Below are 55526 nucleotides of genomic sequence, written 5' to 3' on the forward strand. Positions count from 1 at the left end.
GCCCTTCTTTCCCAAGAGCCATGGCAAGCCGCGTGTCGATGATCGCCGCGTCTTGAGCGGCATAATCTTCATCAATCGCAATGGCTTGCGCTGGTGTGACGCGCCCCGGGAATACGGGCCACCAAAGACCCTCTACAACCGATGGAAGCGCTGGAGCCGGATGGGTGTGTTCACCCGCATCATGACCGGCCTGGCCGCCGAGGCGGCTGACGAGAAGACGATCATGATTGATGCAACCTATCTGAAAGCCCATCGCACGGCCTCCAGCCTGCGGGTGAAAAAAGGGGGCGTGGCAGGCTGATCGGTCGCACAAAGGGTGGGATGAACACGAAGCTTCACGCCGTTGCCGATGCCCAGGGCCGTCCGATCCGCATGTTTGTCACGGCAGGTCCTGTCAGCGATTACACCGGGGCTGCCGCCATGCTGAGTAGCCTGCCGCAGGCAGAATGGATGCTGGCCGACCGGGGCTATGATGCCGAATGGTTCAGAGATGCGTTGAAAGACAAGGGGATAAGGGCATGCATCCCCGGTCGGAAGGGCAGGAAGAAAGTCATCAGGCACGACAAACGCCGCTACAAGCGCCGCAACCGTATCGAGATCATGTTCGGCAGGCTCAAAGATTGGCGGCGGGTTGCGACCAGATACGACAGATGCCCCATCGTCTTCCTCTCGGCCATAGCACTCGCCGCAACAGTCCTCTTCTGGCTCTAAAGTTAATGAGTCTGGAGCCTAGCCGATCTGGTGCCACTGATCCCGACCGATGAACTATTGCTGTTCACGGGCAGGCTGGTGACGGGTGCGAGGAAGCGCCGCCGCCAGCCGCGCTATTGCGAGGTGAACGCCGCCCGGCTCAAGCTGGCCCGGCTTTGCATCGACCACGCGCTAGCCGAATGGTCTGCCATACAGGTGGCCGCAGATGCGTGAGGATGCGCTTCAAGTCGTGGCCCGACCGGATGGTAAGCATGAGGTGCAGACGGCGGGCGGTGATGTGCTGGCCGTTTGTGAGAACAACGCGCAAGCATGGCGCTGGATCGACCGGCATTCCGCAGGGGGCCAGAAGGACGAGGACAGGCATCTTCGCATCAGGCAGTCTGGGCCGTTCTCATGAAGCTGAAATCCGACACGGTGACGGATTTGCGCCTCGGGCTGGTCGCGGATCAGGCCGGGGCACCGGGGGGTGGTCCAGAACTTTGGCCCTTTGGCGGGGACCGGCGCGGGGAGGCGCGCGCAAGATATGACGGAATTGGAGATTTTCGGAAATGACCCGGCGAAGTCCGACGACATGCACCCTGATCCGGCAACTTCCAAATATTATTGGGGGAAAAGCTGGGGGAATGCCAAAGACGCCATCAACCCATGTGCCGGGAAATATTCATCTTTCCAGATTGCATTGGTGGAGCCAAGGGGAGTCGAACCCCTGACCTCTTGAATGCCATTCAAGCGCTCTACCAACTGAGCTATGGCCCCACCGGAGGTCTCGGGCGGCGTCTCCGTCGCCCGTGTGAGGGGTCGTATAGAAGGGCCGCCGAAGGGGTGCAAGCGGAAAAACACCCCGCGGCGGAAAAAATCCGAAAACCCTCGCTTCCAACTGAAAAGCAACGCTTTTTCAGGCGCCCCCACAGGCGCTGGAGGCGCGGCGGGCGCGCCTCCGCCGGGCGATCAGCCTAGGCCCAGCTTGCCGCGCAGCGTCGACAGGTCCTCGGCCAGCGTGTTCACCTTGGTCGAGAGCAGGTTGCGGTCGGCGTCGGTCAGCTCCTCGTAGGAGACATAGCCGCCGTCCTTCTGGTATTTCACCAGAACCTCGTCCACAGCCTTGAAATTGCCGTCGACCTTGGCGACGAAATCGGCCTCCTTCTCGGCGATCAGCGGGCGCAGCAGTTCGTAGATCTTTTGCGAGCCCTCGAAGTTCGCGTCGAAATCCCACAGGTCGGTGTGCGAATAGCGGTCTTCCTCGCCCGAGATCTTGGTCGCGGCGACTTCCTCCATCAGCACGGCCGCGCCGCCCACCACCACCTCGGGCGGGAAGGTCAGGCCGTTGATGCGGGCGTCGAGGTCGGTCACGTCGGCCAGCAGCTTGTCGGCATAGCCCTCCAGACCCTCGGTCGAGCCCTTTTCCCAGAGCCCGTGTTCGATGCGGTGGAAGCCGCTGAAGGCGTCGTCCGCCTCGGCCTTCTCGAAATCGTCGGCGCGGGCGTCGATCGACACGTCGAGGTCCGAGAACAGCTCGGCGATCGGCTCGATGCGCTCATAGCTCATGCGGGTGGGCGCGAACAGCGACTTGGCCTTCTCGACGTCGCCGGCCTTGACGGCCGCGGTGAAAGCCTTGGTGTCCTCGACCAGTTTCGCCGTGTTTTCCGCGACATAGATCTTGTAGTCGGCCAGCGGCGCGACCAGGTCCAGCGACGGGTCGGCGGCAAGGGCGACGCCGCCCCAGCCGGTCAGGGCCAGCGCCAGCGCCGTGCTCCTCAGATATCTTGCAAGCATGTTCAGATCTCCCGTTGATGCAAGGTGACGGCTGGGCGGATCAACTCCGCCTGGCTGCGGTGACAAGGGCCGAGCCGAGATAGTCCCCCGGCTGCACGCCGGGCAGGGCGAAGAAATAGCCGCCGCCGATCGGCTTGATGTATTCCTCCAGCGGCTCGCCGTTCAGCTTTTCCTGCACGGCGATGAAGCCGGCCTGCAGATCGGCCTGCCAGGCGATGAACAGCAGGCCCTGGTCCAGCTGGCCGTTCTTCAGCGCGCCGCGCGAATAGTTGAAGGGCCGGCGCAGCATCAGGTGCTTCTGGCTGTCGGGCGTGCGCGGATTGGCCAGCCGGATATGGGCGCTGTGCGGCGTGGCCGTGCCCTCGGGATCGGCGGCATAGTCGGGGGTATGGCGCTCGCCGGCCTCGGGCGCGTCCAGCGGCGCGCCATTGTCCTTCATGCGGCCGAAGATCCGCTCCTGTTCGCGTAGCGGGGTGCGGTCCCAGCGCTCGACCAGGTTGCGGATGATGCGCACCGCCTGGTAGCTGCCGCCATGCGCCCATTGCGGCTCGTCCTCGCCGCCGGTCCAGACGATGCGATCCATCGCCGCCGCGTCGGTGGCGTCGGGATTGGCCGAGCCGTCGCGGAAGCCCAGGAAATTGCGCGCGCTGGGGGTGGTGCCGTCCGGCCCCGGCAGTTCGGGCGGGACCGAGCCCTCGACCATCCAGCGCAGCACCACGAATTCCGACAGGTTCTTCAGGATGTCGCGCAGGGCGTAAAGGCAGGTGTCCTGCAGGTTGGCGCAGAACTGGATCGACATGTCACCGTGGCACAGCGCCGGGTCCAGCGCGTCGTTGCGGAACTGCACCATGCGTTGCAGCCGCGCCGGCTTCAGGCCCGCGAGCCAGGGCTGGTTCTGGAACAGGCTGTCGCCCAGCGCCACGGTGATGGTCAGGTTGTCGGGCGAGATCACCGGGCCCAGCAGGCCGGAATCGGCCGGCGGCAGCTTGGGGTCGCGCTGCGGCACGACACCGCCGGCGGTCAGGAATGCGGCACGCTCGGTCAGAAGCCGCAGCATGCGCTCGAAATCGTCGAGCGAGCCCAGCACCAGGTCGAAGGCCGCGACGATGCCGTTCGCCGGTCGCGGCGTGGTGATGCCGGCCTGGTGCGGGCCGTGGAAGGGCACGCTCTGCTTGGCCGATTCCGCATGGCCGTGCGGCGCAGCATCGACGTTGCGGGCCTGTTCGGGCTGCTGGGCGCGGGCGGGCAGGGCGGGCAGCGCGCCCGCCGCCGCGCCAAGGGCCAGCGCCTTCAGCAAGGCGCGGCGAGGCAGGGTGCGGTGGTCGTCCATGTCAGTTGATCCCGATGGCGGCTTGCAGCCGGCCCAGCGATTCCGAGAGCCGGGTCAGGTCGGTGGAAAGCGCCTCGCGCTCGGGCTTGGGCACGTCGCCGTAGCTGGCAAAGCCCTTGTCGCGCAGCGCGTCCAGCCGGGCGTCCAGCGCGTCCAGGTCCTGGCCGATGACCGTGTCCAGCGACGGATCGACGCCGGCCACGACCTGCCGCAGCAGGCCGGCCAGCTTGCCGATGCCCTCGACCCCGGCCGAGAAATCCTGCAGGTCGTTGCCGGCATAGAGGTTTTCGCCCTGAGGCACCTGGGCCTGGGCCATCTGCAAGGCGCTGGCGCCCGGCATCTCGATCAGCAGGCCCGGGTCCAGCGGCGCCTGTTTCAGCCGCTGCGCCAGTTCCTTCAGGTCGGCCAGCAGCGCGTCGGCGACGGGCAGCAGCCCCTCGGTGCTGTCTTGCGCGAAAAGCCCGTATTCCAGGCGGTGATAGCCGGTGAAACCCGGATCCTGCTCGCGCTTTTCCAGATAGGCGGCGCGCGGGTCGATACGGTCCTCGAGATCCGAGAAGCGATAGGCCAAGGGCTCGATGCGGCGATAGGGCAGGCGCGCCTCGCGCCAGGCGGCTTGCGCGGCCTTGACATCGCCCGCCGCGATGGCCTCGCGCAGGGTTTCGGCGGCCTTCACGGCGGCATTGCCCTGCATGACCAGGAACACCCGGTATTCCGACAGCGGCCCCAGGAACTTGCGCAGCGTCACCTCGGAGGCGGCGGCGCTGGCCTCGTCCGAGGCGGTGACGCTGAGCGTGCCGCGCGGGTTCGAGAGCAGCCCGCAGGTGATGGCATATTCGCCCGGTTGCAGCTGCACCTCCAGCGTGGCGCGGAAGCCCGGGGCGATGTTCTCGCGCTCGGCCACGACCATGACGCCGTCCAGGATCTCCCATTCGATGGGACGGTCCGAGGCGTTCACGATCTCGAAGCTGCGCCGGCCGCCGGCGACGGTGATGGCGTTCGGATCGCAGGTGGTGGTGCCGACGGTGACCAGCTGGTCGGCGGCGGTCTGGCTGCCGGCATTCTGCTGCGTCGCATACCAGAAGGCGGCGCCCCCGGCCACGGCCAGCACCGCCGCACCCAGGATGGCCAAGGCAAGGCCTTTCGACGGAGAACTCATTTACGTCCCGCAGTCTGCGGCCGGGCCGGCATGGCGCCGTTCATCGGCCTGAGGAAAAGATACAGCGTCACCGCCAGGAAGATCGCCCAGGCCAGCGCCTCGCCGACCGTGGGCGCCTCGCGATAGCCCAGAAGGCCCGACAGCACCGTGCCCAGCGGGCTGGTTTCGGGCAGCACGCGGCCCAGGTCATAGACCCGGTCCTGCAAGCCGTTCCACAGCCCCGCCTCGTGCAGCGCCTTGACCGAGCCGGACAGAAGCCCCGCCGCGACCAGCAGGATGAAGATGCCGGTCCAGCGGAAGAAGCGGCGCAGGTCCAGCCGCAAAGCGCCGGCGTAAAGCCCCCAGCCGGCGCCCACGGCGACCAGCACGCCAAGCGCCGCACCGATCGGCGCCGCGCCGTCCCGGCTTTGCTGGAAGATCGCCAGCAGGAAGAACACCGACTCCAGCCCCTCGCGCGCGACGGCCAGGAACACCATGCCGATCAGCGCCCAGGTGCCGGCGCTGCCCTGCTGCGCCAAGGCCTCGTCGATGCCGGCATGCAGCTCGGCCTTGATCGAGCGGGCGGCGCGGCGCATCCAGAACACCATGGCGACCAGCACGCAGACGGCGATCAGGCCGATCACCGCCTCGAACAGCTCCTGCATCTTTTGCGGAAAGCCGCTGGCCAGCAGCTGGATCGCGGCGCCGGCGAACAGCGACAGCGCCACCGCCAGGAACACGCCGACCCAGATCGCCGGCAGCCATTGCCGGCGGCCGGTCTGGCGCAGGTAGCTGGCGATGATGCCGACGATCAGCGCGGCCTCGAGTCCCTCGCGCAGCATGATGAGGAATGGTGCGAGCATCGGCCTTTTCCAGCTTTGTCACGCAGCGGGTCCGCTGGCAGGGCCAGTCGGGCGGGCTTGGCGGCAATGGACCGGACCGACATGGCCCGGTTTTCCCGAGTCATTAAGACGGAAATCGCCAAAGTCAATCCAGAGCGAAACGCTAGGAAAGTTCCGCGACGCCGTGCCTCAGCCCCGCCCGTGCGGCTGCTGCCAGTCGATCAGCGGGTTGATCGGGATGATGCGATGCGGGTTTATCGTGGCGTGGCTATAGTGATAGTGCCGCACGATATGGTCGAAATGCACCGTCTCGGCCACGCCGGGCCATTGATACAGCTCGCGCGTCCAGCCCCAGAGGTTGGGATATTCCCGCAACCATTTGCGATTGCACTTGAAATGCGTGTGATAGACCGGGTCGAACCGGACCATGGTGGTGAACAGCCGCCAATCCGCCTCGGTCAGCCGGTCGCCGCACAGATAGCGGCTTTCGGCCAGGTGGTTGTCCAGCCAGTCCAGCGTCTCGAACAGCGGGAACACCGCCTCGTCATAGGCGGCTTGCGAGGTGGCGAAGCCGGCCTTGTAGACGCCGTTGTTCACCCGGTCGTAGATGCGGGCATTGAGCGCGTCGATGCGGGGCAGCAGATCGGCCGGGCAATAGTCGTCGCGATTGCCGGTCAGGCCGTCGAAGGCGCCGTTCAGCATGCGGATGATCTCGGCGCTTTCGTTGCTGACGATGGTGCCCCGCGCCTTGTCCCACAGCACCGGCACCGTCACCCGGCCCGAGGCCTTGGGGTCGGCCCTCAGGTAGATGTCGCGCAGGAAGGGCAGGCCGAACAGCCGGTCCCCGGTCGCGCCGGCGAAATCCGTGCCGAAGGTCCAGCCCTCGGACAGCATGTCGGGATGCACGACCGAGACGTCGATATGCGGCGCGAGCCCCTTCAGCGCGCGAAAGATCAGCGCGCGATGCGCCCAGGGGCAGGCATAGGAGACATAGAGGTGATAGCGCCCGCTTTCGGCGGCAAAGCCGCCCTCGCCGGTCGGGCCGGGGCTGCCGTCCGGGGTGATCCAGTTGCGCCAGGCGGTCACGCTGCGCTGGAACCGCCCGCCGGTGCTTTCGGTGTCATACCATTCGTCGTGCCAGGTGCCGTCCACCAATTGTCCCATGCCGCCCCCCGCTTGCTGCCTGCCGCCCCAGCATAGCCCGCTGCGCCGCGTCGGCAACCGGGGCGTGGCTTGACGATATCTTCGAAATATTGTAGGTATGAAGCCATGACCACCCAGACCCTGCCCCCGACCCTGCCGCTGCCGGAAGGCATCGACCCCGAGGCCATGCGCCAGGCGGCGGCCGAGGCCGGCGAGTTCCTGAAGATGCTGGGCAATCCGCACCGGCTGATGATCCTCTGCGCGCTGGGCTCGGGCGAGAAATCGGTGGGCCAGCTTGCGGCCTTCCTGGGCATCCGCGATTCCACCGTCTCGCAGCACCTGGCGCTTCTGCGCCGCGACCGCATCATCGCCGGGCGGCGCGCCGGGCAGGTGATCTGGTATCGCATCGAAAGCGAGCCGGCGCGGCGGGTGATGGCCGTGCTTTATGAGAGCTTCTGCGCCTGAGCGCAGTCGCCGCGCAGGGCGCAGGTCGCCTCGTGCTGCGACAGGAACACTCGGCCCGAGAGGTGGCGCAGGAAATCGCTGCGGCCCAGCCGGTCCATGACCGGGCCCTTGACCTCGGACAGGTGGAACTTGACCCCGGCCTCGGCCAGCCGGCGGTTGATCTCCTGCAGGCTTTCCAGGGCGCTGGCGTCGATGTCGCTGACCGAGGGGCACATCAGCACGACATGGCGAATGCGCGGATCGCCCGCCACCAGCGCGGCGATGCGGTCCTCGAGAAAGCGCGAATTGGCGAAATACAGGCTTTCGTCCACGCGCAGCGACAGGATGCCGGGGCAGGTCTCGACCCGGTGGCGGTCGATGTTGCGGAAATGCTCGGTGCCCGGCACCTGGCCCACCACCGCCATATGCGGGCGCGCGCTGCGATAAAGCTGCATGACCAGCGACAGGATGACGCCGGCGCTGATGCCCTGCTCGACCCCCACCAGCAGCGTGACCAGGATGGTCGCGGCCATGGCGGCGAAATCGCGGCGGGAATAGGCATGGGTGCGGGCGATGGCGCGCAGATCGACCAGCGACAGCACCGCCAGGATGATGGTCGCGGCCAGCACCGCCTGCGGCAGGTCGGCCAGAAGCGGCGTCAGGAACAGCGCCGCGCCGGCGATGCCGATGGCGGTGAAGATCCCCGCCGCCGGGGTCCGCGCGCCGGCATCGTCGTTCACCACCGAGCGGGCAAAGCCCCCGGTCACCGGATAGCCGCCGCCGAGCCCGGCGGCGAGATTGGCCGCGCCGAGGCCGATCAGCTCCTGGTCCGGGGCGATGCGCTGGCGCCTGCGCGCCGCCAGCGTCTGCCCGACCGAGACCGACTCGACGAAGCCCACGACCGAGATCAGCGCCGCCGCCGGCGCCAGCGCGGCCAGCAGTTCCAGCGACAGGGCGGGCAGGGCGGGCGTCGGCAAGCCCTGCGGGATGGCGCCGACCAGCGCCACGCCGCGCGCGCCCAGGTCGAAAGCCCTGACCAGCAGGACCGCGCCCGCGATGGCCAGGATCGGCGCTGACCGTGCCAGCATGTCGGCCAGCCGCGCCGGCAGGCCAAGCGCGGCCAGGCCCGGCCGCCCCCAACGCCGCGCCGCGTAAAGGAAGGCCAGCGCGCCGAAGCCGATCGCCAGCGTCCAGCCGTTCGCCTGGTGGGCCCCGGCCAGCAACGCGGGCAGGATCTCGACCAGCGTGGTGCCGGCGGCCTGGATGCCCAGCAGATGCTTCACCTGCCCGGCGGCGATCAGGATGCCCGAGGCGGTGATGAAGCCGGAAATCACCGGATGGCTCAGGAAATTCGCCAGGAACCCCAGCCGGAACAGACCCGCTGCCAGCAGCATCGCGCCCGAGATCAGCGCCAGCGCCGCCGCCGCGACCAGCGGGCCGGCCAGCCCCTGCGCCACCACCGGCCCGATGGCCGAGGCGGTCATCAGCGACACCACCGCCACCGGCCCGACCGCCAGCACCCGCGAGGTGCCGAAGCCGGCATAGGCGACCAGCGGCAGGATCGAGGCGTAAAGCCCGACCTCGGGCGGCAGGTTCGCCAGCATGGCATAGGCCAGGCTCTGCGGGATCAGCATGATGGTCACGATCGCCGCCGCCAGCAGGTCCGAGGACAGCGTGGCCCCGTCATAGCCCCGCGCCCAGTCCAGCGCCGGCAGTCTCATCCGCGCAGGACCCGCGCCAGCGCGATGCCCGCCAGCATCGCCGCGACGAAGATCACCGCGTCGGGCTGACCCAGCCCCAGCGCGGGGATCGCGCCTCCGGGACAGAAGCCGGCGATGCCCCAGCCGATGCCGAACAGGATCGAGCCGCCGACCAGCCCGCGGTCGAGATCGCGCCGCGCCGGCAGCTGGAAGGCGGGCGCGAGAGCCGGGCGCGGGCGGCGCAGCGCCAGCCGGTAGCCGATGAACGTGACCAGCAGCGCGCCGGCCATGACAAAGGCCAGCGACGGATCCCAGGCCCCGGCGAGGTCGAAGAAATTCAGCACCTTGGCCGGGTTGATCATGCCGGCAATCGCGATGCCGGCGCCAAAGACCAGCCCGGACAGCAGGGCGGCGAGGATCGGCATCCTAGAACCCTCCGATCAGGTGGCGGATGACGAAGACGGTGGCGAAGGCCGCCGCCATGAAGCAGCCGGTGGCCACCAGCGACCGCGGCGACAGCCGGGCATTGCCGCAGACGCCATGCCCCGAGGTGCAGCCGCCGCCATAGCTGACGCCGATCCCGACCAGCAATCCGCCGACCACCAGCCAGGGCTGCGGCACCGGGCTGTCGAAGGCAATCTCGACGCCCGCCGCCCGCATCAGGGCCGGGGCCGCCACGGCGCCCAGCAGGAAGGCCAGCCGCCAGCCGCGCCCGCGCTCGAAGATGGCGCCGGACAGGATGCCGGTCATGCCGGCGACCCGCCCCAGCGCCGCCATCAGCAGGACGGCGGCCAGCCCGATCAGCGCGCCCCCCAGCGCCGAGTGCAGGGGCGTGAAATCCGTCACCGCCGCCCGCAGGTGCTGATGCCGAACAGCGCATAGGCCGGGCAGAGCCGCGCCAGCGCGGTCAGCACCAGCACGGCGCCGACGACCAGCGCCGCCCATTTCGCCAGCCCGGTCAGCCCCGCGAGCAGGCCCAGCAGGATCAGCGCGCCGCCAAGGGCGATGCGCAGGCTGCGGTCGATACCGCCGATATTCGTCTTCATCCTCGTCTCTCCTCAGTCCCAGGCCGCGTCGAGCAGGTCGAGCGGGATTTTCAGATAGCGCCGGCCATTCGATTCCGGCTCGGGCAGCCGGCCGGCATTGGTGTTCACCTGCAAGGCGTGCAGGATCAGCTTGGGCATCGGCAGGGTCTTGTCGCGCGCCTCGCGCGTGGCGACGAAGCCGGCCTCGTCCATGCCGGCGACATGCGGGTTCTGGCGCTTCTGCTCGGCCACGGTCGATTCCCAGCGCGGCGGCCGCCCGCCCGGACAATAGTCGTGGCCGGTGAAGATGCGGGTGTCGTCCGGCAGGGCCAGAATGGCCTGGATCGAGCGCCACAGCACCGCCGCATTGCCGCCGGGGAAATCGGCCCGCGCCGTGCCACTGTCGGGCATGAACAGCGTGTCATGCACGAAGGCCGCGTCGCCGATGACATAGGTGACCGAGGCGAGCGTATGGCCGGGCGAGAACATGACCCGGGCGGGGATGGTCCCGACGCTGAAGGTGTCGCCCTCGGCGAAAAGCCGGTCCCACTGGCTGCCGTCGGCGGGCATCTCGCGGTTGTAGAAGCCGTTCCACAGCTTCTGCACCTCGACCACCTTCTCGCCGATGGCGGCCGGCGCGCCGGTCTTGCGGCGCAGATAGTCGGCGGCCGAGAAATGGTCGGCATGGGGATGGGTGTCCAGGATCCACTGCACCCGATAGCCCTTGTCGGCGATGAAGTTCAGGATGCGGTCCGCCTCGATGGTGGCGGTGGCGCCGGATTTCTCGTCATAGTCCAGAACCGGGTCGATGATCGCGCAATCCCCGGTCGCGGGGTCGGCCACCACATATTGCACCGAGCCGGTCCGCGCCTCGTAGAACCCTGTCACTTCCGGATGCGCATTCATGGGAAAACCTCGTGCTTGGCGGGCGGGATGCGGAATTTCATCTGTGATATATTCGATTATGCGAATGTATGCAAGAGACCGCGACACCTGCGCGGCTTCGTCGCGCCGCCGGGGTTCGCGCGCATGAAAAAGGGCCGGATGCGCGCGGCATCCGGCCCGTTCTGCTGACGCCGGAACGGCGCCCTATTCGATTTCGACCAGGAGGTCCTTTGCGTCGACGGCCTGTCCTGGGGTGACGTGGAGGGCCTTGACCGTGCCGGCGCGGTCGGCGTGGAGGCCGGTTTCCATCTTCATCGCCTCGATGGTCAAGAGCATGTCGCCCAGGTTGATCTTCTGGCCGACCGCGACCGCGACCGAGGCGACGACGCCGGGCATCGGCGCGCCGACATGGCCCTCGTTCGCGGGGTCGGCCTTGGGACGGGCGGCGGTCTGCGCCTTGACCAGGCGGTTCGGCACCCGGATCACCCGGGGCTGGCCGTTGAGTTCAAAGAACACCTTGACCTCGCCGGTCTCGTCGGTCTCGCCGATGGCCTGCAGGCGGATCTCCAGCGTCTTGCCGGGGTCGATCTCGGCCGCGATCTCCTCGCCCGGCTCCATGCCGTAGAAGAAGGTCCGCGTCGGCAGCGTGCGCACCGGGCCATACATCCGGTGCCGGCCCATGTAGTCGAGGAAGACCTTGGGATACATCAGATAGCCGTTCAGATCCTCGTCATCGACGGTCTTGCCTTCCAGAAGCGCCTCGACCTCGGCCCGGGTCGCCTCCAGGTCCACCGGCGGCATCGAGGCGCCGGGGCGGGTGGTCAGCGGGGCCTCGCCCTTCAGCACCTTCTTCTGCAAGGCCGCCGGCCAGCCCCCGGGCGGCTGGCCCAGGTTGCCCTTCATCATGTCGACGACCGAGTCGGGGAAGGCGACCTCGACCGAGGGATCCTCGACCTGCTGGCGCGAAAGCCCCTGCGCCACCATCATCAGCGCCATGTCGCCCACCACCTTGGAACTGGGCGTGACCTTGACGATGTCGCCGAACGTCCGGTTCGCGTCGGCATAGGCCTGGGCGACCTCGTGCCAGCGTTCCTCCAGCCCCAGCGAGCGCGCCTGCGCCTTGAGGTTGGTGAACTGGCCCCCGGGCATCTCGTGCAGCCAGACCTCGGAGGCCGGGGCCTGCAAGCCGCTCTCGAAGGCGGCATATTGCTCGCGCACCGCCTCCCAGTAGTTCGAGATCTCGCGGATGGCGCGGATGTCGAGCCCGGTGTCGCGCTCGGTGTGGCGCAGCGCCTCGACCACCGAGCCCAGGCAGACCTGCGAGGTATTGCCCGACAGCGCGTCCATGGCGCAGTCGACCGCATCGACCCCCGCCGCCGCGGCGGCCAGGATCGTCGCCCCGGCGATGCCGCCGGTGTCATGGGTGTGGAAGTGGACCGGCAGGCCGATCTCGTCCTTCAGCGCCTTCACCAGGATGCTGGCCGAGGCCGGCTTCAACAGCCCCGCCATGTCCTTCAGCCCCAGCACATGCGCGCCGGCGTCGCTGAGTTCGCGCGCCATTTTCAGATAGTATTGCAGGTCGTATTTCGAGCGCGCCGGGTCCAGCAGGTCGCCGGTATAGCAGATCGTGCCCTCGCAGATCTTGCCGGCCTCGATCACCGCATCCATGGCGACGCGCATGTTCGGGGTCCAGTTCAGGCTGTCGAAGACCCGGAACACGTCCACCCCGGTCTTCGCCGCCTGGCGCACGAATTCCTGCACCACATTGTCGGGGTAATTGGTATAGCCGACGCCGTTCGAGGCCCGCAGCAGCATCTGCGTCATCAGGTTCGGCATGCGCGCGCGCAGGTCGCGCAGCCGCTGCCAGGGGCATTCCTGCAGGAAGCGATAGGCGACGTCGAAGGTCGCGCCGCCCCAGCATTCGACCGAGAACAGGCCGGCCAAGTTCGCGGCGTAAGAGGGCGCGACCCGGATCATGTCGATCGAGCGCATCCGCGTGGCGAGCAGGCTCTGGTGGCCGTCGCGCATCGAGGTGTCGGTGATCAGCAGCCGCTTCTGCGCCAGCATCCAGTCGGCGACGGCCTTCGGGCCCTGGCTCTCCAGCAATTGCCGCGTGCCCGGCGCCGGCTCGGCCTTGGCTGCGGGCGGCACCAGGGCGCGGGCCTCGGCCGGCGGCAGCGGCCGGCCGGCGGTCTCGGGATGGCCATTGACGGTGATGTCGGCGATATAGACCAGCAGTTTCGTCGCCCGGTCGCGGCGCTTGCGGAACGCGAACAGGTCCGGCGTGGTATCGATGAACTTGGTCGTATAGCTGTCGTCAAGGAAGGTCGGGTGTTTCAGCAGGTTGATGACGAATTCGATATTCGTCGCCACGCCGCGCACCCGGAACTCGCGCAGCGCCCGGTCCATGCGGGCGATGGCCTTTTCCGGGGTCTGGGCATGCGCGGTGACCTTGACCAGCAGCGAATCGTAGAAGCGGGTGATGACGCCGCCGGAATAGGCGGTGCCGCCATCGAGCCGGATGCCGTTGCCGGTGGCCGAGCGATAGGCGGTGATGCGGCCGTAGTCCGGGATGAAGTTGTTCAGCGGGTCCTCGGTCGTGACCCGGCATTGCAGGGCGTGGCCATTCAGGTGCACGTCCTGCTGGCTGGCGGCGCCGGTGGCCTGGGCCAGCGTCGCGCCTTCGGCGATCAGGATCTGGGACTGCACGATGTCGATGCCGGTGACCTCCTCGGTCACGGTATGCTCGACCTGGACGCGCGGGTTCACCTCGATGAAGTAGAACTGCTGGCTGTCCATATCCATCAGGAATTCGACGGTGCCGGCGTTCTGATAGCCGACGGCGCGGCCGATCTTCAGAGCCAGCGCGCAGACCTCGGCGCGCTGGTCCTCGGTCAGATAGGGCGCGGGCGCGCGTTCGACGACCTTCTGGTTGCGGCGCTGCACGGTGCAGTCGCGTTCATAAAGATGGTAAAGCCCGCCGTGGCTGTCGCCCAGGAGCTGCACCTCGACATGGCGGGCGCGCAGGATCATCTTTTCCAGGTAACCCTCGCCATTGCCGAAGGCGGCCTCGGCCTCGCGCCGTCCCTCGCGCACCTTCTCGGGCAGTTCCTCGGGGCCCATGATCGGCCGCATGCCGCGCCCGCCGCCGCCCCAGGAGGCTTTCAGCATCAGCGGATAGCCGATCTCGGCCGCCTCGGCCTTGATCGCCTCCATGTCCTCGCCCAAGACCTCGGTCGCCGGGATCACCGGCACGCCGGCCTGGATCGCGACGCGCCGGGCGCTGGCCTTGTCGCCGAGCGCGCGCATGGTGTCGGCGCTCGGCCCGATGAAGGCGATGCCGGCGGCCTGGCAGGCGTCGACGAAATCGGGGTTCTCGCTGAGCAGGCCATAGCCCGGATGGATGGCGTCGGCGCCGGATTCCTTGGCGACGCGGATGATCTCGGGGATCGAGAGATAGGCCGCGACCGGCCCCAGCCCCTCGCCGATCCGGTAGGCCTCGTCCGCCTTGAAGCGGTGCAGGCCCAGCTTGTCCTCCTCGGCATAGACCGCCACCGTCTTCTTCCCGAGCTCGTTCGCCGCCCGCATCACGCGGATCGCAATCTCGCCACGGTTCGCAACCAAGATCTTGCGGAACATATCGCCCCCCTGTGTTCGCCCGAGCGGGCACATTAGAGATGCTGCGCTGCAGCGCAAGCAGTCTGTTTCGGCAGTGTCATGCGCCGGTCATGTCGTCAGATCGCCGCGCGATAAAGAAGTTTCTCAGCAGAATGCGCGATTCTCCTGCCGAAATGCCGTCAATGATCTCTGGCCGGTGGTGGCATTGCGGATGGTCGAAGACCCGGGCGCCATGGCGCACCCCGCCCATGCGCGGGTCCTCGGCGCCGTAGTAGAGCACCGCGATGCGGGCGGCGGAAATCGCCGCGGCGCACATCGGGCAGGGCTCCAGCGTCACCCACAGCCGCGCGCCGGGCAGGCGTTGCGACCCCAGCGCGGCGCAGGCCGCGCGGATGGCCAGGATCTCGGCATGGGCGGTCGGGTCGCAAAGCTCGCGCGTGCGGTTGCCGGCCCGCGCCAGCACGCGGCCATCGGCGCCGACCAGCACCGCGCCGACCGGCACCTCGTCGCGGCGGGCGGCGGCGCGCGCCTCTTCCAGCGCATCGGGCATATGCGAGGCGAAATCCATGGCGGTGCTTTTCGCGCGCGTGCGGCGCCCGTGCAAGAACTGCTTTCCATCCTCATGCGTTCGGCCTAGATTGCCCGCTTTGCCACCGCAGCGATGCGCAGGAGATCGCCATGACCGAAGACACCCCCGAGACCGCCCAAGATCCGTCCGCCAATCCGCAATCCGACCGCATCGCCAAGGTGATGGCCCGCGCCGGCGTCGCCAGCCGCCGCGAGGCCGAGCGCATGATCGTCGAGGGCCGCGTGACCGTGAACGGGCAAAAGATCGACAGCCCGGCGCTGGACGTGACGCCCCAGGACAAGATCCGCGTCGACGGCAAGCCGCTGGAAGCGCCGCAGGAGACGCGGCTGTGGATGTATTACAAGCCCCTGGGCCTGGTCACGACCGAAAGCGACGAGAAGGGCCGCCAGACCGTGTTCGACGCCCTGCCGCGCGACCTGCCGCGGGTGATGACCGTCGGCCGGCTGGACCTGAACTCCGAGGGGCTGCTGCTGCTGACCAACGACGGCGAGCTGAAGCGGCGGCTGGAACTGCCGACCACCGGCTGGCTGCGGCGCTATCGCGTGCGGGTGAACGGCACGCCGAACGACCTGACCTTCGCGCCTTTGCGCCGGGGCGTGACCATCGAGGGCGAGGAATTCGCGCCGATGGAGATCAGCCTGGACAGCCAGCAGGGCGCCAATGCCTGGCTGACCGTCGGCATCCGCGAGGGCAGGAACCGCGAGATCCGCCGCGCCATGTCCCATGTCGGGCTGATCGTGAACCGGCTGATCCGCATCGGCTATGGGCCGTTCAAGCTGACCGGGCTCGAGGAGAACGAGGTCCGCGAGGTCAAGCGCAAGGTGCTGCGCGACCAATTGGGCGGGCTGCTGACCGGCGAGACCGAGGAAAAGCCCCGCAGCTTCCGCGAACGCGGCGCCGCGCGCGGCGAGGCCGACGAGCGGCCGCGCAAGCCTTTCGCGCGGCGGGATGACGGGGACCGGAAGCCCTTTGCCCGGCGCGAGGATGGCGAGCGCAAGCCTTTTGCCCGCCGCGAGGAGGGTGACCGCAAGCCGTTTGTGCGGCGCGAGGACGGCGATCGGAAACCCTATGCCAAGCGCGAGGATGGTGACCGCAAACCCTATGCGCGCCGCGAGGACGGCGAGCGCAAGCCTTTTGCCCGCCGCGAGGAGGGTGATCGGAAACCGTTCGCGCGGCGCGAGGACGGTGATCGCAAGCCATATGCCAAACGCGAGGAAGGCGACCGCAAACCCTTTGCCAAGCGGGGCGACGGCGACCGCAAGCCCCTCGCCCGCCGCGACGATTCGGATCGTCCCGAGCGCCCGGGCAAGCCCGGTTTCAAATCCGGCCCGCGCCCGGCCGAGGGTGGCCGGGGCTTCAAGCCGCGCGCCGACAAGGCCGAGGGCGGCTTCAAGCCGCGGGGCGAGGGCAAGCCGATGCGCGGCCCCAAGCCCGGCGGCAAACCCGGCCCCAAAACCGGCCAACGTCCGGGCGGCCCGGCAAAAAGCGGCCGCGCCCCCGGCAAGGGAGCGCGGCCTGAGGGAAAGGGGCCGAAACGCGGCTGACCGCATCGGCATGGCGGGTGGCGTCGGGAAACCGCGCCGCCCGGAATTTCACGGCCCTGCGCAGGCGCCGGCCGCGCGGCCCAAGGCGCATGATGGCTGCGGTGCTGGCGCGGCGTGGACGCTTACTTGGTGAGGATCAGCTTGCCGGCCCGGGTGATGCGCAGGTTATAGACCTGGTCGCCCAGGACGATCAGCGCCTGGTTGCCGCCCGCGGTCAGGGCTTCGGCATCATGTTCGGGCAGGCGCTGCAGGGCGATGACGCCGGGACGCGTGAATTCGGCGGGGCGGGTCGCGGTCATGTCCATGTCCTCGTGTTGGTTTCTGTCGCGGTAAGCGTAACCTGACAAATTCGCTCAGAGATGTCAAAGGGAAATAGTCGGGAATTTTCGGATTCCGTAACCGACTGTTTTCGGCAAATAAAAACGGGCGCCGATGCGGCGCCCGTTCGGTTTGGACTGGAGATAATGACTCAGTCCTGTCCCAGGCAGTCCGCCAGCGCCCCGGCCATGCCGCGCAGCAGCGTGGCATAAAGCGCGGCGCCGGGCTCGGCCGTGCTGCCCTCGGGGTCCAGCGCGGCGCCGGCCCGGGTGGCGCTGCCCTCGGTCACGGCGGCGATCAGGCGGGGGTCGTGATTCGCCTCGGGAAAGGCGCAGGCGGCGCCCTCGGCGGCGATCTGGTTGCGAATCGTCTTCAGCCGCGCCGCCGACGGCGTCGAGGCATCGCCCAGGCTGACCGCGATGGCCGGCTGCAGCCCGTAATGATCGGTGAAATAGCCATAGGCATCGTGGAAGACCACGAATCGCTTGCCCTGCACCGGCGCCAGCTGCGCCTTCAGCGCGCCGTCCAGCGCGGCGATCTCGGCCGCCGCCTTGCTGGCATTGGCGGCATAGGTCTCGGCATGGTCGGGGTCGCGCTGCGACAGGGCGGCGGCGATGCCCTGCACCCAGGTCGCGGCATTGTCGGGGTCAAGCCAGGCATGCGGGTCGAGCCCGCTGTGATCATGGCCGTCGTCGCCGTGATTATGGCCGTGATCCCCGGCATGGTCCTCATGCTCATGCTCATGTTCATGCTCATGCTCATGCTCGTCCCCGCCGGCGAAATCCCGCAGCTGCGTGCCCGGTTGCTCCAGCAGCGCCAGCGCGGCGCCCTTTGCGGCCAGGCCGGCGGCCGGCCGCTCCAGCCAGGGCGTCAGCGCCGGGCCGACCCAGACCAGCAGGTCGGCGTCCTGAAGGCTGCGTGCCTGGCTCGGGCGCAGCTGATAGTGATGCGGATCGCTGCCCGCCGCCAGCAGCGCCTCGGGCTGGCCCAGCTCGCCCATGACCTGCTGGACGAGCGCGGCGGTGACCGGCGTATCCGCCAGCACGCGCGGCACCTCGGCCAGGGCGGGCAGGGCCGGGGCGGCCAGGGCAACGGAAAGAAGAAGGGCGTGTCGGGTCATGTCTGGGCTCTCTTGCGGAAACGCCAGAGTTATTTATGTTATATCGTAACTCGTCAAGTGAAATTGTAATAGTATCACATCATGCATGATGACCCCGCCGACCCGTTCCACGACCACGACCACGCGCATTGCGCCGCCGCCGTCCTGGCCCGCGCCGAAAGCCAGACCAAGGCCGAGGGCGTGCGCCTGACCCCGGTGCGCCGCCGTGCGTTGGAAATCCTGCTGGAATCGCACCGCGCCATGGGCGCCTATGAGGTGCTGGAGCGCCTCTCGGCCGAGGGTTTCGGCAAGCAGCCGCCCGTAGCCTATCGCGCGCTGGATTTCCTGGTCGAGCAAGGACTTGCCCATCGCGTGCAGCGGCTGAACGCCTATGCCGCCTGCCTCTCGGCCGAACGCGACCATTCGCCCGCCTTCCTGATCTGCCGCGGTTGCGAGCAGGTGGCCGAGGCCGATTCGGCCCAGCTTCGCGCCGCGCTCACCGGCCTCGCCGCCAGCGCCGGCTTCGGGATCGAGCGCAGCACGGTCGAACTCTTGGGCCTCTGCGCCCGCTGCCGCGAGGCCGGGCTGTGACGGCGCTGATCCGCGCCGCCGACCTGTCGGTCAGCCATGCCGGCGCCGACCTGCCGGTGCTGAGCCATGTCGATTTCCGCATCGCCCCGGCCGAGATCGTCACCGTGGTGGGCCCGAACGGCTCGGGCAAATCGACGCTGATCCGGGCGCTGCTGGGCCATCTGGCGCTGGATTCGGGGCGCGTCGAGCGCGCGCCGGGCCTGCGCATCGGCTACGTGCCGCAGCGCGTGAACATCGAGCGCGCCATGCCGATGACCGTGCGCCGCTTCCTGTCGCTGCCGCGCCGCGTCGGTGATGCCGAGGCGGCGGCGGTGCTGGACCGCACCGGCGTGCCGGGCCTGCAATCGCGCCAGATCACCGCGCTTTCGGGCGGGCAGTTCCAGCGCGTGCTGCTGGCCCGCGCGCTGCTCAACGATCCGCAGCTGCTGGTGCTGGACGAGCCGACGCAGGGGCTGGACCAGCCCGGCATCGTCGCCTTCTACAAGCTGATCGAAGAGGTCCGCGCCCGGACCGGCGCCGCCGTGCTGATGGTCAGCCACGACCTGCTGGTGGTGATGCGGGCCTCGGACCGGGTGGTCTGCCTGAACGGCCATGTCTGCTGCGAGGGCACGCCGCAGGCGGTCAGCGCCGCGCCCGCCTATCGCGCCCTTTTCGGCGCCGAGGCGCAGGGCACGCTGGCGCTCTACCAGCATCACCACGATCACGATCACGACCACGTCGCAGAGGGCCATCATCACGGCCCGGCCTGCGCCCATGAGCACTGAGGCCCCATGCTTGACGATTTCCTGACCCGTGCCGTGCTGGCCGGGCTTGGCCTTGTGCTGGCGACCGGCGCGCTGGGCTCCTTCGTGGTCTGGCGGCGCATGGCCTATTTCGGCGATTCGACCGCGCATGCGGCGATCTTGGGCGTGGCGCTGAGCTTTGCCTTTTCGCTGCCGGTCTATCTCGGCACGCTGGGCGTGGCGCTGGCCATGGCGCTGGCGGTGGCGCATCTGACAGGGCGCGGCCAGTCCATGGACACGGTGCTGGGGGTGCTGGCGCATAGCGCGCTGGCGCTGGGGCTGGTCGCGGTCAGCTTCGTGCCCGCGCTGCGCACTGGGCTCGACGCCTTCCTGTTCGGCGACATCCTGGCGGTGGGCAAGGCGGACCTGGCCTGGATCTGGGGCGGGGCGGCGGCGGTGATTGCGCTGCTGGCCTGGCGCTGGCAGCGGCTGGTGACGGCCTCGGTGAACGAGGAACTGGCCATGGCCGCCGGCATCGACCCGGCGCGCGAGCGGCTGATCCTGTCGCTCGCGCTGGCGCTGGTGGTGGCGATCGCGATTCGGATCGTGGGGGCGCTGCTGGTCTCGGCCATGCTGATCGTGCCGGCCGCGGCGGCACGGGGATTCTCTGCAACGCCCGAACAGATGGCCGGTTCCGCCACCGCCATCGGTGCCGTCGCGGTGCTGGGCGGGCTTTGGGCCAGCCTGTGGCTCGATACGCCGGCCGGCCCGTCCATCGTGGCGATTTCCGCGCTGATTTATGCTTTTACTCTGGTGCTTTGCCGGAAATGACCCCATGCTGACCCGTCTCGGCGGCCGGCAGGTTTCGGCCGGCGGGCCGGCGGCATCTCGCCTAGAGCGCGAGGTGTTGGCTATTATGCAACAGTTGCCTGTGGCGCGCAGAAGCTTCCCATCAAGACCGCTTTCCAAGTCCTTGGGTTTATGCGACTGTCCCAATGATGTTGCCGGAAACGGCAGCCTTCAAAGTACTGAACGGAGCATGATCATGACCAAATTCGCTACCTTCGCCCTGGCCCTCGGCCTGACGGCTTCGTCGGCTCTGGCCGGCGGTTACGTTGCCCCCGTCGTGGAAGTTGAGCCGGTCGTCGTCGACGAGAAGCCCGCTTCGTCGAACGCTGGCCTCGTCGTCCCGGCCCTGCTGCTGCTGGGCGTCATCGCCGCCGTCGCTTCGGACGACGACGACAGCTAATCGCTCAACGGGACTTCGGTTCCGTAAGCGTACAGGGGCTGGCCTCGTGCCAGCCCCTTTGCTTTTTTGCGCGGGCCCGCCATCGCAAGGCCCAGCCTCGTGCCTTCTTTGTTTTCCAAATACCCCAGCGGCCGTGCTGCCGTCGCAACGACGCGCCCATGAAAAAACCGGCCCCAAGAGGCCGGTTTTGCGCTGCCGCCCGGCCCTTGTCAGGGCCGCAGGGTCTGGATGGTGACATAGCCCAGCTGCGGGCCCAGCCATTGCCGCGACACCGGCAAATGCCCGCCCTGAGGCGCGTAATTGTTCTGGAACCGCGCGCCATGGCCCTCGCAGCTTTCCACCACCACGCCCGGTTTGGGGCCGGGAGCCACCGAGCAGTCGAAGTTCAGCGGCCGCTCCAGCCCGTCGCCGCTGAAATAGCGCATGACCCGCGGCGCGCTGCCGGCCCGGCCGGCGCGGATCAGCGGCTCGGTCTGCGGCTCGGCGACCGACAGGTCGTGGCCGAAGCCGCGCGTGCCGACCACCATGCCGTCGCGGATGATCAGCGCCTCTTTCGAGGGCGCCATATAGGTGCGCAAACCGCCGTTCTGCCCGGTCATCGCCATGACCTGGGTGCGGCCCAGCGATTCGAAGCCGACCATGACCAGTGGCGCGGGGTTGACCCGCAGCGCCTCGGCGGCCATCTGCTCGGGCGTGCGCGGGGCCTCGGCCGGCGCCTCGGCCTTGCCGCCGCGGATCCGGGTCGCGGTGCTGCCGGCCGCCTTGGCGGCGATCAGCACCGGGTTGGTCTGGTTGCCGCTGTCGTCGTTGCCGCAGGCGGCAAGGCCGGCGATCAGAGTAGCGGACAGCGCCGCCTTGGTCATGCGGGCCGAAATCATCGCCAGAACCTCCCCCAGCCTTGATAGAGTTTGACCGATTGCGCGTCCCGGACCTTGTCGTAGAGCCGGCCGTCGACGTTCAGCCGCGCGCCGCCGTCACGCGACAGCGAACGCAGCGTGCTGCCGGCGCGGTCGCGGGTCGGCGTGCCGATGGCCCAGGCCACCGGGATCGAGATCGTCAGCCCCTTGTCAAAGGAGCCTTCGCCGAATTCCTTGTCGCTGAGGTCGGTCTTGGTGGCAAAGGCGCCGATGCGCCAGCCATTGGCGAATTCGCGCGTCAGGGTGAAGGTCGCGCCCTTGTCGCCGGCCAGGTATTTGCCGACGTCCAGCTGCGCGGTGAAGCCATTGGCGAATTCGTAATAGGCCGAGACATGGCCGGTCGTGACCTCATAGTCGCGGAAGCCGAAGACATCCTCGAAGTCGCGCTTCTTGACCCGGTTCACCTCGGCGCCGAAGGCCAGCGGCGAATTCGCCGGCTTCCACAGCACCTCGGTCGAGACGCCGCCATAGGCGCGCTCCAGCAGGCCGACGGTGACGCGGGAATAGATCGCCTCGGTCGGCTGGGCATACCAGGCCAGCGTCAGCTCGGGGATCGTCGGGCTGTCGTTGCCGGTATACATGCGGGTGTCCGAGCGGACCCGCGGCACGCCACGGAAATACTCGTTCGCCGGGTCCGAGACATATTCCTCGGGCGTGTAATGGTCCCCGCGCACGCCACCGTTCAGCTCGGGCGGAATGCCGGGGCCGCGCTGCTCCATGCTGCCGAAGGCGCGCTGGCGGATGGTGCCCGAGACGATCAGCCCCGGCATGAACTCGTAGCTCGCCTTCAACTGCGCGCCGGTCTCATAGCGCAGCGGGTCCTGCGGGTCGAACAGCCCGATGTCCAGATAGGGCGCCAGGTTCCAGCGGAAGCGCGGGAACAGGCCCGGCGTCGTGACCAGGTCGCCCGGCCGCGGATCGGCATCGACCAGCTGCGAGGCATCGGCGATGCGGCCGGCCTCGGTATTCTCCAGCCGCTCGACGTCCGAACGCTTCAGCACCACGGACGAGGTCGCCATGCCGTCGGTGTTCGAGGTGATGACCAGCGTTTCGACCGAGGGCGGCAGCGCGCGGGTCATCAGCCGGGCGGTGCGGCCCACGGCCTCGGACTGCTGGATATAGCGGGTGTTGCGGATGCGGACCTCGGCCCGGTTCCCGGACAGGGACATGGATTCGAGGATCTGGCCCTCGTCCTTCAGCGCCCCGGCCAGGGCGGTCTGGATCGCCGGCTGCGCGGTCGGATCGGCCGACCAGGCGCCCGACCAGCCCTCGGGATCGGCCGAGGGCGCGGGGCGCGGCTTGACCGGCGCCGGCGCCTTTTCCAGGCCCGAGGGGAAGGGCGCGTTGCGCGGGTTCAGCGCAAAGCTGAACTGGGCGCCGAACATGTCGCCGCCGATGGTATAGAGCCCGACCTGATAGCTGGGGCTGAAGGTGTAATAGGCGCCCAGGTTCAGCTTGCTGCCCGGCTCGCCGTCGCCCTGCGGGATCTCCTCGACATGGCCGTTGGGGAACAGGTTGCGGACCAGATACTTGTCGTTGGAATATTCCGCCACCAGCCGCAGCTTGTCGGTGGCCTGCCAGGTGATCGAGCCGAAGGGCCGGGCCTTGCCGCGGAACCATTCGTCGACCTGCGGCTTGCCGCCGGTGTCGCCGATCTCGATCAGGCGCGGATTGCCCCCCAGCGTGCCCCAGCCGATGCCGACGCTGGCGCGCAGCCGGGGCGTGATGGTCTTGGTGGCGACGATGTATTCGCCGGAATAGATGCCGGTGCCCAGGAAGTCCTGCAGGCCGATGGCCACGGCGGGGCGCCAACCGGCCTCATCCACCACGGCAAAGCGGATGTCGAACGAGCGGTCCCAGATATGGCCCAGCTCGTTGTGGTCGTTGATGCCCTCGACCCGGGAATAGCGCAGCGCGGTGGTGATGCGCGGATGCAGCTGGAAGATCACGTTATGGCGCCGCGCCGCCTTGTTGTAGGACACGGTTCCGCCCAGCGTGGCGTCGGGCAGCATCTCGGCGGTCGGCGTCTCGACGCCGCCGGCCAGGCCGTAGCTGTTCATCACGTCGCCGATCATCGGATCGGTCCGGGCCGGACCGGCGGCCAGGCCCAGAAGTAGCAGGGCCGGCACGGTCGTCGCCATCAGGCGGCGGGTAAGAAGCGAATGGGCGCGCATCGGCGGATCCTTTCAGGTCATGGCGCGCAGCCTGGTGCTGGCGGAGGGGCCGGCGCCGCGCGGGATCTGTCCGCGCGGCGCCGGGATCGTCGGGCTTACTCAGTGGTCGTGGTCGAATCCGTCGCCTCGGGCACCGGCAGGATCGGCGCCGGCGTGGTGGCGCTGCCGGTCGTGCCGCTAGGCGCCGCCGGCGTCTCGGTGGTGGCGGGCGCGGTCTCGGCCGGAGCCGGGGTCTCGGTCGTGGTTGCGGCCGGAGCCTCGGTCGTGGCCGGGAGCGTCGAGGCCGCCGGCGCCTCGGTCGCCGGGGCCGGCGTCGCGGGCGTCGTCGTGGCCGGTGTCGTCGTCGGCGTGGTTTCCGGCGTGGTCGTGGCCGGAGTCGTGGCCGCCGGGGTTTCCGGCGCCGCGGGCTCGGTGGTCGGCGCGGGCTTCGGCTCGGCCGGCTTCGCGGCCGGGGCGGCGGGCTTCGGCGTCGACTTCGGCTTCGGCGCGGCGGACGAGGCCTTGACCTGCGCCTTGGGCAGGCTGTCGGTCGGCATGGCGCAGCCGGTCAGGCGCTGGCTGCCGACGCGCAGGTTGGCGGTGAACGGGGTCTTCTGCCCGCCGACCTCGCAGCCTTCGGCGCGGATGTTCAGCGCAAAGACCTGGCCGTTCATGTTGCCGATGAACTCGACGCCCTTGGCATAGGTCATGCGGCGCACGGTCACGCCCACCGACTTGGCGCCCGGGCGTTCATAGACGGCGGTCTTGTCGCCGGCGGTGGCGGTCCAGCCGGCGCCCGCGGCGCGGAAGATCGCGGTGCCCATGGTGCTGGCCTCGGCCGTGGCGACCGGCTTCTGCTCGGCCCCGGTTTCGATCGGCTGCTCCAGCGGCGACACGCCGGGCGGGCCGGAATGGGCGGGGGTGTCGGCGGCGCGGTCTTCCTGCTGCCAAGGCAGGTTTCCGCAAGCGGCCAAGGCAACAGTCATCGAGAGAACGGCGAAAGCCGAACGGAATTTCATCTGCTCTGTCCCGGTTCCATGGGTTTTCCTTATGCCTTATTGGCTACAGGAAGGCCCGGGATTGGGCAAGCGCCGACAGGGCTTGCGGCCAGCCGGCGCAGGGATTTCAGCAAAGATCCGCGCCCCTCAGCAGTTCGGCACGTTGACCGCCAGCCCGCCCAGCGAGGTTTCCTTGTACTTGTCCATCATGTCGCGGCCGGTCTGGCGCATGGTCTCGATGGCGGCGTCCAGCGGCACGAAATGCTTGCCGTCGCCGCGCAGCGCCAGGCTGGCGGCGCTGACGGCCTTGATCGCGCCCAGGCCGTTCCTTTCGATGCAGGGCACCTGCACCAGGCCGGCGACCGGGTCGCAGGTCATGCCCAGGTGATGCTCCAGCGCGATCTCGGCGGCGTTTTCCACCTGCTCGACGCTGCCGCCCAGCACGGCGCACAGCCCCGCCGCCGCCATGGCGGAGGCGCTGCCCACCTCGGCCTGGCAGCCGCATTCCGCGCCCGAGATCGAGGCATTGTGCTTGATCAGCCCGCCCACCGCCGAGGCGGTCAGCAGGAATTCGTCGATCTGGCGTTCCGAGGCGCCAGGCACATGGTCCAGCCAATAGCGGATCACCGCCGGCACCACGCCCGCCGCGCCATTGGTCGGCGCGGTGACGACCTGGCCGCCGGCGGCATTCTCCTCGTTCACCGCCATGGCATACATCGACATCCAGTCGTTGATGACATGCGGCGCGGTCAGGTTCATGCCGGCCTCGGCCTTCAGGGCCTCGTGGATGCCGGCGGCGCGGCGGCGGATCGACAGCCCGCCGGGCAGGATGCCGCGCGCCTCCAGGCCCCGGTCGATGCAGTCGCGCATCACCTGCCAGATCCGGTGGATGCCGGCCGAGATCTCGGCGTCGTTGCGGAACACGCGCTCGTTGTCGCGCTTCATCTGGGCGATGGACTTGCCCGATTTCGCGGCCATCTCCAGCATCTCGGCAGCCTGGGCGAAGGGATAGGGTACCTTGGGCGAGGCGTCGGTGCGGGTGTCGTCGCCGCGCGCGGCCAGTTCCGCCTCGGTCAGCACGAAGCCGCCGCCGATGGAATAATAGGTCTCGCTGAAGATCACGTCGCCCTGGGCGTCGGTCGCCATCAGGATCATGCCGTTGGCGTGGCCGGCCAGCGCCCGGTCGAAGTCGAAGACCAGGTCGCGGCCTGGGTCGAAATGCAGCTCGCCCAGGTCGCGCGGCGTCAGCACGCGGCTCTGGCGGTTCGCCTCCAGCACGGCCTCGGCGGCCTCGGCATCCATGGTCTCGGGCAGGAATCCGGCCAGGCCCAGGATGGTGGCGCGGTCGGTGGCATGGCCCTTGCCGGTAAAGGCCAGGCTGCCGTGCAGGCTGGCGCGCAGGCCATGCGCCTTGAACGGCTGCGCCCGCAGCGCGTCGAGGAAGCGCCCGCCGGCGACCATCGGCCCCATGGTATGCGAGGACGAGGGGCCGACCCCGATCTTGAAGATGTCGAAGACCGAAAGAAACATGCGCCGGCTCCCGTTGTCAGTAGCGCCCCAGTCTAGCCGGACCGCGCCCCTGCGGCCAGCGCGGCTGCGACGGCACTTAGGAACCGTCGCGACATTTGACGAGTCGCCGCCTGCACGTTATTTCGGCATCAAGCACAAAATCACGGCAAATCCTCCCGGCATGCGACCGCCCACGGATCGGGCAGCAGCCGTTTTCTTTCGCATTCCCACGGCCCGGCCTACGAGTTCTTTCATGACGCGACCCGAACCGATCCTTCTTGGCGATATCGCCCTTGGCGCCCCGGTCTTCCTGGCGCCGATGGCGGGCATCACCGACCTGGCCTTTCGCCGCGCCGTCCAGCGCCACGGCGGGGCCGGGCTGATGGTCAGCGAGATGGTCGCCTCGACCGAGATGGTGACGCCGCGGCCCTCGACCCGCGCCGCCGTCCGCGCCAAGGCGCTGACCGAGGGCGCGGCGCCGGTCAGCGTCCAGATCGCCGGGCGCGAGGCCGGGGCCATGGCCGAGACCGCCCGCATCGTCGCCGGCATGGGCGCGCGCATCGTCGATATCAACATGGGCTGCCCGGCCAAGAAGGTCACGGGCGGGCTGTCGGGGGCGGCCTTGATGCGCGATCTCGACCACGCGCTGGGCCTGATCGACGCGGTGGTCGCCGCCGTGCCCGACCTGCCGGTGACGCTGAAGATGCGGCTGGGCTGGGACGGCGATTGCCTGAACGCGCCGGAACTCGCGGCCCGCGCCGCCGGGGCGGGGGTGCGCATGCTGACCGTGCACGGCCGGACCCGGGCGCAATTCTATACCGGCAGCGCCGATTGGGCGGCGATCCGGGCGGTGGCGAACCTGCCGGGCCGGCCGCCGCTGGTCGCCAACGGCGACGTGGTCGATGCGGCCTCGGCGCGGCTGGCGCTGGCGCGATCGGGCGCCGATGCGGTCATGGTCGGCCGCGGCGCCCAGGGCGCGCCCTGGCGGCTGGCGCAGATCGCGCATGAATTGTGGAACACGCCCGCGCCGCGGGTGCCGCAGGGCGCCGCGTTGGCCGAGGCCGTGGCCGAGCATTACGACGACATCCTGTCGCTTTACGGCCGCGAGCTGGGCCTGCGCGTCGCGCGCAAGCACCTGGGCTGGTATGCCGAGGCGAACGGCGCCCCGAACCGCGCCGAGCTTCTGCGCGCGCCGACCCCCGAGGCGGCGCTGGCCGCGATCCGCGCCGGCTTCGGCGATGCGGCGCCGGTGTTTTCCCCCGCGACCGAGGTGCCCTCGTGACAGCCCGGCCCAGGTCCGACATGGCCCGCGACCCCGAGGTCGAGACCGGCGCCGGCTTCACCCCGGCCGAGGTCGGCCCCAACTGGGCGGCACTGCCTCTGCCCGCGATCATCCTGGACGCCCAGGGCCGCATCGCGGCGATGAACGACCTGGCCGAGGCCTTCCTGAACCTGTCCTGCCGCTCGTCGCTGGGCCTGGCACTGGAGGGGCCCGAGATCCTGAAGCGGCTGCGCATCGTGCCGACACTGGGCTCGATCCTGGACCGCGTGCGCGAAGGCCATGACGCGCTGAACCGCGCTGGCGTGCGCTTCGAGATCGGCGACCGCTCGGGCGGGCATACCGACCGCTTCGGCACCATCCACGCCGGCGCCGCGCCCAGCCCCGCGGGCGGCATCGCCGTGCTGATCGCGCCGCAGGACGGCGGCGGCCGGCTGGGCAACGGCCAGGCCGCGCGCTCGGCCGCGCGCTCGGCCATCGGCATGGCCGAGATGCTGGCGCATGAGATCAAGAACCCGCTGGCCGGCATCCGGGGCGCCGCGCAGCTGATCGGCATGAACCTCGCGGCCGAGGACCGCGACCTGGCCGACCTGATCGTGGCGGAATCGCGCCGCATCGTCGAATTGCTGGACCAGGTCGAACGCTTCGGCGACACCTCGGCGCCGCGGCTTTCGGCGGTGAACGTGCATGACGTGCTGGAACGGGTGCGCCGCTCGGCCTCGGTCGGCTTTGGCCGCGGGCTGCGCATCGTGCCGGAATACGACCCCTCGCTGCCGCCGGCGCTGATCGACGCCGACCAGCTGGTGCAGGTCTGCCTGAACCTGGTCAAGAACGCCGCCGAGGCGATCCAGCGCGCCGGCCAGGGCGGCACCATCCGCATCCGCAGCTTCTATGACGGCACGCTGCGCCTGGCGCCGACCGAGGCCGAGCCGCAGGGCCGCAGCCTGCCGCTGCAGATCGAGATCGAGGATGACGGCCCCGGCATCCCCGAAACCATCGTCGCCGAGGTCTTCGAGCCCTTCGTCTCGGGGCGCGAGAACGGCACCGGCCTGGGGTTGGCGCTGGTGTCCAAGATCATCACCGACCACGGCGCCTGGATCGCGCTGGATACCCGCCCCGGTCGCACCGTCTTTCGCCTTTCCCTGCCCAAAGCCTGAGGTTTCCCCATGGACGGCACCGTTCTGATCGCCGACGACGACCGCACCATCCGCACGGTGCTGACCCAGGCCCTGACCCGCGCCGGCTGCCGGGTCCATGCCACCGGCTCGCTGGCGCAGTTGCAGCGTTGGGTCGAGGAGGGCCGGGGCGACCTGGTCATCACCGATGTGATGATGCCCGACGGCAACGGCATCGACATGATCCCGGCCATCCGCAAGGCGCGGCCCGACCTGCCGGTGATCGTGATCTCGGCCCAGAACACCATCGTGACCGCGATCCGCGCCACCGAGGCCGCGGCCTTCGACTATCTGCCGAAGCCCTTCGACCTGCCCGACCTGATGACGCGGGCCGGGCAGGCGCTGGCGCGGCGGGTGCGCAAGTCGGACCCGGCGCCGGCCGCGCCCGCGCTGGAAAGCGCGGCCGACCCGACCCTGCCGCTGATCGGCCATGCGCCGGCGATGCAGAACCTGTTTCGCATGGTGGCGCGGGTGCTGAACGCCGACCTGCCGGTGATGATCGCGGGCGAGGCCGGGGTGGGCAAGACCGTGGTCGCGCGCTCGTTCCATGACCTGTCGGACCGGCGCGAGTCGGGCTTCGTCGTGCTGACCTCGGCCGACCTGTCCGAGGAGGCGATCCACCGCGCCGGCGACCGCGCCCAGGGCGGCACGCTGCTGATCGAGGACCCGGCCGGCTTCGACAGCGCCGCGCAGGCCCGGCTGATCGGCATGATCGAGGCCTGGGAGGTCGGCCCCGGCCGCAACCAGATGCCGCGCCTGGTCTCGACCACTGGGCCCGACCCGCAGGCCGATGTCGCGGCCGGCCGGCTGCGCGCCGACCTGTATTACCGGCTGGCGGGGGTGACGATCACCGTGCCGCCGCTGCGGGCGCGGGTGGACGACATCCCGCCGCTGGCGCGGCACCTGCTGGCCCGCGCCGCCGCGCAGGGCCTGCCCGCGCGCAGCCTGTCCGAAGGCGCGACCGCGCTGATCCGCGCCTATGCCTTCCCGGGCAATGTGCGCGAGCTGGAAAACATGATGCGCCGCATGGCGCTGACCGCCGCCGGGGCCGAGATCACCGAGGCCGAGGCCCGCGCCGCGCTGAGCGAATCGGCGCCGCTGGCGCAGGCCGCGCCCATCCTGCCGCCGCCGCCGAGCCAGCCCGGCCACGGCCCCGCCGCGCCCGGCACGCCCGCGGCGCTGGCCGAGCCGGCGACCATGCGGCTGGCGCAATCGGTCGAGATGCATCTGCAACGCTATTTCGACCTGCATGGCGACGACTTGCCGCCGCCCGGGCTTTACGACCGCATCCTGCGCGAGATCGAGAAGCCGCTGCTGGAGATCGCGCTGGATGCGACCGGCGGCAATCAGCTGAGATGCGCCGATCTTCTGGGGATAAATCGCAATACGTTGCGCAAGAAGCTCACCGACCTGAATATCGAAGTGACAAGGCGCCGCAAGCTGATGTAAAACGGCCACAGATGGCCGCACGCTAGTCGCTGAACGGCCACAGCAAGGCCGCGACACAGCGGCGAAGGCGAAGGCGGGCACAGTGGCAGGCACATTGTCCAAAGGCACATGGGAACGCGTCGCGCGTCTGCGGCGTCTGCGGCTTTACCGCAACGCCGCGACGCTGGGGCTGGCGCTGCTGGGCCCGGTGCTGGCGGCGCTGACCTTCGCGGTCATGGGCCCGTTCTCGACCGCCGAGCCGGGCGGCTCGGCGCTGCGGCTGGTGCTGTTGGCGGACCTGCTCTACCTGATCGTGCTGACCGGGCTGGTGGTGGCGCGCATGGCGCGCATCTTTGCCGCGCGGCGCAAATCCGCCGCCGGCTCGCGGCTGCACACCAGGCTGGTCGGCGTCTTTGCCACCATCGCGCTGGTGCCCACGGTGCTGGTGGCGCTGTTTGCCGGGCTGACGCTGAACATCGGGCTCGAAGGCTGGTTCTCGGGGCAGGTGCAGTCGGTGGTGGCCAGTTCGCTTTCCGCCGCCGAGGCCTATCAGGAAGAGCATCGCCGCGACCTGACCAATGACGCCAAGCTGCTGGCCGGCGCGCTGATGCAGGAGGTGCGGCGCAAGCCGCTGCTGGACGACGGCGACCTGCGGCTGCTGTTGACGGATTATCAAAGCAAGATCCAGCGCGGGCTGCGCGAGGCCTATGTCATCGACGGCAGCGGCACCATCCGCGCCCGCGGCGAGCGCAGCTATCAGTTCTGGTACGAACAGCCCACGCCCGCCGAGTTCGACGAGGCGGCGGCCAAGGGCATGGTGCTGATCGAGGACTGGCAGAACAACGAATTCCGCGCCCTGGTGCCGCTGACGCCGCTGGCCGACCGCTATCTCTATGTCACCCGCGACGTGGACGGCAAGCTGCTGGGCCTTCTGGACGACACCCGCCAGACCGTCGGCGACTATCAGCGGCTGGAAAAGGAACGCGGCCGCATCCTGCTGGAGTTCTCGCTGGTCTATCTGGGCTTCGCGCTTTTGCTGGTGGCGGCGGCGATGTGGCTGGGGCTGTGGTTCGCCGACCGGCTGTCGCGCCCGATCGGCCGGCTGGCCGAAGCATCCGAGCAGGTGGGCGAGGGCAACCTGGACCTGCAGATCCCCGAGCCCGACACCGGCGACGAGATCCAGACCCTGGGCCAGGCCTTCAACCGCATGACCCGGCAGCTGAAGCAGCAGCGGCTGGAGCTGGTCGAAAGCTATCGCACCGCCGACGACCAGCGCCGGCTGTTCGATTCGGTGCTGTCCTCGGTCACCGCCGGGGTGATCGGCCTGGACGCGGCGGGCGAGATCGACTTCCTGAACCGCTCGGCCACGCGGCTGCTGGGCCTGGACCCGGCGGCGGCGCACGACCGGCTGCTGTCCGATGCGGTGCCGGAATTCGCCCCGCTGTTTCAGCGGCTGGAGCATTCCGTCGCCGAATCGGTGCAGGACGAGATCCGCCTGACCCGCGAGGGCCGCGTCGAAAGCCTGCTGGTGCGCATGGCGATCCGGCGCGGCGCCGCCGGCGGCCTGGAAGGCTATGTCGTGGCGCTGGACGACGTGACCGACCTTGTCTCGGCGCAGCGCATGGCGGCCTGGGGCGACGTGGCGCGGCGGGTGGCGCATGAGATCAAGAACCCGCTGACCCCGATCCAGCTTTCGGCCGAGCGGCTGAAGCGCAAGTTCGCCCCCGTCGCCGGCGACGATGCCGAGGCGCTGGAGCAGCTGACCGGCGTCATCATCCGCCAGACGGGCGACCTGCGCCGCATCGTCGACGAATTCAGCCGCTTCGCCCGCATGCCCGAGCCGGACCGCAGGGAAACCGATCTGGCGAAGCTGCTGCGCGACAGCGCGCTGATGCAGCGCGACGCGCTGCAAGGCGCGCTGGTCGCCGAGATCCCCGAGCAGCCGGTGATCGTCGATGCCGATGCGGGGATGATGGGGCAGGTCTTCACCAACCTGCTGAAGAACGCCGGCGAGGCGCTGGACGAGCTGCGCCCGGCCCCACCCGCGGGCTGGCAGCCCAGAGTCGCGGTCCAGATGCTGGCCGCGCCCGATGCGGTCACCATCCGCATCACCGACAACGGCCCGGGCCTGCCCGAGGACCGCACCCGGCTCTTCGAGCCCTATGTGACGATGAAGCCCGGCGGCACCGGCCTCGGCCTGCCCATCGTCAAGAAGATCGTCGAGGAACATGGCGGCAGCCTGTCCCTGACCGACGCCCCCGACGGACAGGGCGCCATGGCCGAAATCCGCCTGCCGCGCGAGCGCCAGCCGGTGCGCCTGTCCACACGACGCCAGAAACACGAGCAGGAAACAACAAAATGAGCGATATTCTGATTGTCGATGACGAGCGGGACATCCGCGAACTGATTTCCGACATCCTGCGCGACGAGGGCTATGCGACCCGCCTCGCCGCCAATTCCGACCAGGCGGTGGCCGAGCTGAACCTCTCGGAGCCGGCGCTGATGATCCTCGACATCTGGCTGAAGGACAGCAAGATGGACGGGATCGACATCCTCAAGCAGGTCAAGCGCAACAACCCGGACGTGCCGGTGGTCATCATCTCGGGCCACGGCAATATCGAGATCGCGGTCGCGGCGATCAAGCAGGGCGCCTATGACTTCATCGAGAAGCCCTTCAACATCGACCAGCTACTGGTGGTGATCCGCCGCGCGATGGAAGCCTCGCGCCTGCGGCACGAGAATGCGACGCTGAAGCGGGTCGAGGCGCGGGCGGCCGAGATGCTGGGCAATTCCGCACCGTTCCGGCGGCTGCGCGAACAGCTGGACAAGGTGTCGAAGTCGAACGGCCGCATCATGCTGACCGGCGAGCCGGGGGCGGGCAAGGAAAGCGCCGCGCGCTACATCCACGCCCACAGCCCGCGCGCCCGCGAACCCTTCGTCACCGTGCCCTGCGCCACCATCGAGCCCGACCACATGGAAGAGGTGCTCTTCGGCCGCGAAACCTCCGAACGCGGCATCGAGCCGGGGCTGCTGGAGCAGGCGCATGGCGGGGTGATCTATTTCGACGAGGTCGCCGACATGCCGCTGGGCACCCAGCCCAAGATCCTGCGCGTGCTGACCGAACAGCAGTTCACGCGCGCCGGCGGCACCGACAAGGTGCGGGTCGACCTGCGGGTGATCTCCTCGACCAACCGCGACCTGGCGGTGGAAATCGCCGCCGGCCGCTTCCGCCAGGAACTCTACGACCGGCTGAACGTGGTGCCGGTGGCGGTGCCCTCGCTGGCCGAACGCCGCGACGACATCCCGACGCTGGCCGGGCATTTCATCGAGGTCTTTCACGCCACCCAGGGCCTGCCGCAGCGCGCCCTGCCCGAGGAAACCTGCGCCGCGCTGCAGGCGATGAACTGGCCGGGCAATATCCGCCAGCTGCGCAACGTGATCGAGCGGGTGCTGATCCTGGGCGACGGCCCGGGGCCGATCCTGCCCTCGGAACTGGAAACCCAGAACGGCGGCGCCAGCACCGGCGAGGCCCTGGCGCTGGGCCCGCAGATCACCAGCCTGGCGCTGCGCGAGGCGCGCGAGCTTTTCGAGCGGGAATACCTGCTGGCGCAGATCAACCGCTTCGGCGGCAATATCAGCCGCACGGCGCAATTCGTCGGCATGGAACGCTCGGCGCTGCATCGCAAGCTGAAGTCGCTCGGCGTCGTCGGCGGCGTGCGCGTCGAGGAGGAGATGATGGGGAAGTGACCCCGGACCTGCGCCGGTTGCCCGGTCGCATGGGTATTTGTGGAGCAAAGAAGCCGGAAGGTTGCGCCCCGGCCACCCCCGCGGATCAGGCGGGACAGGTTTTGGCCAAATGACCGGGGCGGCTTCTTCGCTCGCGGTCATCGGCTCCCCAGCCTGTACCGCTCGTGGAATATGGCTGAAAAACATGAAGGAGCGGTTAACGGCTTCTTTGCTCCACAAATACCCATGCGACATCTCTATCATCGCCAGGCTTGCCCACCTAGTCCCGGCGCTTTCCCAGTATCCGTCGCGTCCCGGGCGCGCTAGGATCGCGCTTCACGAAGGGCATGAACCGGGGCCGGAATGAAGATCATCATCTGCGGAGCGGGGCAGGTCGGCTGGCACATCGCCCGCCATCTTGCCGGCGAGCGCAACGATGTCACCATCATCGACACCAATGCCGAGCTGATCCGGCGCGCCACCGATGCGCTGGACGTCCAGGGCGTGACCGGCTTCGCCAGCCATCCCGACGTGCTGGACCGCGCCGGCGCCCGCGACGCCGACCTGATCATCGCCGCCACGCATTCGGACGAGGTGAACATGGTCACCTGCCAGGTGGCGCATTCCGTCTTCCAGGTGCCGCGAAAGATCGCGCGGCTGCGCAGCCCGGCCTATCTCGATGCGATCTGGTCGGACCTCTACCGCACCGACCACCTGTCCATCGACGTGGTCATCAGCCCCGAGCGCGAGGTGGCGCGGGCGGCGATCCAGCGGCTGTCGGCGCCCTCGACCTTCGATGCCGAGACCTTTCTCGACGGCCGGCTGGACCTGCTGGGCATCGTGCTCGACCCCGACAGCCCGGTGCTGAACACGCCGCTGCGGCAGCTGAACGAGATGTTCACCAGCCTCAGCGCCATCGTCAGCGGCGTCCGGCGCGGCGGGCGGCTGTTCGCGCCCGAGCCGGGCGACCAGCTGTTCGACGGCGACCAGGTCTATGTCTTCACCCGCACCGAGGACGTGCCGCGCACGCTGGAAATCTTCGGCAAGCCCGCCGCGCGGCAGGAAAGCGTCGTCATCATCGGCGCCGGCAATGTCGGCCTTGCCGTGGCCCAGGCGCTGGAGGCCCGGCCCGAGCGGGTGCGCGTCAAGCTGATCGAGCGTTCGCGCGGCCGGGCCGAGGATGCCGCCGACGCGCTGAACCGCACCATCGTGCTGAACGGCGACGGGCTTTCGGCCGAACTGCTGGAGGAGGCGGCCGTGCCGCGCGCCGATGCGGTGCTGGCGATCACCGATGACGACAAGACCAATATCCTGGCCGCCGTGCGTGCCAAGCAGGCCGGCGCCAAACTTGCGATCTCGCTGGTCAATGACCCGACCTTGATGTCGCTGATGGAGCCCCTGGACATCGACGCCTTCATCAACCCGCGCGCCAGCACGGTCTCGACCATCCTGCGCCATATCCGGCACGGCCGGGTGCGCGACATCTATTCCATCGGCGATGCCGAGGCCGAGGTGATCGAGGCGCAGGTGCTGTCCACCTCGCCCATCGCCGGGCGCGCCTTGCGCGACATCGAATTCCCCGAGGGCGCGCTGATGGGCGCCGTCCAGAAGGGCGAGCGCGTGGTCAAGCCCACCGGCGACCTGCGCATCGAGGAGGGCGACATCGTGGTTATCTTTGCCCTGGCATCCGACGTCCCCGAGGTCGAGCGCCTGCTTCAGGTCTCGATCGATTTCTTCTGAGGCCGGGGCATGGGGTGGCTGGCGCGCCTGCCGTTGATGGTGGTCCTGACCGGGATCGGCGGGGCGGCGATGGTGCTGCCCGGGCTTTACGCCCATGCCACCGACCAGCACAAGATCGGCTCGATCTTCCTGGGCTGCGCCGGGCTGGTCGTGCTCTTGTCGGCGATCCTGGGGCTGGCCACCGCCGAAAGGCCGGCCGGGCCGCAGGCGCGCAGCGTGCTTCTGGCCATGCTCGGCACCATGGCGGTGCTGCCGGCGGCGCTGGCGGTGCCCTTTGCGCTGGCGCTGCCCGACACCGGCTTCTTCAACGCCTGGTGGGAGATGATCTCCTGCCTGACCACCACCGGCGCCTCGCTTTACGCCGCCGACCTGCTGGCGCCGCCGCTCCACCTGTGGCGGGCGCTGGTCGGCTGGATGGGCGGGCTGTTCATGCTGATCGCCGCCGTGGCCCTGCTGGCGCCCTTGCGCGTCGGCGGGTTCGAGATCCTGTCCTCGCCCTATGGCCGCAGCGAGCGGTTCGAGCGGCTGCCGCGCTCGGCCGAGGCGGCTGCGGTGGTGACGCATCTCTCGGCGCCGGCCTTCCAGACCGAGCTGGTCGACCCGGTGCATCGGGTGATCCGCGCCGCCCGGGCGGTGTTTCCGCTTTACGCCGGGCTGACGCTGCTGATGTGGACGGTGCTGCTGATGCTGGGCGAGACCGGGCTCATCGCGCTGACCCGGGCGCTGGGCACGCTCTCGACCAGCGGCATCAGCCCGGTCAATGGCCCGGCGGGGCAGGGCAGCGGCATCGCCGGCGAGATGGTGATCTTCCTGTTCCTGATCCCGGCGCTGTCGCGCCGCTTCTGGCCCGGCGGCGGCGAGCTGATCGTCAGCGACAGCTGGCGCGGCGACCCCGAATTGCAGATGGCGGCGGGGGTGGTGCTGATGGTCTCGGCCATGCTGTTCCTGCGCCATTTCGCCGGCGCCATCGGCGTCTCGCCCCAAGGCGCCAAGGGCGTGCTCGAGACGCTGGACAGCGCGCTTTCCGCCGCTTGGGGCGGCATCTTCAACGGGCTCAGCTACTTGACCACGACCGGCTGGAACTCGGTCGAATGGCAGGGCGCGCGCAACTGGTCGGGGCTCAGCTCGCCCGGGCTGATGCTGGCGGGGCTGGCGATGATGGGCGGCGGCGTTGCCACCACGGCCGGCGGGGTGAAGCTCTTGCGCGTCTATGCCCTGGCCCGGCATTCCGAGCGTGAGCTGGAAAAGATCGTCCACCCCAGCTCCATCGGCGGCGGCGGGCTGATGGCGCGGCGGCTGCGGCGCGAGGGGGCCTATCTCGCCTTCATCTTCTTCATGCTCTTTGCCAGCTCCATCGCGGTGACGGTCATGCTGATCTCGCTGCAGCAGATCGAATTCGACACGGCGACGATCCTGTCCATCGCGGCGCTGACGAATACCGGCCCGCTCGCCGGCGCGATCCCGCTGACGCCGACCTTCCAGGGTTCGGCCGGCATGGCGGGCGCACCCTGGGAGGGATGGGCCGGCCTGCCCGGCCTGACCAAGGCGGTGCTGGCGGCGGCGATGATCGTCGGGCGGCTCGAGACGCTGGCGATTCTGGCGCTGTTCTCGCCCGAATACTGGCGCCGTTAGCGCCGATCACCGGCTTGCAAGCGCCCCGCGCCTCGCCTAAGTCTTGAAAACCAGCGATAAGAACAAGGTGCATCGAATGGCCGGCGACAAACAGAACCTCCAGGACGCTTTTCTGAATCATGTCCGCAAGGGCAAGGTTCCGGTGACGATTTTTCTTATCAATGGTGTGAAACTGCAGGGCGTCATCACCTGGTTCGACAATTTCTGCGTGCTGCTGCGCCGGGACGGCCAGTCGCAGCTTGTCTACAAGCATGCGATCTCGACCATCATGCCCGGCCAGCCGATCAGCCTTTACGACGGCGAGGACTGATTGGCCGAGCTGTCGGAAACGCAAGAGCGGCCGACCCGCGCCTATGTGATCCATCCGGACCTGGGCAATGCGCGCACCCGCCGCTCGCCCGAGCTGGCGCTGGAAGAGGCCGTGGCCCTGGCCCATGCCCTGCCCGCCATCGAGGTGACGGGCGCCGAGGTGGCGCGGCTGCGCAACCCCGATGCCGGCATGCTGTTTTCCAAGGGCAAGCGCGAGGAGATCGGCGAGCACCTGAAGGCCGTCGCCGAGGGCGAGGGCGCCGAGCTGGTGCTGATCGACGGGCCGGTGACGCCGGTCCAGCAGCGCAACCTGGAAAAGGCATGGGGCGTCAAGATCCTGGATCGCACCGGGCTGATCCTGGAGATCTTCGCCGACCGCGCCCAGACCCGCGAGGGCGTGTTGCAGGTGGAACTGGCGGCGCTGGCCTATCAGCGCACCCGGCTGGTCCGGGCCTGGACGCACCTGGAACGCCAGCGCGGCGGATTGGGCTTCGTCGGCGGCCCCGGCGAGACCCAGATCGAGGCCGACCGCCGCGCCATCGACGAGCAGATGGTGCGGCTGCGCCGGCAGCTGGAGCGCGTGGTCAAGACCCGCGAGCTGCACCGCAAGGCCCGCGCCAAGGTGCCCTATCCCATCGTGGCACTGGTGGGTTACACCAACGCCGGCAAGTCCACGCTGTTCAACACGCTGACCGGGGCCGAGGTGCTGGCGCAGGACCAGCTTTTCGCCACGCTGGACCCGACCATGCGGCAGATGGTGCTGCCGGGCGGGCGCCGGGTGATCCTGTCCGACACCGTGGGTTTCATCAGCGACCTGCCGCATGAGCTGGTCGCCGCCTTCCGCGCCACGCTGGAAGAAGTGCTGGCCGCCGACCTGATCCTGCATGTCCGCGACATCTCGCATCCCGAGACCGAGGAACAGGCGGGCGACGTGGGCGAGATCCTCGAATCGCTGGGCGTCGAGGAGGATGTGCCGCTGATCGAGGTCTGGAACAAGATCGACGCGCTTTCACCCGAGACCCGCGCCGCGCTGCGCCGGACGGATGCCCGCACCGAGGGCGTGCAGGCGATTTCGGCGCTGTCGGGCGAGGGTATCGCCGACCTGCTGGCCGCCGTCGATGCGCGCCTGGCCGAGGCGCTGGACGAACCGGCCGAGGAGGCCGAACTGCGCCTGCCGGCCGAGGACGGCCGCCGCCGCGCCTGGCTGCATCGCCAGGGCATCGTCGTCTCCGAGGAAATGACCGAGACCGGCGTGCACCTGCTGGTGCGCTGGACCGCCCGGCAGAAGGCGGAATACGCGGCGCTGTGATCCGCGGGATCGGTGCCCGTCATGCGTAACGCAGGTATCTTCTTTGTTGCTTAAATACCCATGCGGCGGCTCCAGCGGCGCTGTCCCATGGGTATTTGAACAACGAAAAAAAGCCACACGGCCGCTTTCCGGGGGCGGCCGTTCCGGCATCAGGCGGGCAGGGCGTCCAACTCGTGCTGCCAAGGCGGGTTGGCGCCGGGGCGCGAGACGGTGATCGCCGCCGCGCGGGTGCCGAGGGTCAGCGCCCGCAGCAGGGTTTCCGGGGTCAGGGCGGCGATGCCCGCGCGGCTGAGCGCGCCTGACTGGTGCAGCGCCGCCAGCACTCCGGCGTTGAAGGTGTCGCCGGCGCCGATGGTGTCGGCGACCTCGACCCGCGTGGCCGGGGCGTCGAGCGGCGCGCCCTGCCAATGCGCCCGGGCTCCGGCCGAGCCGCCGGTCTGCAGCACCACCTTCGCCCCCTTGGCGAGGATGGCGGCGGCGGCTTCCTCGAAGCGCGCCCCTGGCATCAGCCATTCCAGATCGTCGCCCGAGAGCTTGACCAGGTCGGCCCGGGCCAGCAGCCGCTCCAGCCGGGCGCGATAGGTGGCCTCGTCGCTGATGAAGAAGGGGCGGATGTTCGGGTCCAGCATGACCGGGACGCGGGGGTGCAGCCGTTCGACCAGCGCCTCGATCGCCGCGCCGCAGGGGTCGGGCACCAGGCTGATGCCGCCCACGAACAGGGCCGAGACCGATTCGGGGATCTCGGGCAGGTCTTCGGGCGCCAGCATCCGGCCGGCCGAGCCTTCGTCGTAGAAGGCATAGCGCGCCTCGCCCCCGGTCAGGGTGACGAAGGCCAGGGTGGTCAGCCGGTCGCTGCGCGGGCAGAGGCCGGTGTCGACATTCGCCTCGGCCAGCGGGCGCAGCAGCATCTCGCCGAAGCCGTCGCGCGAGATCGGCCACAGATAGCCGGTCGGCGCGCCTATGCGGCCCAGGGCGATGGCAGTGTTGTAGACCGCGCCGCCGGGCAGCGGCCGGTAATGGGCGCCCTCGGGCACCATGTCGATCAGCGATTCGCCGGCGCACAGGATCATGACGCCCCCTCCCTCAAGGTCCGTTGTCCGACTGATAGCGGTAACTGCCGCTGATGGAAATATCCGGCGTGAGCGGGCCGGTCCCGATCCGCACATAGCCGCCGCGTTCGTTCAGCCACAGCAGGGCGGCGACGACCGCCAGGGCCAGCAGCACGGCCAGCGTGATTTTCCACACCGACCAGGGCCGTTCGCCCTGCACCCGGCCGGATTGGCCGTTGACCACGAAGCGATAGCTCTGGCCGTTGTAGCGATAGGCGGCGGTCCAGACCGGCAGCAGGATATGCTTGAAGCACTCATCCGCATAGCGGGTCTGGATGCCGGTGATCTGCTGTTCGTTGCCGCCGATGGCGCGGCGCACGTCCATGGCGATCACGCCGGCCATTTCCTGGCGCGCGATGTCATGGCCGGCGGCCAGCGGGATGGTATAGCCCTCGGCCAGGAAGCCCGCGAGATATTCCGGGCTGTAGGGCACCAGATGCGACAGATCCCAGGGCGCCAAGGCATCGGTGATGCGGCGCGGCAGGGCGCTGGCGGCCAGCACCAGCACGTCGTCGAAATTCCGCGCCACCTGGCCCGAGACCGGCGTCCAGCGCGTGCGGCGCACCTGCTGCGCCACGCGCTGCTGGCGGCCGTTGACCGTCTGCGTGACATAGACGGTTTCGTAATACCAGTCGCCGCGCGCCCCGCTGTAGCGCGAGCGCGTGTCGGCGTCGAAGGTCCAGAACGGCGAATAGACCCCGTTCATTCGCTTGCCGCGCCTGGCATAGGCGGTAAGGCCCGAGGGCGCGAACCACAACCCCTTCATCCAGTCGTCGAGCGCGGATTTCGCCTGCGCCTCGGTGATGACGAAGGGCAGCACGCCCTGCGGCTTCAGCTGCCTTGTGGCGCCGGTATCGGTGACGACCGGCGTGGCGCAGAACGGGCAGGTCGAGGCGTGCTGGTCGGAGGTGATCTCGACCTTGGCGCCGCAATTCGGGCAGGAGAGGGTGCGGACGGTCTCGGCCAGGTCCGATCCGGCATCGAGGCGCAGCCCCTGGTCCAGCGGGATCTCGCGCAGGTCGGACTTGTGGCCGCTGTCCCATTGCAGCGCGCGGCCGGTCGAGGGGTCGTTCAGGATGACCCGGTCGCCCCAGGGTCCCTGCGCCGCCTGCCGGGCGGGCGCGCGGGCGGGGCCGGGGCCGATATGCTGCTCGTGCCCGCAATAGGGGCAGACCAGGCTTTGCTGACCGGGCGAGAATTCCAGGCTCGCGCCGCAATTCTCGCACGGGTAGCGGTATTCCGAAGGCGGTGTCGGCATGCGTCAGCCCTTGGGCACCGGGGGCGGCGGCGGGGGCGGGGCGATGGTGAAGAGCTGGGCCAGTTCGGCCACGTCCTCGGCCGGTTTCCAGCCGTCCTGGCCAGGGGTCCAGACCAGGGTTTCGCGGGTGAAGCCGCCCTGCTGGGCCAGCCGGCCCAGATGGGCGCGGCCATAGGGGCCTTGCGCGGCGCCGTCGACGGCGATGTGCCAGACGGTTTCGGGATGCAGCGGCGGCGGGCTCTGCGGGGCCTGCTGGCCAGGGATCGCGCCCCAGGGCCCGCGCCCGGCCATCGCCGCGCCGAGGCCAGCGCCGAGGCCCGCCCCGATGCCGGCGCCCATGCCGCCGGCTTGTTGCGAGGCGTTCAGCATCGCCTCGGAGGCGGCATATTGGCCGAAGCGGTTCAGGTCGCCGACGATGCCCATCGAGGTGCGCTTGTCGAGCATCTTTTCCACCGCGTCGGGCAGGCTGATGTTCTCGACATAGAATTCCGGGATGGTCAGGCCGTATTCGGCGACCGTGGGGCTGATCGCCCTGGCGACCATCTGGCCGAATTGCGCCGTGTTCGCCGCCATGTCCAGCACCGGGATGCCCGAGCCCGCGATCATGCGCGAGAATTCCTGCACGATGATGTTGCGCAGCTGGAAGGTGATCTCGTCCTTGGTGAATTCGCCGTCGGTGCCGACGATCTCGGTCATGAAGCGGCCGGGGTCGGTCACGCGCATGGAATAGGTGCCGAAGGCGCGGATGCGCACCGGGCCGAATTCCGGGTCCCGCGCGATGACCGGATTTTTTGTCCCCCATTTCAGATCGTTGAAGCGGGTGGTGTTGACGAAATAGATCTCGGACTTGAAGGGGCTGCGGAAGCCGTGGTCCCAGTGCTGCAGCCGGGTCAGGATCGGCAGGTTGTTGGTTTCCAGCATGTAGAGGCCGGGCTGGAACACGTCGGCAAGCTGGCCTTCGTGGATGAAGACGGCGGCCTGGCCCTCGCGCACGGTCAGCTTGGCGCCGTATTTGATGGCGCGGCCGACGGTCGGGAAGCGATAGACCATGGTGTCGCGGCTGTCGTCGGTCCATTCGATGATCTCGATGAACTCGCCGCCGAGGATGTTGAAAAGCGACATGGGGCGTTCCTTCTGCGGCTTCGATCTGCGTGAGGATAGGCCCCAGAGCATGGGTTTCGTCAAGCTGGCACAGCGGGGCCGGGTTGCCTGGCGGGTCGGCGTTTACCTTTTCTTGAGGGGTTGGTGGTAGGGCTTTGGCAAGCTGACCCCAATGCCGAGCCCGCTGGATGCTGTCTCCGTCCGAGTCCTGTCATGATGCCCTGGTCCCCGCGTGACGGCGCGCGGGCCGCGCGTCTGGCACGGTCGGCAGGGGTATTTGGAAAACGGAAAAAATCGCGGGCCTTGGGGTTTTGCGACGCGCCCTGCTCGGGGTGGGCGCGTGATCCGGCGTGCATGGGCCGTGAGGACGGCTCGGCGGGGCGTTGCCCTAGACCTCCGTGCCCAGCAGTTCGCGGGCGATCTGCAAGACGATGGGGCGGGCCTCGGCCTCGGTCATGCCGGGGCGCAGGCGCGGGTCGTAGAGGATCTTCAGCAACAGCTCGTCGTGCCGGGTCAGATAGGCGAATTCCTCGTCGTCGTTGAAGATCGAGGGCCGGGCGCGCGGGCTGTCGTTGGCAAGGCCCATGCCCTGGGCCAGTTCCTCGTGCAGGCAGGAGCGGCGCAGGCGCGGCGGCAGCTCGGCCCGGACCAGCGCCACGGCCTGCGAATAGACCGGCGAGTTGCCGCTGGAATAGGCGAAGACCGTGCAATAATTCTGCGGCACCAGGTCGCGCAGCGCGGCGATGTCGCCCTCGGGGATGCCGGGGACCAGGCTGGCCAGCCGGGGGCCGATGGCGCGGCGCTCGTCCTCGCTGAGGATCAGCACCTGGAAATTGCCGGCGGCGCCGGTCAGCCCGACCGGATGGCCGCTGACCCGTTGCAGCCGGGCGGCGACATCGGCGATCTCGGCGCGGTCGCGGTTGCGCTGGACCGGCGCGACCGAATCGCCGAACTCCAGCCGGATCGCCACCGGCTGCTGCCAGCGGCGCAAGGGCGCGGGCGTCGGGCGCGAGATCAGCTTGCCGCCCTGGCGCAGGTATTCGTCATGCAGGGCGACCTCGACGAAATCCTCGGCCAGCTTCTCGGGCGTCAGCGCGATGTCGCTGCCGTCATCGGTGCGCAGCCGGCCGCGCGCGATCAGCGCCTGCTCGATCCCCGTCAGATAGTCGCGCATGTTGCGGCTGGCGGGGGTATTGGCGGCGACATCGGCGCGGGCGGCGGCGGCGCGGGCGGTCTCGGCACGCTCGCGGCGCAGGGCGGCCTGGTCGGCGCGGGGTTGTTCGGGGCGCTGCGGCGGCGGCGCCTCGGCCGCGGGCGGCGGCGTCTCGGGCTCGGGCGGCCGGTCCGAGCAGGCGGCCAGCGCCAGCAGCAGCGCGAGCGCCAGGCAGGGGCGGGCCGGCCGGGTCACGACGGCTGCGTCGCGCTGGGGTTGCGGGGGCTGGCCGAGGCGAGGGTCTGGCGCAATTCGCTCTCCATCGTGCGCAGATCCTCCTCGGCGGCGGCGCGGCGGGCGCGGCCCTCGTCGGCGATGCGCAGGCTGTCCTCGATGGTCGAGATCAGCTCGGCATTGGCGGTGCGCACCGCCTCGATGTCGAAGACGCCGCGCTCCAGCTGGGTGCGGATCTGGGCATTGGCCTGGCGCAGGTTCTTGGCATTGGCGGTCAGCAGGTCGTTGGTCAGGTCGTTCGCCTCCTTGACCGCGCGGGCGGCCTCGGCGCCGCGCTGGATGGTGACGGCCTGCGCCAGCTGGGTTTCCCACAGCGGCACCGTGTTCACCAGCGTCGAATTGATCTTTGTCACCAAGGACTTGTCGTTTTCCTGCACCAGCCGGATCGAGGGCAGCGACTGCATCGTCACCTGCCGCGTCAGCTTCAGGTCATGCACCCGGCGTTCCAGGTCGTCGCGGGCTGCGCGCAGGTCGCGCAGTTCCTGCGCGGCCATGACCTTGTCGGGCTCGGGCGCGGCCTCGACGGCGGCCTGTTTCGCGGGAATGTCCTCGCGGTCGATCTGCGCCAGCTTGTGCTCGCCCGCGACGATATAGAGCGCGAGCTCGTCATAGAAGTTCAGCGTGCGGTCATAGAGCAGGTCCAGCGACTTGATGTCCTTCAGCAGCCGGTGCTGATGCTGGTCCAGTTCGACGGTGATGCGGTCGATCTGCGACTGCACCTGTTCGTAATTGGCGACGAATTTCGCGAAGGGCGCGGCGCGGCCCATCAGCTTTTCCCACCAGCTGCGCTGGCGGCGCACGTCGAGCTCGGTGACCGAAAAGCCGCGGATGGTGGTCACGATCTCGCGCAGCGACTCGCCGGCGGGGCCCACGTCCTTGTTCTTGACGTCGGCCAGCATGGCCTGGCTGATTTCCTGCAACTCGTTCTGGGCGCGGGCGCCGAAATGCACGATCGAGCCCGAGTCCCGGATGTCGATCTCGTCCATGCGCTGGCGGATCTGCGCGGCCACCGCCGGGTCGGCCTGTTCCAGCGGCGGCACGGCGGCCGGGGGCTCGGGCAGGATCACCGAGGTCACGGTCTGGATCTCGTCCAGGGCGGCTTGGGCATTGGCCTGCGTCTGCGAGGTCATCCGGCTTCGTCCTTTTCTATGCGGGCGTGCTGCGCGTGCAGAATAGGCGGATTCGCGGCAAGTTCAACGACAGAGCGCCGCCCAGGCGGCCGGCTTTGCGTTGCGTGGCCGGCGGGCCGCGTGTAGAACCTGCGCGATTGAGCCTTGGGAAGGAGCCCCTTGCATGCGCAGAGTTGTCGTCACCGGACTGGGGATGGTCACGCCGCTGGCCTGCGGAGTCGAAGAGACCTGGACCCGGCTGCTGGCCGGAGAATCCGGCGCCGGGCCGATCACCCGCTTCGACACCTCGGGCGTGCAGACCAAATATGCCTGCGAGATCCCCTTTGGCGACGGCACGGGCGGCACCTTCAACCCCGACGAGTGGATGGAGCCCAAGGACCGGCGCAAGGTCGACGATTTCATCCTGTACGGCATGGCCGCCGCGACCCAGGCGGTGCGCGATTCCGGCTGGGAGCCGATGAGCGAGGCCGATTGCGAGCGCACCGGCGTGCTGATCGGTTCGGGCATCGGCGGGCTGTCGTCGATTGCCGATACCGCCGTGCTGATCAAGGAACGCGGCGCCAAGCGGGTCTCGCCCTTCTTCATTCCGGGGGCGCTGATCAACCTGGTCTCGGGCCAGGTCTCGATCCGCTTCGGCTTCAAGGGGCCGAACCATGCGGTGGTCACCGCCTGTTCGACCGGCGCCCATGCCATCGGCGACGCGGCCCGGCTGATCATGCTGGGCGATGCCGACGTCATGGTCGCGGGCGGCACCGAAAGCCCGATCTGCGAGATCGGCATCGCCGGCTTCAACGCCTGCAAGGCGCTGTCGACCAAGCGCGAGGATGACCACAAGGCCGCCAGCCGCCCCTGGGACGAGGACCGCGACGGCTTCGTCATGGGCGAGGGCGCCGGCGTCGTCGTGCTGGAGGAATACGAACATGCCAAGGCCCGCGGCGCCAAGATCTATGCCGAGATCCTGGGTTATGGCATGTCGGGCGACGCCTATCACATCACCGCCCCCAGCGAGGATGGCGACGGCGGTTTCCGCAGCATGACAAATGCCTTGGCGCGCGCGAACCTGTCGCCGGCCGATATCGACTACATCAATGCGCATGGCACCTCGACCATGGCCGACGTGATCGAGCTGGGCGCGGTCGAGCGGCTCTTGGGCGAGGCGGCGGGCAATGTGGTGATGTCCTCGACCAAGTCGAGCATCGGCCATCTCCTGGGCGCGGCCGGCGCGGTCGAGGCAATCTTCTGCATCCTGGCGCTGCGCGACCAGATCTGCCCGCCGACCATCAACCTGGACGATCCGGCGCGCGAGACTCCGGTCGATCTGGCCGCCAATGCCGCCGTGCGTCGCAAGGTGGATTACGTGCTGTCGAACAGCTTCGGCTTCGGCGGCACCAATGCCAGCCTGGTGATGGGGCGGGTCCGGGAATGATCTGGCGCCACATCGCGTCGAATTTCCTGACGCTGCTGATCGTGATCCTGATCGCGGTCGCGGCGGCCATCGCCTGGGCCAAGCATCAATACGTGGCCCCGGGGCCCAGCGCCACCGCCGCCTGCGTGCGGGTGGCGCCGGGCGCCAGCCTGAGCGCGGTCAGCGAGCAGCTGGCCGATCAGGGCGTGGTCTCGAACGCCTATATCTTTCGGGCGGGGGCGGATTACGCCGGGAAATCGCGCGATCTGAAGTTCGGCAGCTATCTGGTGCCGCCGAAAAGCAGCATGGAGCAGGTGGTGGCGGTGATCACCGCCGGCGGGCCTTCGACTTGCGGCACCGAGGTGGTCTATCGCATCGGCGTGCGCGAGAATTCGGTGATCCTGCGCGACATCGACAGCGAGACCGGCCTGATGGCCGAGCAGGCGAAATACAACCCGGCGACCGAGCCCGCGCCGCAGGTGCTGGCCGATGCCGAGGCGCGCGCGGATTCGCGGCTGCGCATCAGCGTCGCCGAGGGCGTGACCAGCTGGCAGGTGGTCGAGGGGTTGAAGCAGGCCGGCTTCATGGATGGCACGGTGGCGAAGCTGCCGGCCGAGGGCAGCCTCGCCCCCGACACCTATGACGTGCAGAAGGGCGCCGACCGCGCCGCGCTGATCGCCGAGATGGAAAAGCGCCAGGCGGCGAGCCTGGCCGCGGCCTGGGAGAAGCGGGCCGAGGGGCTGCCCTATCAGACGCCCGAGGAGGCGCTGATCATGGCCTCGATCGTCGAGAAGGAGACGGCGGTGCCGGATGAGCGCCGCGTGGTCGCGAGCGTCTTCGTCAACCGGATGCGGCAGGGCATGCGGCTGGAGACCGACCCCACGGTGATCTATGGCATCACCAAGGGCGAGGGCGTGCTGGACCGCGGCATCCGCGGGTCCGAGCTGCGCCGGCGCACGCCCTATAACACCTATCAGATCGAGGGCCTGCCGCCGACGCCCATCGCCAACCCCGGCAGGGCCTCGATCGAGGCGGCGCTGAATCCCGAGGCGACGGATTACCTGTTCTTCGTGGCCGATGGCTCGGGTGGGCACGCCTTTGCCCGCACGCTGGAGGAGCACAACCAGAACGTCAAACGCTGGCGCGAGATCGAGCGGCAGCGCGGCCAGGCGATGTCTCCGGTCCAGGGCGACTGACCCGGCCTTTGACAAGCGCGCGCCCGCCGGGCACCATCGCTGCATTTCCAGTGACGGAGATGCAGCGATGAAACTGTCCGATCTTTTGTCCGGCCTGGCCGAGAATGCCCGCGGCTTCGAGACGCGGGTCAAGAAATGGCAGGAGGAGATGGAGGCCAAGGGCGACGGTCTGATGGCCAGTGCCCGGCGCTGGCAGGAGAATGCCAAGACCCGGCAGGAGGATCTGAACAAGCAGATCCAGGGCTATCTGGACGATGCGAGCGAGAACGTCCGCGCGCAATGGGGCCAGATGCAGGAGGGCTGGGACGAGCAGGTCGCCAAGACCCGCGCCAAGGCCGAGGAGCTGCGCAGCAAGGCCGAATCCATGCAGGCCGAGGATTACGCCGACTGGTCCGAGGCCTATGCCGCGACCATGGTGAGCTATGCCCAGCAGATGCAGGACGAGGCCAGCACCGCCGTCGCCGCCGCCGCCGAGGCGCGCGCCAAGGCCGAGGCGCTGAAGAAATCGGACTGAGGCGATTCCCGGGCGATTCCGCCCGGTTTTCGGCCGCTGTTGCGCGGGTCGTGCGCTGGTGTTGCGCCGGTTAGCTCATTGTTTTTCAACGGGAATTAACGGAAGGTTTATCAACCCTTGGTTTTGCGTTGACTCAGCGCACGACCTAAAGTAGAACTTATCCATGCTGGGAGAAATGGGCAAGCGGCCGGGTCGGGCGACCTGAGGCCGCTTTTTTCATGTCTCGCTCGTGCGGACAGGCACACGAGGGCAGGGCGACACACGAATGACGATGAATTTCGATCCGGGGCCTGAGGCTCCGGAAGGGCCTTTCGTGCCCGGCGCCGGCATGGCGCCTGACATGAGCCTGGGCGCCGGCGGGGCGCCCGACATCAGCGTTGTCGAGATCGCGGACGGGCTGTTTCGGTCCTATGCGGCGGATCTGGACCGGCTTCGCCGCAAGATCACGGCGGGCGAGACCGACGATTTGAAGGAATCCGGCAAGCTGGTGCGCGCCCTGCGGGACGCGACTCAGATGGTGCTGGAGGAAAGGACCAAGGTTGACAAGCTTCGCAAGGATGCTGCCGGACAGGTCGGTGCAGGCGCACTCGACCTTGTCGCGGCACGAGATGAAATCGGGCGCCGCCTGGCTTGCCTCCGCCGAGCCGGGGGAAGTTGACGAATTCCTGGGGGGATTGAGCGACAATGCCCTGGCCGCGCTGCCGTGGCTGTTCGAGTTCTGGGCGCTGCCGCATCAGCTGCCGCCCGAGGGCGACTGGAAGACCTGGGTGATCATGGGCGGGCGCGGTGCGGGCAAGACCCGCGCCGGATCCGAATGGGTGCGCGCGCAGGTCGAGGGGCCGACGCCGGATGCGCCCGGGCGGGCGCGTCGCGTGGCGCTGGTGTCCGAGACCTTCGACCAGGCGCGGGACGTGATGGTCTTTGGCGAGTCGGGCATCCTGGCCTGTTCGCCGCCGGACCGGCGCCCGGTCTGGGAGGCCGGGCGGCGCCGGCTGCTCTGGCCGAATGGCGCGACCGCCCAGGTCTATTCGGCGCATGAGCCCGAGGCGCTGCGGGGGCCGCAATTCGACGCCGCCTGGGTCGACGAGCTGGCGAAGTGGAAGAAGGCCGAGGACAGCTGGGACATGCTGCAATTCGCGCTGCGGCTGGGTGCGCATCCGCAGCAGGTCGTCACCACGACGCCGAAGAATGTCGCGGTGCTGAAGCGGATCCTGGGCAATGCCTCGACGGTGACGACCCATGCGCCGACCGAGGCGAACCGCGCCTATCTGGCCGAGAGCTTCCTGGCCGAGGTCGAGGCGCGCTATGCCGGGACGCGGCTGGGCCGGCAGGAGCTGGAAGGGCTGCTGCTGGAGGATGTCGAGGGGGCTTTGTGGACCACCGGGATGGTCGAGCGGTGTCGGGTCGAGGCGGCGCCGCAGCTGTCGCGCATCGTGGTCGCGGTCGATCCGGCGGTCACCTCGGGTGCGGCTTCGGACGAATGCGGCATCGTCGTGGCGGGCGTGGTCAGCGCGGGGCCGATCACCGACTGGCGGGTCTATGTGCTGGAGGATGCCTCGGTCCGGGGCGGGCCGGTGGACTGGGCGCGGGCCGCCATCGCGGCGATGCAGCGCCATGGCGCCGAGCGGCTGGTGGCCGAGGTCAACCAGGGCGGCGATCTGGTCGAGAGCGTGATCCGCCAGGTCGATCCGCTGGTGCCGTTCCGGGCCTTGCGGGCCGGGCGCGGCAAGGGGCTGCGGGCCGAGCCGGTGGCGGCGCTCTATGAGCAGGGGCGGGTGCATCACCTGCGCGGGCTTGGGGCGCTGGAGGACCAGATGTGCCGGATGACCGTCGCGGGTTATGACGGCAAGGGCTCGCCCGACCGGCTGGATGCGCTGGTCTGGGCCATCCATGAGCTGGTGATCGAGCCCGGCGCGGCTTGGCGGCGACCGCAGGTGCGGGGGCTCTAGGGGGCTCTGCCCCCACGTTTCGCTGGCCCCTCGATGGGGCCATCGAAACGTTCCCCCGGGGTATTTGGAAAACGGAGAAGGGCCTTTCGGGGCCTGCGAAGGGTCGCGGTCGCGGCCCTTTTTCATTGGAATTCAGGAGGGACCGATGGCATTTCCCTGGTTCGGGCGAGCGGCTGCGCCCGCAAGATCGCCCGGCGTCGAGGTCGAGAGAAAGGCCAGCGCCGCGGGCAAGGTGGTGGCGCTGGCGGCGGGCTCGGGGCGGGTGGTCTGGTCGCCGCGCGACACGGTCAGCCTGACCCATGCCGGCTTTGTCGGCAATCCGGTCGGGTTTCGCGCCGTGCGGCTGATCGTCGAGGCCGCCGCCGCCGTGCCGCTGGTCTGCCAGGACCGCGCGCGGCGCTATGACGTGCATCCGGTGCTGGACCTGCTGCGGCGGCCCAATGCCGGGCAGGGCCGGGCCGAGCTGTTCGAGGCGCTGTTCGGGCAGGTCCTGCTGAGCGGCAACGGCTATCTGGAGGCCGTGGGCGAGGGCGCCAAGGGGCTGCCGGCCGAGCTGCATGTGTTGCGCTCGGACCGGATGGCGGTGGTGCCGGGCGAGGATGGCTGGCCCTCGGCCTATGAATATGCGGTGGGTGGGCGCAAGTACCGTTTCGACATGGCGGGCAGTCCGGATCCGATCTGCCATATCCGCAGCTTCCATCCGCTGGACGATCATTACGGCTTGTCGCCGATGCAGGCGGCGGCGGTGGCGGTCGATGTGCACAACAGCGCCTCCGGCTGGTCGAAGGCGCTGCTGGACAATGCGGCGCGGCCGAGCGGCGCCATCGTCTACAAGGGGGCGGATGGGCAGGGCGCGCTGTCGCCCGACCAGTATGACCGGCTGGTGACAGAGATGGAGATGCATCACCAGGGCGCGCGGAACGCCGGGCGGCCGATGCTGCTGGAGGGCGGGCTTGACTGGAAGCCGATGGGGTTCTCGCCCAGCGACATGGAGTTTCACGAGACCAAGCTGGCGGCGGCGCGGGAGATCGCGCAGGCCTTCGGCGTGCCGCCGATGCTGATCGGCATTCCGGGCGAGGCGACCTATGCCAATTACGCCGAGGCGCATCGCGCGTTTTACCGTCTGACCGTGCTGCCCCTGGTGGCACGGGTGGCGAGCGCGGTCGCCTGGTGGCTCAGTGAGCATCTGGGCGCCGAGATCGACCTGCGGGCTGATCCGGACCAGGTTCCGGCGCTTGCCGAGGAGCGCGACAGCCATTGGCGCCGCATCGGCGAGGCGAGCTTCCTGACCGAGGCCGAGAAGCGTGCCCTGCTAGGGCTGCCGCCCTTGGCGGAGGGCTGAGATGGAGGGCTCGCGCTTCGTCAAGGAGCCCTTCGACTGGCACGACCAGCGCTTCGACACGCAGGAGCGGATCATGGCGCTGCAATTCGGCCAGGTCGAGCGGCGGCTGGAGCGGATCGAGGGGCTGATCGAGGGGCTGGAGCGGCGGCTGTGGATGACGGTCTATGGCGTCGTTGCCGTGATCCTGACCCAGGCGGTGCAGTCGATCCTGAGTTTTACCCCGAAAGGAGGCTGACGTGCATTCAAAGGATTACGGGCTGGAGCTGAAATATGCGGCCGGCGCGGCGCTGGTGTCGGACGGCACGCAGCTGGAGGGTTACGCCAGCCTGTTCGGCGTGGCCGACCAGGGCGGCGATATTGTCGTCAAGGGCGCCTATGCCGCCAGCCTGAAGCGCCTGCAGGCGCGCGGCGACAAGGTGCGGATGCTGTGGCAGCACGATCCCGCCCGGCCCATCGGCGTCTGGGACGAGATCCGCGAGGACGACAAGGGCCTGTGGGTCAAGGGGCGCCTGCTGCCCGAGGTGGCGCAGGCCCGCGAGGCCTCCGCGCTGATCGTGGCGGGTGCCATCGACGGGCTGTCGATCGGCTATCGCACCATTTCCGCCCAGCGCGACGGCAAGGGCCGGCGGCTGCTTTCCGAGGTCGAGCTGTGGGAGGTGTCGCTGGTCACCTTCCCGATGCTGGCCGAGGCCAAGGTCGGGCGCAAGTCCGACGGTGCATTGGAATTGGCGGCGGCCTTCCGGGCCGCGACCAAGGCGCTGCGCGCCGAGTGAGTTTCACCAAACGGAGGGGACGATGACCGAGGTGAAAGCCGCGGCCGGGGCGGACATGCCCGGCGACCTGGGGGCCGAGATGCTGGGGTTCGTCAATGAACTCAAGGTTTTCCGCACCGATATTCAGAAACGACTGGAAGCACAGGAACAACGCATGACCATGCTGGACCGCAAGACCCTTTCCCGCGCCCGCGCCCCTCTGTCGGCCGAGGCCGATCAGGGCGCGCCGCATCAGAAGGCCTTCGACGCCTATATCCGCCATGGCGACGACGGTGCGCTGCGCGGTCTGCCGCTGGAAGGCAAGGCGATGACCTCGAGCTCGGACGGCGGCTTCCTGGCGGCGCCGACGGTGGCCTTGCAGGTGCAGGACGCGCTGAACGTCACCGCCTCGCTGCGCCGGGTGGCGAATGTCGTCACCGTGGAATCGGCCAATTTCGAGATGCTGGTCGACATGGGCGACATCGCCAGCGGTTGGTCGACCGAGGCCGGCACCCAGGCCGAGACCGGCACCTCGACCGTGCAGCGCGTGGTGATCCCGGCGCATGAGCTGTCGGCCATGCCCAAGGCCAGCCAGCGCCTGCTGGACGACGCGGCCTTCGACGTGGAAAGCTGGCTTGCCGGCCGCATCGCCGAGAAATTCGCCCGCGCCGAGGCCACGGCCTTTATCAGCGGCGATGGCGTGAACAAGCCCAAGGGCTTCCTGACCCATGCCAAGGCCGCCAATGCCAGCGCGACCAATGTGCAGATCGGCACCATCGCCTCGGGCGGGGACGGCGATTTCGCGGCGACCAACCCGGCCAATGCGCTGATCGACCTGGTCTATGCGCTGGGCGCGCAATACCGCGCCAATGCGAGCTTCGTGATGAACTCGAAGACCGCCGCCGCCGTGCGCAAGATGCGCGACACCGACGGCCGCTTCCTGTGGGCCGACAGCCTGGCCATGGGCCAGCCGCCGCAGCTGCTGGGCTATCCGGTGCTGCTGTGCGAGGACATGCCGGACATCGCGCGCGGCTCGTTCTCGATCGCCTTCGGTGACTTCAAGTCGGCCTATACCATCGTCGAGCGGCCGGACCTGCGCGTGCTGCGCGATCCCTTCTCGGCCAAGCCGCATGTGCTGTTCTATGCCACCAAGCGCGTCGGCGGTGGCGTCACCGACGCCCGCGCCATCAAGCTGATGGTCTTCGGCTGATCCACGGCCGAAGCGGGGGCCGCGCGGGCGAATGCCCGACGAACCGGCCAAGCAACTGTCCGCACGCGCGACGGCGGGCATGCGCGGCCCCCTTTTTCCGCCCCTTGGGATGCAGCCTCCGTGCGCACGGGAGAGATGAAGATGATGCTTGTGGAATTGACGGCGCCCGCCATCGAGGCGCTGCCCGTCGCAGGGTTGCGCGACCACCTGCGGTTGGGAACCGGCTTTGACATGGCCGTGGACGCGGCCGAGACCGCCGCGCTGGCGGGCTTCCTGCGCGCCGCCATCGCCACCATCGAGGCGCGGACCGGCAAGGTGCTGCTGACGCGGCAGTTCCGGCTGCGGCTGGAGGAATGGCGCGACCCGGCGGGCCAGCCCTTGCCGCTGGCGCCGGTCGGCAGCGTCGAGCGGGTCGAGATCACCGATGCGGCCGGCGTCGTCGTGCCGGTCGATGGCGGCTGGCGGCTGGTGCAGGACATGCAGCGGCCGATGCTGCTGCCAGAGGGCGCCTGGCTGCCGAGCGTCCCGCGCGGCGGTTTCGTGACGGTGACCTTTTCGGCCGGGTTCGGGCCCTGGTGGGATTCGGTCCCGGCGGACCTGGCGCAGGCGGTGCTGATGCTCGCCGCGCGCTATCACGAGGATCGCAGCTTCGAGGGCAGCCAGGGCGCGATGCCCTTTGGCGTCAGTGCGCTGATCGAACGCTGGCGCTCGGTCCGGGTGCTGGGAGGGCGCGGCCGGTCGCGCGGCCGGGCATGAGCGCGCCCCGGCTGACGGTACCGCTGGTGGTCGAGACGCCGGTGCGCGAGCCGGACGGAATGGGCGGGTTCCGGCTGGCCTGGCAGGATGTCGGGCAGCTTTGGGCCGAGATGCGGTCGGGCGCGGGGGCCGAGCGCTTCGCCGAGGTCGGGGCGCAGAGCGTCGTCGCCTGGCGGATCACCGTCAGGGCGGCGCCTGCCGGCGACGCGCGGCGCCCGCGCCCGGAGCAGAGGTTCCGCATGGGCGAGGGCGCCGCGGCGCGGCGCTTTCGCATCGAGGCGGTGGCCGAGGCGGATGCGATCGGCCGCTGGCTGGTCTGCGTCGCGAAAGAGGAGTCCCTGGCATGAGCTATGCAGCGACGGCCGCGCTTCAATCGGCGGTCTATGAGGCGTTGCGCGGCAGCGCGCCGCTGCACGATCTGGTCGGCGACGCGATCTATGACGCGATGCCGGTTGCGGCGCCGGCCGGCACCTATGTCGCGCTGGGCCCCGAGGAGGTGCGCGATGCCGGCGACATGACGGCGGCGGGGGCGAGCCACGATTTTGTGGTCTCGGTCCTGTCGGGGTCGGACGAATCGAGCGGCTTTGCCGCGATCAAGGCGGCGGCGGTGGCGGTCTCGGACGCGCTGGAGGCGGCCGAGATCGCGCTGGCCCGCGGTCATCTGGTGGGGCTGTGGTTCCTGCGCGCCCGCGCGCGGCGGGCCGAGAACGGCGCGGGGCGGCGGGTCGATCTGACCTTTCGCGCGCGCATTGACCTGGGTTGAGGAGAGACGGACATGGCGGTGCAGAACGGACGCGACCTGCTGATCAAGATGGACATGACCGGCGACGGCCAGTTCGAGACCATCGCGGGCCTGCGCGCGACCCGGCTGGGGTTCAACGCCGAGACGGTGGATGTGACGAGCCTGGAGAGCGAGGGCCGCTGGCGCGAGCTTCTGGGCGGGGCGGGCGTGCGCTCGGCCAGCATCTCGGGGTCCGGGGTGTTCCGGGACGGGACCACGGACGAGCGCGCGCGGCAGGTGTTCTTTGACGGCGAGGTGCCGCGCTTTCAGGTGGTGATCCCGGATTTCGGCGCGGTCGAGGGGCCGTTCCAGATCACCTCTCTGGAATATGCGGGCAGTTACAATGGCGAGGCGAGTTATGAGATTTCCATGGCCAGCGCGGGCGTCATCAGCTTCGTCGCGTTCTGAGATGGTCAATCCGCTGGCGGGAGAGGTCGAGATCGTGCTGGACGGCCGGGCGCATGCCGCCAGGCTGACCTTGGGTGCCTTGGCGGGGCTTGAGGCCGAGCTGGGCGCCGAGAGCATGATCGCGCTGGTCGAGCGCTTCGAGAGCGGCCGCTTTTCCAGCCGCGACGTGCTGGCCGTGCTGGTCGCGGGATTGCGCGGCGGCGGCTGGGCGGGCGACATGGACGCGCTGATGGCGGCCGAATTCAAGGGCGGGCCGGTGGGCGCCGCCCATG

The 55526-nt window shown here is 69.2% G+C and carries 54 protein-coding genes and 1 tRNA gene (1 of these 55 running past the window's edge); 31 read left to right on the forward strand and 24 right to left on the reverse strand.

Annotation, left to right across the window (positions count from 1 at the left end):
- Together E3D03_RS03955 and E3D03_RS03960 are read left to right on the forward strand one after the other, a co-directional pair.
- Positions 1-711 (forward strand): IS5 family transposase gene (locus E3D03_RS03955; protein ID WP_263565904.1). Its coding sequence is split into 2 segments (ribosomal slippage), with 712 coding nucleotides annotated over them: positions 1-290 and positions 290-711; the frame shifts between segments, so codons are not numbered across the junction. This gene is flagged as partial in the annotation.
- Positions 712-916: 205 nt separating this feature from the next.
- Positions 917-1108, forward strand: a complete 192-nt coding sequence (locus tag E3D03_RS03960; RefSeq protein WP_263565905.1) for a hypothetical protein — start codon at positions 917-919, stop codon at positions 1106-1108.
- 283 nt (positions 1109-1391) lie between these two features.
- On the opposite strand, the gene E3D03_RS03965 is transcribed toward E3D03_RS03960, so the two are convergent.
- The 6 genes from E3D03_RS03965 to E3D03_RS03990 form a co-directional block, all read right to left on the reverse strand.
- A tRNA-Ala gene (locus tag E3D03_RS03965) sits at positions 1392-1467 on the reverse strand.
- A 192-nt stretch (positions 1468-1659) separates the two neighbouring features.
- The gene (gene efeO, locus E3D03_RS03970; RefSeq protein ID WP_263565906.1) at positions 1660-2484 is read right to left on the reverse strand and encodes an iron uptake system protein EfeO; all 825 of its coding nucleotides are present in this window, start codon (positions 2482-2484) and stop codon (positions 1660-1662) included.
- Between the two features lie 40 nt (positions 2485-2524).
- Complete coding sequence (gene efeB, locus E3D03_RS03975; RefSeq protein ID WP_263565907.1) at positions 2525-3814, reverse strand: iron uptake transporter deferrochelatase/peroxidase subunit; 1290 nt, start codon at positions 3812-3814, stop codon at positions 2525-2527.
- 1 nt (position 3815) lies between these two features.
- The gene (efeO, locus tag E3D03_RS03980; RefSeq protein WP_263565908.1) at positions 3816-4946 is read right to left on the reverse strand and encodes an iron uptake system protein EfeO; all 1131 of its coding nucleotides are present in this window, start codon (positions 4944-4946) and stop codon (positions 3816-3818) included.
- A gap of 23 nt (positions 4947-4969) precedes the next feature.
- Entirely contained in the window at positions 4970-5815 is an 846-nt protein-coding gene (gene efeU / locus E3D03_RS03985) for an iron uptake transporter permease EfeU (protein WP_263565909.1), read from the reverse strand.
- A 168-nt stretch (positions 5816-5983) separates the two neighbouring features.
- Positions 5984-6958, reverse strand: coding sequence for a glutathione S-transferase family protein (locus E3D03_RS03990; RefSeq protein WP_263565910.1), 975 nt, complete (start codon positions 6956-6958; stop codon positions 5984-5986).
- A gap of 105 nt (positions 6959-7063) precedes the next feature.
- Here E3D03_RS03990 and E3D03_RS03995 point away from each other — a divergent pair, with 105 nt between their 5' ends.
- The gene (locus tag E3D03_RS03995) at positions 7064-7402 is read left to right on the forward strand and encodes an ArsR/SmtB family transcription factor (RefSeq protein ID WP_263565911.1); all 339 of its coding nucleotides are present in this window, start codon (positions 7064-7066) and stop codon (positions 7400-7402) included.
- On the opposite strand, the gene E3D03_RS04000 is transcribed toward E3D03_RS03995, so the two are convergent.
- The 7 genes from E3D03_RS04000 to E3D03_RS04030 all read right to left on the reverse strand — a co-directional run bounded on the left by E3D03_RS04000 (position 7381) and on the right by E3D03_RS04030 (position 15177).
- Positions 7381-9102: a SulP family inorganic anion transporter gene (locus tag E3D03_RS04000; RefSeq protein WP_263565912.1), complete on the reverse strand. Its 1722-nt coding sequence runs from the start codon at positions 9100-9102 to the stop codon at positions 7381-7383. The genes E3D03_RS03995 and E3D03_RS04000 overlap by 22 nt on opposite strands.
- Positions 9099-9506, reverse strand: a complete 408-nt coding sequence (locus tag E3D03_RS04005; RefSeq protein ID WP_263565913.1) for a DUF6691 family protein — start codon at positions 9504-9506, stop codon at positions 9099-9101. The genes E3D03_RS04000 and E3D03_RS04005 overlap by 4 nt, the downstream gene beginning before the upstream one ends.
- 1 nt (position 9507) lies before the next feature.
- Positions 9508-9927 carry a YeeE/YedE family protein gene (locus E3D03_RS04010; protein WP_062561207.1) on the reverse strand — a complete coding sequence of 140 codons (420 nt, stop codon included), beginning with the start codon at positions 9925-9927 and terminating at the stop codon, positions 9508-9510.
- Complete coding sequence (locus E3D03_RS04015) at positions 9924-10127, reverse strand: DUF2892 domain-containing protein (RefSeq protein WP_263565914.1); 204 nt, start codon at positions 10125-10127, stop codon at positions 9924-9926. Before E3D03_RS04015 ends, E3D03_RS04010 begins: the two co-directional genes overlap by 4 nt.
- A 12-nt stretch (positions 10128-10139) precedes the next feature.
- Positions 10140-11012, reverse strand: a complete 873-nt coding sequence (locus E3D03_RS04020; RefSeq protein ID WP_263565915.1) for an MBL fold metallo-hydrolase — start codon at positions 11010-11012, stop codon at positions 10140-10142.
- 183 nt (positions 11013-11195) lie between these two features.
- Positions 11196-14630 (reverse strand): pyruvate carboxylase, encoded by a 3435-nt coding sequence (locus E3D03_RS04025; protein WP_263565916.1) that lies wholly within the window; start codon positions 14628-14630, stop codon positions 11196-11198.
- Between the two features lie 76 nt (positions 14631-14706).
- Positions 14707-15177, reverse strand: coding sequence for a nucleoside deaminase (locus E3D03_RS04030; RefSeq protein ID WP_263565917.1), 471 nt, complete (start codon positions 15175-15177; stop codon positions 14707-14709).
- Positions 15178-15287: 110 nt separating this feature from the next.
- On the opposite strand from E3D03_RS04030, the gene E3D03_RS04035 reads away from it, so the two are divergent.
- Complete coding sequence (locus E3D03_RS04035; protein ID WP_263565918.1) at positions 15288-16742, forward strand: pseudouridine synthase; 1455 nt, start codon at positions 15288-15290, stop codon at positions 16740-16742.
- A 122-nt stretch (positions 16743-16864) separates the two neighbouring features.
- Here the strand turns inward: E3D03_RS04035 and hemP are convergent, their stop codons facing one another.
- Both hemP and E3D03_RS04045 read right to left on the reverse strand, forming a co-directional pair.
- Complete coding sequence (gene hemP / locus E3D03_RS04040; protein ID WP_081614994.1) at positions 16865-17041, reverse strand: hemin uptake protein HemP; 177 nt, start codon at positions 17039-17041, stop codon at positions 16865-16867.
- A 170-nt stretch (positions 17042-17211) separates the two neighbouring features.
- Complete coding sequence (locus E3D03_RS04045; RefSeq protein ID WP_263565919.1) at positions 17212-18180, reverse strand: zinc ABC transporter substrate-binding protein; 969 nt, start codon at positions 18178-18180, stop codon at positions 17212-17214.
- A gap of 81 nt (positions 18181-18261) precedes the next feature.
- Between E3D03_RS04045 and E3D03_RS04050 the strand changes: the two genes are divergently transcribed.
- The 4 genes from E3D03_RS04050 to E3D03_RS04065 all read left to right on the forward strand — a co-directional run bounded on the left by E3D03_RS04050 (position 18262) and on the right by E3D03_RS04065 (position 20721).
- On the forward strand, positions 18262-18750 hold the full coding sequence (locus E3D03_RS04050; protein ID WP_263565920.1) for a Fur family transcriptional regulator: 489 nt from the start codon (positions 18262-18264) through the stop codon (positions 18748-18750).
- Entirely contained in the window at positions 18747-19514 is a 768-nt protein-coding gene (locus tag E3D03_RS04055) for a metal ABC transporter ATP-binding protein (protein ID WP_263565921.1), read from the forward strand. Before E3D03_RS04050 ends, E3D03_RS04055 begins: the two co-directional genes overlap by 4 nt.
- A 6-nt stretch (positions 19515-19520) precedes the next feature.
- The gene (locus E3D03_RS04060; RefSeq protein WP_062561198.1) at positions 19521-20303 is read left to right on the forward strand and encodes a metal ABC transporter permease; all 783 of its coding nucleotides are present in this window, start codon (positions 19521-19523) and stop codon (positions 20301-20303) included.
- Positions 20304-20517: 214 nt separating this feature from the next.
- Positions 20518-20721 carry a hypothetical protein gene (locus E3D03_RS04065; RefSeq protein ID WP_379029276.1) on the forward strand — a complete coding sequence of 68 codons (204 nt, stop codon included), beginning with the start codon at positions 20518-20520 and terminating at the stop codon, positions 20719-20721.
- Between the two features lie 209 nt (positions 20722-20930).
- On the opposite strand, the gene E3D03_RS04070 is transcribed toward E3D03_RS04065, so the two are convergent.
- From E3D03_RS04070 to E3D03_RS04085, 4 genes are all read right to left on the reverse strand, one after another.
- Positions 20931-21599, reverse strand: a complete 669-nt coding sequence (locus E3D03_RS04070; RefSeq protein WP_263565922.1) for a YjbF family lipoprotein — start codon at positions 21597-21599, stop codon at positions 20931-20933.
- Positions 21596-23812: a YjbH domain-containing protein gene (locus tag E3D03_RS04075; protein ID WP_263565923.1), complete on the reverse strand. Its 2217-nt coding sequence runs from the start codon at positions 23810-23812 to the stop codon at positions 21596-21598. The genes E3D03_RS04070 and E3D03_RS04075 overlap by 4 nt, the downstream gene beginning before the upstream one ends.
- A 95-nt stretch (positions 23813-23907) precedes the next feature.
- Positions 23908-24810, reverse strand: coding sequence for a hypothetical protein (locus tag E3D03_RS04080; protein WP_263565924.1), 903 nt, complete (start codon positions 24808-24810; stop codon positions 23908-23910).
- Between the two features lie 126 nt (positions 24811-24936).
- Complete coding sequence (locus E3D03_RS04085) at positions 24937-26319, reverse strand: L-serine ammonia-lyase (protein ID WP_263565925.1); 1383 nt, start codon at positions 26317-26319, stop codon at positions 24937-24939.
- A 232-nt stretch (positions 26320-26551) separates the two neighbouring features.
- Here E3D03_RS04085 and dusB point away from each other — a divergent pair, with 232 nt between their 5' ends.
- The 9 genes from dusB to hflX all read left to right on the forward strand — a co-directional run bounded on the left by dusB (position 26552) and on the right by hflX (position 38896).
- Complete coding sequence (gene dusB / locus E3D03_RS04090; RefSeq protein ID WP_263565926.1) at positions 26552-27580, forward strand: tRNA dihydrouridine synthase DusB; 1029 nt, start codon at positions 26552-26554, stop codon at positions 27578-27580.
- A 20-nt stretch (positions 27581-27600) separates the two neighbouring features.
- The gene (locus E3D03_RS04095; protein WP_263565927.1) at positions 27601-28734 is read left to right on the forward strand and encodes a two-component system sensor histidine kinase NtrB; all 1134 of its coding nucleotides are present in this window, start codon (positions 27601-27603) and stop codon (positions 28732-28734) included.
- Positions 28735-28743: 9 nt separating this feature from the next.
- Positions 28744-30201 (forward strand): sigma-54-dependent transcriptional regulator, encoded by a 1458-nt coding sequence (locus E3D03_RS04100; RefSeq protein ID WP_263565928.1) that lies wholly within the window; start codon positions 28744-28746, stop codon positions 30199-30201.
- Between the two features lie 82 nt (positions 30202-30283).
- Positions 30284-32542 carry a sensor histidine kinase NtrY-like gene (locus E3D03_RS04105; RefSeq protein WP_263565929.1) on the forward strand — a complete coding sequence of 753 codons (2259 nt, stop codon included), beginning with the start codon at positions 30284-30286 and terminating at the stop codon, positions 32540-32542.
- A complete protein-coding gene (locus E3D03_RS04110; RefSeq protein ID WP_263565930.1) occupies positions 32539-33927 on the forward strand; it encodes a sigma-54-dependent transcriptional regulator in 1389 nt (462 codons plus the stop codon). Before E3D03_RS04105 ends, E3D03_RS04110 begins: the two co-directional genes overlap by 4 nt.
- 342 nt (positions 33928-34269) lie before the next feature.
- Positions 34270-35646 carry a Trk system potassium transporter TrkA gene (trkA, locus tag E3D03_RS04115; protein WP_263565931.1) on the forward strand — a complete coding sequence of 459 codons (1377 nt, stop codon included), beginning with the start codon at positions 34270-34272 and terminating at the stop codon, positions 35644-35646.
- Between the two features lie 9 nt (positions 35647-35655).
- Positions 35656-37278 carry a TrkH family potassium uptake protein gene (locus E3D03_RS04120; RefSeq protein WP_263565932.1) on the forward strand — a complete coding sequence of 541 codons (1623 nt, stop codon included), beginning with the start codon at positions 35656-35658 and terminating at the stop codon, positions 37276-37278.
- 76 nt (positions 37279-37354) lie between these two features.
- Complete coding sequence (gene hfq, locus E3D03_RS04125; protein WP_017999735.1) at positions 37355-37588, forward strand: RNA chaperone Hfq; 234 nt, start codon at positions 37355-37357, stop codon at positions 37586-37588.
- A complete protein-coding gene (gene hflX, locus E3D03_RS04130; protein WP_263565933.1) occupies positions 37589-38896 on the forward strand; it encodes a GTPase HflX in 1308 nt (435 codons plus the stop codon). It abuts the gene before it with no gap.
- Positions 38897-39045: 149 nt separating this feature from the next.
- Here hflX and E3D03_RS04135 read toward each other — a convergent pair whose 3' ends face one another.
- The 5 genes from E3D03_RS04135 to E3D03_RS04155 all read right to left on the reverse strand — a co-directional run bounded on the left by E3D03_RS04135 (position 39046) and on the right by E3D03_RS04155 (position 44941).
- A complete protein-coding gene (locus E3D03_RS04135) occupies positions 39046-39966 on the reverse strand; it encodes a carbohydrate kinase family protein (protein WP_263565934.1) in 921 nt (306 codons plus the stop codon).
- Positions 39967-39979: 13 nt separating this feature from the next.
- Entirely contained in the window at positions 39980-41263 is a 1284-nt protein-coding gene (locus E3D03_RS04140) for a zinc ribbon domain-containing protein (RefSeq protein WP_263565935.1), read from the reverse strand.
- 3 nt (positions 41264-41266) lie between these two features.
- The gene (locus E3D03_RS04145) at positions 41267-42385 is read right to left on the reverse strand and encodes an SPFH domain-containing protein (protein WP_263565936.1); all 1119 of its coding nucleotides are present in this window, start codon (positions 42383-42385) and stop codon (positions 41267-41269) included.
- 367 nt (positions 42386-42752) lie between these two features.
- Complete coding sequence (locus tag E3D03_RS04150; RefSeq protein ID WP_263565937.1) at positions 42753-43772, reverse strand: DUF2927 domain-containing protein; 1020 nt, start codon at positions 43770-43772, stop codon at positions 42753-42755.
- Positions 43769-44941, reverse strand: coding sequence for a toxic anion resistance protein (locus E3D03_RS04155; protein WP_263565938.1), 1173 nt, complete (start codon positions 44939-44941; stop codon positions 43769-43771). Before E3D03_RS04155 ends, E3D03_RS04150 begins: the two co-directional genes overlap by 4 nt.
- Before the next feature lie 163 nt (positions 44942-45104).
- On the opposite strand from E3D03_RS04155, the gene fabF reads away from it, so the two are divergent.
- The 14 genes from fabF to E3D03_RS04225 form a co-directional block, all read left to right on the forward strand.
- Positions 45105-46367, forward strand: coding sequence for a beta-ketoacyl-ACP synthase II (gene fabF, locus E3D03_RS04160; RefSeq protein WP_263565939.1), 1263 nt, complete (start codon positions 45105-45107; stop codon positions 46365-46367).
- Positions 46364-47542 (forward strand): endolytic transglycosylase MltG, encoded by a 1179-nt coding sequence (gene mltG, locus E3D03_RS04165; RefSeq protein ID WP_263565940.1) that lies wholly within the window; start codon positions 46364-46366, stop codon positions 47540-47542. The genes fabF and mltG overlap by 4 nt, the downstream gene beginning before the upstream one ends.
- Before the next feature lie 67 nt (positions 47543-47609).
- Entirely contained in the window at positions 47610-48056 is a 447-nt protein-coding gene (locus E3D03_RS04170) for a hypothetical protein (protein WP_263565941.1), read from the forward strand.
- Positions 48057-48321: 265 nt separating this feature from the next.
- Positions 48322-48714 carry a permease gene (locus E3D03_RS04175; RefSeq protein ID WP_263565942.1) on the forward strand — a complete coding sequence of 131 codons (393 nt, stop codon included), beginning with the start codon at positions 48322-48324 and terminating at the stop codon, positions 48712-48714.
- Entirely contained in the window at positions 48665-50005 is a 1341-nt protein-coding gene (locus E3D03_RS04180; RefSeq protein WP_263566029.1) for a DNA-packaging protein, read from the forward strand. The genes E3D03_RS04175 and E3D03_RS04180 overlap by 50 nt, the downstream gene beginning before the upstream one ends.
- Positions 50006-50150: 145 nt before the next feature.
- Complete coding sequence (locus E3D03_RS04185) at positions 50151-51347, forward strand: phage portal protein (RefSeq protein WP_263565943.1); 1197 nt, start codon at positions 50151-50153, stop codon at positions 51345-51347.
- Between the two features lies 1 nt (position 51348).
- Entirely contained in the window at positions 51349-51582 is a 234-nt protein-coding gene (locus E3D03_RS04190) for a hypothetical protein (protein ID WP_062561173.1), read from the forward strand.
- Between the two features lies 1 nt (position 51583).
- Complete coding sequence (locus tag E3D03_RS04195) at positions 51584-52120, forward strand: HK97 family phage prohead protease (RefSeq protein WP_263565944.1); 537 nt, start codon at positions 51584-51586, stop codon at positions 52118-52120.
- A 22-nt stretch (positions 52121-52142) separates the two neighbouring features.
- Positions 52143-53309, forward strand: coding sequence for a phage major capsid protein (locus E3D03_RS04200; RefSeq protein ID WP_263565945.1), 1167 nt, complete (start codon positions 52143-52145; stop codon positions 53307-53309).
- 141 nt (positions 53310-53450) lie between these two features.
- Complete coding sequence (locus tag E3D03_RS04205; RefSeq protein ID WP_263566030.1) at positions 53451-54065, forward strand: hypothetical protein; 615 nt, start codon at positions 53451-53453, stop codon at positions 54063-54065.
- Positions 54062-54412, forward strand: coding sequence for a head-tail adaptor protein (locus tag E3D03_RS04210; protein ID WP_263565946.1), 351 nt, complete (start codon positions 54062-54064; stop codon positions 54410-54412). The genes E3D03_RS04205 and E3D03_RS04210 overlap by 4 nt, the downstream gene beginning before the upstream one ends.
- Complete coding sequence (locus tag E3D03_RS04215; protein WP_263565947.1) at positions 54409-54828, forward strand: DUF3168 domain-containing protein; 420 nt, start codon at positions 54409-54411, stop codon at positions 54826-54828. Before E3D03_RS04210 ends, E3D03_RS04215 begins: the two co-directional genes overlap by 4 nt.
- Before the next feature lie 12 nt (positions 54829-54840).
- Positions 54841-55254: a phage major tail protein, TP901-1 family gene (locus E3D03_RS04220; protein ID WP_017999755.1), complete on the forward strand. Its 414-nt coding sequence runs from the start codon at positions 54841-54843 to the stop codon at positions 55252-55254.
- 1 nt (position 55255) lies between these two features.
- Positions 55256-55526, forward strand: the 5' portion of a protein-coding gene (locus tag E3D03_RS04225; protein ID WP_263565948.1) for a gene transfer agent family protein. The gene runs 47 nt beyond the window's last position; 271 of the gene's 318 nt are visible here — the first part of the coding sequence; its start codon is at positions 55256-55258; the stop codon falls past the right edge of the window.

The sequence above is a fragment of the Paracoccus sp. DMF genome, assembly GCF_004407025.1.
Taxonomy (GTDB): Bacteria; Pseudomonadota; Alphaproteobacteria; order Rhodobacterales; family Rhodobacteraceae; genus Paracoccus; species Paracoccus aminovorans_B.

Excerpts from the sequence above, each read along its gene's own strand:
- E3D03_RS03960 (WP_263565905.1), top strand. The coding sequence starts at position 917 with ATGCGTGAGGATGCGCTTCAAGTCGTGGCCCGACCGGATGGTAAGCAT.
- efeO (WP_263565906.1), bottom strand. The coding sequence starts at position 2,484 with ATGCTTGCAAGATATCTGAGGAGCACGGCGCTGGCGCTGGCCCTGACC.
- efeB (WP_263565907.1), bottom strand. The coding sequence starts at position 3,814 with ATGGACGACCACCGCACCCTGCCTCGCCGCGCCTTGCTGAAGGCGCTG.
- efeU (WP_263565909.1), bottom strand. The coding sequence starts at position 5,815 with ATGCTCGCACCATTCCTCATCATGCTGCGCGAGGGACTCGAGGCCGCG.
- E3D03_RS03990 (WP_263565910.1), bottom strand. The coding sequence starts at position 6,958 with ATGGGACAATTGGTGGACGGCACCTGGCACGACGAATGGTATGACACC.
- E3D03_RS03995 (WP_263565911.1), top strand. The coding sequence starts at position 7,064 with ATGACCACCCAGACCCTGCCCCCGACCCTGCCGCTGCCGGAAGGCATC.
- E3D03_RS04000 (WP_263565912.1), bottom strand. The coding sequence starts at position 9,102 with ATGAGACTGCCGGCGCTGGACTGGGCGCGGGGCTATGACGGGGCCACG.
- E3D03_RS04005 (WP_263565913.1), bottom strand. The coding sequence starts at position 9,506 with ATGCCGATCCTCGCCGCCCTGCTGTCCGGGCTGGTCTTTGGCGCCGGC.
- E3D03_RS04015 (WP_263565914.1), bottom strand. The coding sequence starts at position 10,127 with ATGAAGACGAATATCGGCGGTATCGACCGCAGCCTGCGCATCGCCCTT.
- E3D03_RS04020 (WP_263565915.1), bottom strand. The coding sequence starts at position 11,012 with ATGAATGCGCATCCGGAAGTGACAGGGTTCTACGAGGCGCGGACCGGC.
- E3D03_RS04025 (WP_263565916.1), bottom strand. The coding sequence starts at position 14,630 with ATGTTCCGCAAGATCTTGGTTGCGAACCGTGGCGAGATTGCGATCCGC.
- E3D03_RS04030 (WP_263565917.1), bottom strand. The coding sequence starts at position 15,177 with ATGGATTTCGCCTCGCATATGCCCGATGCGCTGGAAGAGGCGCGCGCC.
- E3D03_RS04035 (WP_263565918.1), top strand. The coding sequence starts at position 15,288 with ATGACCGAAGACACCCCCGAGACCGCCCAAGATCCGTCCGCCAATCCG.
- hemP (WP_081614994.1), bottom strand. The coding sequence starts at position 17,041 with ATGACCGCGACCCGCCCCGCCGAATTCACGCGTCCCGGCGTCATCGCC.
- E3D03_RS04045 (WP_263565919.1), bottom strand. The coding sequence starts at position 18,180 with ATGACCCGACACGCCCTTCTTCTTTCCGTTGCCCTGGCCGCCCCGGCC.
- E3D03_RS04050 (WP_263565920.1), top strand. The coding sequence starts at position 18,262 with ATGCATGATGACCCCGCCGACCCGTTCCACGACCACGACCACGCGCAT.
- E3D03_RS04060 (WP_062561198.1), top strand. The coding sequence starts at position 19,521 with ATGCTTGACGATTTCCTGACCCGTGCCGTGCTGGCCGGGCTTGGCCTT.
- E3D03_RS04065 (WP_379029276.1), top strand. The coding sequence starts at position 20,518 with ATGACCAAATTCGCTACCTTCGCCCTGGCCCTCGGCCTGACGGCTTCG.
- E3D03_RS04070 (WP_263565922.1), bottom strand. The coding sequence starts at position 21,599 with ATGATTTCGGCCCGCATGACCAAGGCGGCGCTGTCCGCTACTCTGATC.
- E3D03_RS04075 (WP_263565923.1), bottom strand. The coding sequence starts at position 23,812 with ATGCGCGCCCATTCGCTTCTTACCCGCCGCCTGATGGCGACGACCGTG.
- E3D03_RS04080 (WP_263565924.1), bottom strand. The coding sequence starts at position 24,810 with ATGAAATTCCGTTCGGCTTTCGCCGTTCTCTCGATGACTGTTGCCTTG.
- E3D03_RS04085 (WP_263565925.1), bottom strand. The coding sequence starts at position 26,319 with ATGTTTCTTTCGGTCTTCGACATCTTCAAGATCGGGGTCGGCCCCTCG.
- dusB (WP_263565926.1), top strand. The coding sequence starts at position 26,552 with ATGACGCGACCCGAACCGATCCTTCTTGGCGATATCGCCCTTGGCGCC.
- E3D03_RS04095 (WP_263565927.1), top strand. The coding sequence starts at position 27,601 with ATGGCCCGCGACCCCGAGGTCGAGACCGGCGCCGGCTTCACCCCGGCC.
- E3D03_RS04100 (WP_263565928.1), top strand. The coding sequence starts at position 28,744 with ATGGACGGCACCGTTCTGATCGCCGACGACGACCGCACCATCCGCACG.
- E3D03_RS04110 (WP_263565930.1), top strand. The coding sequence starts at position 32,539 with ATGAGCGATATTCTGATTGTCGATGACGAGCGGGACATCCGCGAACTG.
- trkA (WP_263565931.1), top strand. The coding sequence starts at position 34,270 with ATGAAGATCATCATCTGCGGAGCGGGGCAGGTCGGCTGGCACATCGCC.
- E3D03_RS04120 (WP_263565932.1), top strand. The coding sequence starts at position 35,656 with ATGGGGTGGCTGGCGCGCCTGCCGTTGATGGTGGTCCTGACCGGGATC.
- hfq (WP_017999735.1), top strand. The coding sequence starts at position 37,355 with ATGGCCGGCGACAAACAGAACCTCCAGGACGCTTTTCTGAATCATGTC.
- E3D03_RS04135 (WP_263565934.1), bottom strand. The coding sequence starts at position 39,966 with ATGATCCTGTGCGCCGGCGAATCGCTGATCGACATGGTGCCCGAGGGC.
- E3D03_RS04140 (WP_263565935.1), bottom strand. The coding sequence starts at position 41,263 with ATGCCGACACCGCCTTCGGAATACCGCTACCCGTGCGAGAATTGCGGC.
- E3D03_RS04145 (WP_263565936.1), bottom strand. The coding sequence starts at position 42,385 with ATGTCGCTTTTCAACATCCTCGGCGGCGAGTTCATCGAGATCATCGAA.
- E3D03_RS04155 (WP_263565938.1), bottom strand. The coding sequence starts at position 44,941 with ATGACCTCGCAGACGCAGGCCAATGCCCAAGCCGCCCTGGACGAGATC.
- fabF (WP_263565939.1), top strand. The coding sequence starts at position 45,105 with ATGCGCAGAGTTGTCGTCACCGGACTGGGGATGGTCACGCCGCTGGCC.
- mltG (WP_263565940.1), top strand. The coding sequence starts at position 46,364 with ATGATCTGGCGCCACATCGCGTCGAATTTCCTGACGCTGCTGATCGTG.
- E3D03_RS04170 (WP_263565941.1), top strand. The coding sequence starts at position 47,610 with ATGAAACTGTCCGATCTTTTGTCCGGCCTGGCCGAGAATGCCCGCGGC.
- E3D03_RS04175 (WP_263565942.1), top strand. The coding sequence starts at position 48,322 with ATGACGATGAATTTCGATCCGGGGCCTGAGGCTCCGGAAGGGCCTTTC.
- E3D03_RS04180 (WP_263566029.1), top strand. The coding sequence starts at position 48,665 with ATGAAATCGGGCGCCGCCTGGCTTGCCTCCGCCGAGCCGGGGGAAGTT.
- E3D03_RS04185 (WP_263565943.1), top strand. The coding sequence starts at position 50,151 with ATGGCATTTCCCTGGTTCGGGCGAGCGGCTGCGCCCGCAAGATCGCCC.
- E3D03_RS04190 (WP_062561173.1), top strand. The coding sequence starts at position 51,349 with ATGGAGGGCTCGCGCTTCGTCAAGGAGCCCTTCGACTGGCACGACCAG.
- E3D03_RS04200 (WP_263565945.1), top strand. The coding sequence starts at position 52,143 with ATGACCGAGGTGAAAGCCGCGGCCGGGGCGGACATGCCCGGCGACCTG.
- E3D03_RS04205 (WP_263566030.1), top strand. The coding sequence starts at position 53,451 with ATGATGCTTGTGGAATTGACGGCGCCCGCCATCGAGGCGCTGCCCGTC.
- E3D03_RS04210 (WP_263565946.1), top strand. The coding sequence starts at position 54,062 with ATGAGCGCGCCCCGGCTGACGGTACCGCTGGTGGTCGAGACGCCGGTG.
- E3D03_RS04215 (WP_263565947.1), top strand. The coding sequence starts at position 54,409 with ATGAGCTATGCAGCGACGGCCGCGCTTCAATCGGCGGTCTATGAGGCG.
- E3D03_RS04220 (WP_017999755.1), top strand. The coding sequence starts at position 54,841 with ATGGCGGTGCAGAACGGACGCGACCTGCTGATCAAGATGGACATGACC.